The sequence below is a fragment of the Labilithrix sp. genome, assembly GCA_019637155.1.
Taxonomy (GTDB): Bacteria; Myxococcota_A; Polyangia; order Polyangiales; family Polyangiaceae; genus Labilithrix.
This window is the reverse complement of sequence record JAHBWE010000025.1, coordinates 57,672-115,342: the sequence shown is the minus strand read 5'-3', so window position 1 is coordinate 115,342 and position 57,671 is coordinate 57,672. Positions and strand designations below refer to the sequence as shown.

Annotated in this window: 48 protein-coding genes (2 of these 48 cut by a window edge); 25 read left to right on the top strand and 23 right to left on the bottom strand. The window is 71.7% G+C overall.

Annotation, left to right across the window (positions count from 1 at the left end):
- Positions 1-211, bottom strand: partial view of a tetratricopeptide repeat protein gene (locus KF837_39655; GenBank protein MBX3233506.1) — the beginning only. The gene continues 11,261 nt to the left of window position 1, outside the view; 211 of the gene's 11,472 nt are visible here — the first part of the coding sequence; the start codon lies at positions 209-211; the stop codon falls past the left edge of the window.
- 87 nt (positions 212-298) lie between these two features.
- Here KF837_39655 and KF837_39650 point away from each other — a divergent pair, with 87 nt between their 5' ends.
- From KF837_39650 to KF837_39620, 7 genes are all read left to right on the top strand, one after another.
- The gene (locus KF837_39650; GenBank protein ID MBX3233505.1) at positions 299-1,018 is read left to right on the top strand and encodes a 1-acyl-sn-glycerol-3-phosphate acyltransferase; all 720 of its coding nucleotides are present in this window, start codon (positions 299-301) and stop codon (positions 1,016-1,018) included.
- Between the two features lie 5 nt (positions 1,019-1,023).
- Positions 1,024-2,049 (top strand): diacylglycerol kinase, encoded by a 1,026-nt coding sequence (locus tag KF837_39645; GenBank protein ID MBX3233504.1) that lies wholly within the window; start codon positions 1,024-1,026, stop codon positions 2,047-2,049.
- A 29-nt stretch (positions 2,050-2,078) separates the two neighbouring features.
- Positions 2,079-7,718, top strand: a complete 5,640-nt coding sequence (locus KF837_39640; protein ID MBX3233503.1) for a hypothetical protein — start codon at positions 2,079-2,081, stop codon at positions 7,716-7,718.
- A 323-nt stretch (positions 7,719-8,041) separates the two neighbouring features.
- Positions 8,042-8,302 carry a hypothetical protein gene (locus KF837_39635; protein ID MBX3233502.1) on the top strand — a complete coding sequence of 87 codons (261 nt, stop codon included), beginning with the start codon at positions 8,042-8,044 and terminating at the stop codon, positions 8,300-8,302.
- Positions 8,303-8,432: 130 nt separating this feature from the next.
- Positions 8,433-10,115, top strand: coding sequence for a thioredoxin domain-containing protein (locus tag KF837_39630; GenBank protein ID MBX3233501.1), 1,683 nt, complete (start codon positions 8,433-8,435; stop codon positions 10,113-10,115).
- 55 nt (positions 10,116-10,170) lie between these two features.
- Entirely contained in the window at positions 10,171-11,841 is a 1,671-nt protein-coding gene (locus KF837_39625) for a hypothetical protein (protein ID MBX3233500.1), read from the top strand.
- A gap of 31 nt (positions 11,842-11,872) precedes the next feature.
- Complete coding sequence (locus KF837_39620) at positions 11,873-12,622, top strand: Uma2 family endonuclease (GenBank protein MBX3233499.1); 750 nt, start codon at positions 11,873-11,875, stop codon at positions 12,620-12,622.
- A gap of 4 nt (positions 12,623-12,626) precedes the next feature.
- Here KF837_39620 and KF837_39615 read toward each other — a convergent pair whose 3' ends face one another.
- The 3 genes from KF837_39615 to KF837_39605 are packed head-to-tail and all read right to left on the bottom strand — an operon-like array spanning position 12,627 to position 14,850.
- Positions 12,627-12,926 carry a DUF952 domain-containing protein gene (locus KF837_39615; protein ID MBX3233498.1) on the bottom strand — a complete coding sequence of 100 codons (300 nt, stop codon included), beginning with the start codon at positions 12,924-12,926 and terminating at the stop codon, positions 12,627-12,629.
- Positions 12,923-13,555, bottom strand: coding sequence for a methyltransferase domain-containing protein (locus KF837_39610; GenBank protein ID MBX3233497.1), 633 nt, complete (start codon positions 13,553-13,555; stop codon positions 12,923-12,925). Before KF837_39610 ends, KF837_39615 begins: the two co-directional genes overlap by 4 nt.
- Positions 13,540-14,850: a hypothetical protein gene (locus tag KF837_39605; GenBank protein ID MBX3233496.1), complete on the bottom strand. Its 1,311-nt coding sequence runs from the start codon at positions 14,848-14,850 to the stop codon at positions 13,540-13,542. Before KF837_39605 ends, KF837_39610 begins: the two co-directional genes overlap by 16 nt.
- A gap of 52 nt (positions 14,851-14,902) precedes the next feature.
- Between KF837_39605 and KF837_39600 the strand changes: the two genes are divergently transcribed.
- A complete protein-coding gene (locus KF837_39600; protein ID MBX3233495.1) occupies positions 14,903-15,457 on the top strand; it encodes a helix-turn-helix domain-containing protein in 555 nt (184 codons plus the stop codon).
- Here the strand turns inward: KF837_39600 and coaBC are convergent.
- Positions 15,448-16,647, bottom strand: coding sequence for a bifunctional phosphopantothenoylcysteine decarboxylase/phosphopantothenate--cysteine ligase CoaBC (gene coaBC, locus KF837_39595; GenBank protein MBX3233494.1), 1,200 nt, complete (start codon positions 16,645-16,647; stop codon positions 15,448-15,450). The two genes, KF837_39600 and coaBC, sit on opposite strands and share 10 nt — an antisense overlap.
- Before the next feature lie 30 nt (positions 16,648-16,677).
- Between coaBC and KF837_39590 the strand changes: the two genes are divergently transcribed.
- Positions 16,678-17,571, top strand: coding sequence for a hypothetical protein (locus tag KF837_39590; GenBank protein ID MBX3233493.1), 894 nt, complete (start codon positions 16,678-16,680; stop codon positions 17,569-17,571).
- 12 nt (positions 17,572-17,583) lie between these two features.
- Here the strand turns inward: KF837_39590 and KF837_39585 are convergent, their stop codons facing one another.
- Positions 17,584-19,206, bottom strand: coding sequence for a VanW family protein (locus KF837_39585; protein ID MBX3233492.1), 1,623 nt, complete (start codon positions 19,204-19,206; stop codon positions 17,584-17,586).
- Between the two features lie 63 nt (positions 19,207-19,269).
- On the opposite strand from KF837_39585, the gene ychF reads away from it, so the two are divergent.
- Positions 19,270-20,388, top strand: coding sequence for a redox-regulated ATPase YchF (ychF, locus tag KF837_39580; GenBank protein ID MBX3233491.1), 1,119 nt, complete (start codon positions 19,270-19,272; stop codon positions 20,386-20,388).
- A gap of 302 nt (positions 20,389-20,690) precedes the next feature.
- On the opposite strand, the gene KF837_39575 is transcribed toward ychF, so the two are convergent.
- Genes KF837_39575 through KF837_39555 form a run of 5 tightly spaced genes read right to left on the bottom strand, consistent with a single transcriptional unit; the run spans position 20,691 to position 25,068 of the window.
- Positions 20,691-21,314: an NTP transferase domain-containing protein gene (locus tag KF837_39575; GenBank protein ID MBX3233490.1), complete on the bottom strand. Its 624-nt coding sequence runs from the start codon at positions 21,312-21,314 to the stop codon at positions 20,691-20,693.
- A complete protein-coding gene (locus tag KF837_39570) occupies positions 21,314-23,554 on the bottom strand; it encodes a xanthine dehydrogenase family protein molybdopterin-binding subunit (GenBank protein ID MBX3233489.1) in 2,241 nt (746 codons plus the stop codon). The genes KF837_39575 and KF837_39570 overlap by 1 nt, the downstream gene beginning before the upstream one ends.
- Before the next feature lie 8 nt (positions 23,555-23,562).
- Positions 23,563-24,015, bottom strand: a complete 453-nt coding sequence (locus KF837_39565) for a (2Fe-2S)-binding protein (GenBank protein MBX3233488.1) — start codon at positions 24,013-24,015, stop codon at positions 23,563-23,565.
- Positions 24,015-24,674, bottom strand: coding sequence for an Isoquinoline 1-oxidoreductase subunit (locus tag KF837_39560; GenBank protein ID MBX3233487.1), 660 nt, complete (start codon positions 24,672-24,674; stop codon positions 24,015-24,017). Before KF837_39560 ends, KF837_39565 begins: the two co-directional genes overlap by 1 nt.
- The gene (locus KF837_39555) at positions 24,661-25,068 is read right to left on the bottom strand and encodes a LysR family transcriptional regulator (protein ID MBX3233486.1); all 408 of its coding nucleotides are present in this window, start codon (positions 25,066-25,068) and stop codon (positions 24,661-24,663) included. The genes KF837_39560 and KF837_39555 overlap by 14 nt, the downstream gene beginning before the upstream one ends.
- A gap of 232 nt (positions 25,069-25,300) precedes the next feature.
- Between KF837_39555 and KF837_39550 the strand changes: the two genes are divergently transcribed.
- The gene (locus KF837_39550) at positions 25,301-26,647 is read left to right on the top strand and encodes an energy transducer TonB (protein ID MBX3233485.1); all 1,347 of its coding nucleotides are present in this window, start codon (positions 25,301-25,303) and stop codon (positions 26,645-26,647) included.
- Positions 26,648-26,651: 4 nt separating this feature from the next.
- Here KF837_39550 and KF837_39545 read toward each other — a convergent pair whose 3' ends face one another.
- On the bottom strand, positions 26,652-27,839 hold the full coding sequence (locus KF837_39545; GenBank protein MBX3233484.1) for a TM2 domain-containing protein: 1,188 nt from the start codon (positions 27,837-27,839) through the stop codon (positions 26,652-26,654).
- Positions 27,840-28,009: 170 nt separating this feature from the next.
- Here KF837_39545 and KF837_39540 point away from each other — a divergent pair, with 170 nt between their 5' ends.
- From KF837_39540 to KF837_39490, 11 genes are all read left to right on the top strand, one after another.
- Entirely contained in the window at positions 28,010-28,486 is a 477-nt protein-coding gene (locus KF837_39540; GenBank protein MBX3233483.1) for an NAD(P)H-dependent oxidoreductase subunit E, read from the top strand.
- Positions 28,486-29,862, top strand: a complete 1,377-nt coding sequence (gene nuoF / locus KF837_39535) for an NADH-quinone oxidoreductase subunit NuoF (GenBank protein ID MBX3233482.1) — start codon at positions 28,486-28,488, stop codon at positions 29,860-29,862. The genes KF837_39540 and nuoF overlap by 1 nt, the downstream gene beginning before the upstream one ends.
- Positions 29,859-30,494 carry an NADH-quinone oxidoreductase subunit J gene (locus tag KF837_39530; GenBank protein ID MBX3233481.1) on the top strand — a complete coding sequence of 212 codons (636 nt, stop codon included), beginning with the start codon at positions 29,859-29,861 and terminating at the stop codon, positions 30,492-30,494. The genes nuoF and KF837_39530 overlap by 4 nt, the downstream gene beginning before the upstream one ends.
- Entirely contained in the window at positions 30,494-30,808 is a 315-nt protein-coding gene (nuoK, locus tag KF837_39525) for an NADH-quinone oxidoreductase subunit NuoK (GenBank protein MBX3233480.1), read from the top strand. The genes KF837_39530 and nuoK overlap by 1 nt, the downstream gene beginning before the upstream one ends.
- 4 nt (positions 30,809-30,812) lie before the next feature.
- Positions 30,813-33,392 (top strand): NADH-quinone oxidoreductase subunit L, encoded by a 2,580-nt coding sequence (nuoL, locus tag KF837_39520; GenBank protein MBX3233479.1) that lies wholly within the window; start codon positions 30,813-30,815, stop codon positions 33,390-33,392.
- A gap of 266 nt (positions 33,393-33,658) precedes the next feature.
- On the top strand, positions 33,659-35,470 hold the full coding sequence (locus KF837_39515; GenBank protein MBX3233478.1) for an NADH-quinone oxidoreductase subunit M: 1,812 nt from the start codon (positions 33,659-33,661) through the stop codon (positions 35,468-35,470).
- Between the two features lie 11 nt (positions 35,471-35,481).
- Entirely contained in the window at positions 35,482-36,975 is a 1,494-nt protein-coding gene (locus tag KF837_39510; protein ID MBX3233477.1) for an NADH-quinone oxidoreductase subunit N, read from the top strand.
- 3 nt (positions 36,976-36,978) lie between these two features.
- A complete protein-coding gene (locus KF837_39505) occupies positions 36,979-37,902 on the top strand; it encodes a carboxypeptidase regulatory-like domain-containing protein (protein ID MBX3233476.1) in 924 nt (307 codons plus the stop codon).
- Positions 37,899-38,438 carry a hypothetical protein gene (locus tag KF837_39500; protein ID MBX3233475.1) on the top strand — a complete coding sequence of 180 codons (540 nt, stop codon included), beginning with the start codon at positions 37,899-37,901 and terminating at the stop codon, positions 38,436-38,438. The genes KF837_39505 and KF837_39500 overlap by 4 nt, the downstream gene beginning before the upstream one ends.
- Positions 38,439-38,480: 42 nt before the next feature.
- The gene (gene tal / locus KF837_39495) at positions 38,481-39,608 is read left to right on the top strand and encodes a transaldolase (GenBank protein MBX3233474.1); all 1,128 of its coding nucleotides are present in this window, start codon (positions 38,481-38,483) and stop codon (positions 39,606-39,608) included.
- Positions 39,609-39,697: 89 nt separating this feature from the next.
- Positions 39,698-40,783, top strand: a complete 1,086-nt coding sequence (locus KF837_39490) for a L,D-transpeptidase (GenBank protein ID MBX3233473.1) — start codon at positions 39,698-39,700, stop codon at positions 40,781-40,783.
- An 11-nt stretch (positions 40,784-40,794) separates the two neighbouring features.
- On the opposite strand, the gene KF837_39485 is transcribed toward KF837_39490, so the two are convergent.
- The 7 genes from KF837_39485 to KF837_39455 form a co-directional block, all read right to left on the bottom strand.
- Positions 40,795-41,559, bottom strand: a complete 765-nt coding sequence (locus KF837_39485) for an SDR family NAD(P)-dependent oxidoreductase (GenBank protein ID MBX3233472.1) — start codon at positions 41,557-41,559, stop codon at positions 40,795-40,797.
- Entirely contained in the window at positions 41,559-42,299 is a 741-nt protein-coding gene (locus KF837_39480) for an SDR family NAD(P)-dependent oxidoreductase (protein ID MBX3233471.1), read from the bottom strand. Before KF837_39480 ends, KF837_39485 begins: the two co-directional genes overlap by 1 nt.
- Before the next feature lie 91 nt (positions 42,300-42,390).
- Positions 42,391-42,969 (bottom strand): hypothetical protein, encoded by a 579-nt coding sequence (locus KF837_39475; GenBank protein ID MBX3233470.1) that lies wholly within the window; start codon positions 42,967-42,969, stop codon positions 42,391-42,393.
- 42 nt (positions 42,970-43,011) lie between these two features.
- Positions 43,012-43,572 (bottom strand): peroxiredoxin, encoded by a 561-nt coding sequence (locus tag KF837_39470; GenBank protein ID MBX3233469.1) that lies wholly within the window; start codon positions 43,570-43,572, stop codon positions 43,012-43,014.
- Between the two features lie 38 nt (positions 43,573-43,610).
- Complete coding sequence (locus KF837_39465) at positions 43,611-44,366, bottom strand: hypothetical protein (GenBank protein MBX3233468.1); 756 nt, start codon at positions 44,364-44,366, stop codon at positions 43,611-43,613.
- Between the two features lie 117 nt (positions 44,367-44,483).
- Complete coding sequence (locus tag KF837_39460; GenBank protein ID MBX3233467.1) at positions 44,484-45,374, bottom strand: Uma2 family endonuclease; 891 nt, start codon at positions 45,372-45,374, stop codon at positions 44,484-44,486.
- A 42-nt stretch (positions 45,375-45,416) separates the two neighbouring features.
- Positions 45,417-47,216 carry a hypothetical protein gene (locus KF837_39455; protein MBX3233466.1) on the bottom strand — a complete coding sequence of 600 codons (1,800 nt, stop codon included), beginning with the start codon at positions 47,214-47,216 and terminating at the stop codon, positions 45,417-45,419.
- Between the two features lie 21 nt (positions 47,217-47,237).
- Here KF837_39455 and KF837_39450 point away from each other — a divergent pair, with 21 nt between their 5' ends.
- The gene (locus KF837_39450; protein MBX3233465.1) at positions 47,238-47,690 is read left to right on the top strand and encodes an FKBP-type peptidyl-prolyl cis-trans isomerase; all 453 of its coding nucleotides are present in this window, start codon (positions 47,238-47,240) and stop codon (positions 47,688-47,690) included.
- An 87-nt stretch (positions 47,691-47,777) separates the two neighbouring features.
- Here the strand turns inward: KF837_39450 and KF837_39445 are convergent, their stop codons facing one another.
- The 4 genes from KF837_39445 to KF837_39430 form a co-directional block, all read right to left on the bottom strand.
- Positions 47,778-49,598 carry a monovalent cation:proton antiporter-2 (CPA2) family protein gene (locus KF837_39445; GenBank protein ID MBX3233464.1) on the bottom strand — a complete coding sequence of 607 codons (1,821 nt, stop codon included), beginning with the start codon at positions 49,596-49,598 and terminating at the stop codon, positions 47,778-47,780.
- Positions 49,599-49,604: 6 nt separating this feature from the next.
- Positions 49,605-51,233 carry a hypothetical protein gene (locus tag KF837_39440; protein MBX3233463.1) on the bottom strand — a complete coding sequence of 543 codons (1,629 nt, stop codon included), beginning with the start codon at positions 51,231-51,233 and terminating at the stop codon, positions 49,605-49,607.
- A 121-nt stretch (positions 51,234-51,354) separates the two neighbouring features.
- Positions 51,355-52,482 (bottom strand): histidinol-phosphate transaminase, encoded by a 1,128-nt coding sequence (gene hisC / locus KF837_39435; protein ID MBX3233462.1) that lies wholly within the window; start codon positions 52,480-52,482, stop codon positions 51,355-51,357.
- Positions 52,479-55,115: an AAA family ATPase gene (locus KF837_39430; GenBank protein ID MBX3233461.1), complete on the bottom strand. Its 2,637-nt coding sequence runs from the start codon at positions 55,113-55,115 to the stop codon at positions 52,479-52,481. The genes hisC and KF837_39430 overlap by 4 nt, the downstream gene beginning before the upstream one ends.
- Positions 55,116-55,331: 216 nt before the next feature.
- Here KF837_39430 and KF837_39425 point away from each other — a divergent pair, with 216 nt between their 5' ends.
- Positions 55,332-57,323: an FHA domain-containing protein gene (locus KF837_39425; GenBank protein ID MBX3233460.1), complete on the top strand. Its 1,992-nt coding sequence runs from the start codon at positions 55,332-55,334 to the stop codon at positions 57,321-57,323.
- A gap of 147 nt (positions 57,324-57,470) precedes the next feature.
- Positions 57,471-57,671: the 5' portion of a protein kinase gene (locus KF837_39420; GenBank protein ID MBX3233459.1), read on the top strand. Its footprint extends 1,431 nt past the window's final position; 201 of the gene's 1,632 nt are visible here — the first part of the coding sequence; it begins with the start codon at positions 57,471-57,473; its stop codon lies beyond the right edge, outside the window.

Here is a 57,671-nt window from a genome sequence, read left to right as displayed (position 1 = left end):
CCACCTCGACCTCGAGCTCGAGGAGGCGGGCGACCGCCTCGTACTCGCGTCGCATCTCGTGCGCGGCGCGCGCGGCGCCGAGGAGGGTGAGCGTACGGTCGGCGTCGACGCCCGCGCCGCGCACCGCGGCGGCGAGATCGGTCCAAGCCTGCTCGTTGTCGGGCTCGTCCTGGAGCACGCCGAGGGCGGTGCGAATCGTGCTTTCGCTCATAGTCTCGCAGCCGCAGGGTATGGGAGCCGAGACCTCACAAGCAAGCACGCTCGTCTGTACGAACTGACCTAGAATGACGCGCACGTCGTGGCGTCGGGCAAATCGCTCCTCCTCTCGTTGAAGAACGTGCGCGAGACCCTCGCGACGTCGACCGTCACCGTGGTCGACGCCGTGCGCGGCACGCTCACGAAGGAGGCGTGCGACGAGCGGCTCGAGGCGTGGGCGTCGCGCGTCGTCGCGAACAGCGAGATGATGATCTCGGTCCACGGGCGCGAGCACTACGATCCGAAGGCGACCTACGTGGTGATGAGCAACCACCAGTCGCACTACGACGTCGCCGTCATCTACTACGTGCTCGGCGCGCGGATCCGCATGGTCGCGAAGCGCGAGCTCTTCAATCTCCCCGTCTTCGGGAGCGCGATGAAGGCGGCCGGCTTCATCTCCGTCGATCGCGGCAACAACCGGAGCGCGATCGCGAGCCTCGCCGAGGCGCGGACCGCGCTCGAGCACGGGACGCCGATCTGGATCGCGCCGGAGGGCACGCGGAGCCCGACCGGCGAGCTGCTCCCCTTCAAGAAGGGCGGCTTCGTCCTCGCGGTCGAGGCGGGCGTGCCGGTCCTGCCGGTGAGCATCGCGGGCACGCGCGAGGTGCTGCGCGCGAAGGGCATGCTCTCCCGCTCCGGGGTCGAGGTCTTCGTCACGATCCATCCGCCGGTCGACCCGCGGCGCTGGGCGGACAAGGAGCCGAAGGCGGCGCGCGACGCGCTCTCGGCGGAGGTCCGCGCCTCGATCGCGAGCGGGCTCTGAGTTCGATGGCGGCGACCGGCGACGGCATCTTCGTGCTCGTGAACGCCAACGCGAAGCGCGGCGGACGCCGCATCGCGGTGCAGATCGCGCGCGCGCTCCCGGGCGCGGCGGTGAAGCTGACGCGCACGGTCGACGAGGTGGAGGGCTGGCTCCGCGGCCTCTTGCGCGAACGGCGCCCCGGAACACCTGCGCCGCGCTGCATCCTCTCCGCCGGCGGCGACGGCTCCGCGGTCGTCCTCTTGAACGCGCTCGACCGCGTCGTGCCGAAGGGCGAGCCCTTCCCCGCCGTGGGCGCGCTGCCGCTCGGGACCGGCAACGCGTGGGCCCACGCGCTCGGCGCGCGCAAGCTCGACGCGTGCGTGCGCGCGCTCGCGAAGCACCCGGGGCCGCTGCCGACGCGGCGCTACGCGCTGCTCGAGTGCGACGGCGTGCTCACGTTCTTCGGCGGCTGCGGCTGGGACGCGCAGGTGCTCGACGACTACCGGCAGCAGGTGGAGCAGTCGCCGTCGAGCCGCATCTCGAAGACGGTCTGGGGCTACCTCACCGCGATGATCACGCGCACGGTCCCGAAGTCGGTCGTGAAGGGGCGGCCGCACGTGCTGATCGAGAACCTCGGCGACGAGGTCCTCGTCGTCGACGACGCGGGTCACCTCGCCCCGCTCCCCGGCGCGCGGCGCGGCACGATCCTCTACGAGGGCATGGTGAGCGTCGCCGGCGCCGCGACGTGCCCCGAGTTCGGCTACGGCTTCAAGGCCTACCCGTTCGCGGAGCGCCTCCTCGACTGGCTCAACGTCCGCATCTACGACCAGAAGACGCTCACCGCGGTCTACGACATCCCGAAGATCTGGCGCGGCCAGCACCCGCTGCGCGGGATGAAAGACTGGTTCACGACCGCCGCGCGGATGACGTTCTCGCGCGCGGTCCCGCTCCAGATCGGCGGAGAGGCGGTGGGCTCGCGGCTCACGGTGGAGCTCGCGCTCTCGCCGCGCAAGGTCGAGGCGCTGGACTGGCGCATGCTCGGCCTGTCCTGACGGACCGGATCGGATACGCTTCGGATTTCATGGCGGAAGGTGGAGACGACCCGCTGAACGCGACGGCGGAGATGCCGGCGGCCGAGCTCTCCTCGAGCGCGCTCGAGTCCGACCCGGCGCCGCCGCCGTCGCTGCGGGTCCCCGCTCCGCCGCCGCCGTCGACGCGGACCGGCGCGTCGGTGCCGCCCCCTCCTCCGAAGGCCACGCGTCTCTCCGCGCCGCCCGCGTCGCGCCGCCCTCCTCCTCTAGTACCCGGCGTCTCGCGCCCGCCGCCTCCGCCGCTGTCGCCCCGGCCGACCTCGAGCCCGCCGCCGTCGCGCTCCCCACGCGCGCTCGCGAACGACGCCGCGGATCACGCCGCGCCGCTGCCGTCGTTCCCGTCGCCCACCTCGCAGGCCGGCATGCGCGCAGCGTCGCAAGGCGCGATCCGCGCAGCGAAGCCGAAGTCCGAAGGCGCGATGCGCGCGGCGAAGCCGGCGCCGACCTCGCAGCGCGGGATGCGCGCGGCGAAGTCCGCCGTGCCCGCGACGCCGGCGGCCTCGTTCCCGCCGAAGCCGCCGCCGATCCCGAGCTCGGGGTCTGCGAAGCCGCCGCCGATCCCGAGCTCGGGGTCGAACGCGAAGCCCGCCGCGCCCGCCGCGCCGAAGCTCGCGCCGATCAAGTCGGCGACGGCGCCGCCGTCGATCGCGCCGTCGGTGACGCCGAGCCAGGCGCCGGGATCGCCGTGGCGGCAGGTGCTCGATCGCGCGACGCGGGAGGTCGAGGCGCGCGCGGCGACGGAGCCCACGCGCGCGGCGATGCTGCTCGCGGCAGAGGCGCGCATCTTCCTCGACGCGATGGACGACCCGCTCCGCGCGAGCGAGCTGTTGACCCGCGCGGAGTCGCTCGCGCCCGACGCGCGGTTCGTCGCGCACACGTTGCGCTGGCTCGCGGAGCAAGGCGCCGATCCCTCCGTCGTCCTCCAGCGCACGGCGGCGGAGCTCGCGCACCTCGAAGGCAAGGAGCGCGTCGCGCTCCTGTGGTACCGCGGCGCGATCCAGGAGCACGCCGCGTCTGACCTCGCCGGCGCGGAGGCGACGATGCGCGAGGTCCTCGCGCTCGAGGGCTCCGATCTCGGCGCGTGGGACACGATCGCGGCGCTGCGGATCAAGCAGAAGGACACGCGCGACGACGTCGTCGAGGAGACGAAGCACATCTGGTCGGGCGTCCTCGAGGCGCTCGACGCGATGGCGCAGACGACGACCGACAGCGCGATGCGCGGCGCCCTCCACGGCGCCGCGGGCGCGCTCCAGGATCGCTACTCCGGCGAAGAAGAGGCGCTCGCGTCGCTGCGCCGCGCGCTCGAGGCCGATCCGAACAACATCGCCGCGCGCGCGGCGATCCAGTCGATCCTCCTCCGCCGCCGCGACTGGGACGAGTACGTGCGCATGCTCGTCGTCGAGGCCGGCGCGATCGAGGACCCGCGCGCGTCGCGCGAGCGCTGGGAGCGCGCGGGCGACGTCTACGCCGAGCGCATCGGCGATCACGCGCAGGCCGCGCAGTGCCTCCTCCGCGCGGCCGGGCTCGCGGAGCACGATCCGGGGCCGGTCGAGAAGCTCGCCCTCGTGCTGGAGACGGCGGGGCGCTGGGAGGAGGCCGCCGCCGCGTACGAGAAGCTCCTCGCCCGCCTCCACGATCCGCAGGCGAAGGCATGGGCGCTCGTGCGGCTCGGCCGCTTGCGCGAGGCGCGCCTCGACGAGCACGACGAGGCGCTCGCGGCGTACCGGCTCGCGGTCGAGACCGCGCCCGCGTTCACGCCCGCGGTCCACGCCCTCCTCGCGATGGCGCAGGCGCGCGGTCACGCCGGCCTCGTGCTCGACCTCGAGCGGCGCGAGGCGGAGCGGATCGCGGACCCGCGCGCGCGCGCGGTGCGCTGGGCCGCCCTCGCGGAGCGGCTCGAGGCGGCGAACGGCCCCCGCGACGAGATCGCGTCGATGCACGAGCGCGTCCTCACGCTCGAGCCGACGAACAGCACCTCCTTCGAGGCGCTCGATCGCATGTATCGTGCATCCAACCAGTGGCCGCGCGTGGTGGGCCTCTACGAGACCGCGATCGAGGCGACGACCGACGCGCGGCGCCGGCGCGCGCTCCGCCTCGAGCTCGCGGAGGTGCTGCACGTACGCACGAACGACGCCGCCCGCGCCGCCGATCTCCTCGGCGAGGTCCTCGCGGAGGAGGAGCCGGCGCCGATCGCGCGCTTCGACAAGCTCGTCGCGCACACGCGCGCGCTCGCGGACGCGGGGCGCTGGGCGGAGCACGTCGCGGCGCTGGAGGCGCAGGCGGAGCTGCTCGAGGGCGACGAGGCGATCGCGATGCGTTACCGCGTCGGCGCGACGATCGAAGCGCGGATCGGCGATCCTCGACGCGCGCTCGCGGCGTACGAGGCGGTGCTCGCGCGCGATCCGAAGCACGAGGCCGCCGCGATCGCGACGCTTCGGATCCACGAGCGCGAGGGGAGCTGGGAGCAGGTCGTCGCGGCGCGCCGCCGCCTCGTCGAGATCGCGCCGCGCCCCGACGACGCCGCGCTCGGCCTCATCGACATCGCGCGCGTGCAGGAGGAGCGCCTCGGCAAGATCGAAGACGCGATCGCGACGTACGCGGAGGCGCTCGAGCGTACGCCCTCCTCGGCGCCGGTGCTCGCCGCGCTCGAGCGGCTGCTCCGCAAGACGAGCCAGTACGAGCGCCTCGCGAAGGCGCTCCAGCGCTTCGCGGAGACGAGCACCGAGCGCACGGCGCAGGTCCGGCTCTTGCTCCGCGCCGCGATCGTCCTCGAGCTGTGCGTCGAGGACCGCGACCTCGCCGCCGACGCGTACGCGCGCACCCTCGACGCGACGCTCCTCGGCGGCGACGCCGATCGCTACGCCGCGCTCTGGGGCGCGCTCCGCCTCCACGAGGTGCGCGGCGACTGGAACGCGGTCGACCGCATCCTCGTCGAGCTCCTCGATCTCTCGCCCGAGCCCACCGCGCGGCTCCGTGTCCTCGTGCGCCTCGCGCGCCTCGCGGAGCTGCGGCTCGACGATCCCGGCCGCGCGGCGAGGCACTGGGACGAGGCGCTCGGCGCCGGCGCGCGCCCGGTCGAGGTCGCGGCCGATCGCGTGCGCGTCGCGCGGCTCGGCAACAAGGCGAACGACGTCGCGAGCACGCTCGAACAGCTCGCGCAGGCGACGACGGATCCCGACCTCGCGCGCGGCGTCGTGCGGCGGATGGCGCTCGCGGCGGAGCAGGAGAGCGCGCTCGGCGCCGACGACGCGACCGCGCTCTACGAGATGCTCCTCCTCGCCGACGCGGAGGACCCGCTCGCGCTCGACGGCCTCGTCCGCTGCGCGGCGGCGTCGTCCTCGATCGACGACGCCCGTCTCGCGAAGGCGCTCCTCACCCGCGCGCGCGCGACCGCCGACGTCCCGATCCGCACCCTCCTCGCGTTCGCGGCCGGCGTCGTCGACGACGGCTCGGGGCGCACGAGCGACGCGGAGGCGGGCTACGCGCTCGCGCTCGAGACCGACGCCGAGCTCCTCCCCGCGCTCGACGCCGCGCGCGCCCTCCGCGCGCAGGCCGGCGACTGGGCGGCGGTCGCGGCCTTCCACGAGCGCGCGGCGCAAGCGTCGCTCGACCCCGAGAACGCAGCGCGATCGTGGCTCGACTGCGCGGAGGTCCACGAGCAGCGGCTCGGCAGCTCGATCCGCGCACTCGGCGCCTACCGCGCGCTCCTCGACCGGGAGCCCGAGCATCCGCGTGCGTTCGCGCGCGCGCTCGAGCTCCTCGAGGCCTCCTCCGACTGGCACGGCGCGGTGAAGGTGCTGCAGGCCCACGCCGAGGCGGCCCCCGATCCGGCGGTGAAGGCCAAGTGCTACACGCAGCGCGCGGGGATCCTCGCGGCGCGGCTCGGCGCGACGCCGGGCGCGATCGCCGACCTCCGCCGCGCCCTCGCCCTCCGCCCCGACGAGGACGATCCCGCCACGGTGGAGGTGCTCGCCCTCCTCGAGGAGCGGGTGAAGAACTGGCAGGAGGCGCTGCAGCTCCACGGCCGCGTCGCGGAGGCGACGACGGACGCGGCCACGCGCCGGCGCGCCCGCCTCGCGCAGGCGCGCATCTACGAGGAGGAGCTCGACGATCACGCGCAGGCCGAGACGCTCCTCCGCGACCTCGCCGATCACCACCCCGACGATCGCGAGATCCGGCACCGCCTCGCGAACGCGGCCGCGCGCGGCGGCCACGAGGAGCGCGCGCTCGACCTCTACGCCGAGCTCGGCGAGAGCGGCTCCCCCGCCGAACGCGCGCGCGCCCTCGTCGCGCTCGCGGGCCTCATCCGCTCGCGCCCCGACACCTGGCCCGCGTCGCAGGCGGAGTCCGCCCTCTCGCGCGCGTTCGACCTCGCGCTCACGGAGCCCTCCGCGATCGCGGCGCTGGAGGAGCGCTTCACGAAGGACGGCGACTTCCGTCCCTTCGTCCAGCAAGCCGAGGCGGCGATGACGCGCGTGCCGCCGAACACGCCCGGCGTCCTCGCGATGCGCGCCGCGCTCGCGCGCGTCCACCGCGAGCGCCTCGGAAACCCCGACGCGGCCGATCGCCAGCTCATCGCCGCGATCCAGTCCTTCCCCGACTCGATCCCGACGCGCCTCGCGCTCGCCGCGAACCTCCGCGGCCGCAACGACGAGGGCGCGCTCACGGAGCTCCGCGGCGCGGTGAAGGTCGACCCGTTCGCGGCGGAGCCGTTCCAGGCCCTCGTCACGCTCACGATCGCGACGGGCCGCCCGGAGATCGGCGTCCTCGTCGCCTCCGCCGCGCAGCTCCTCGGCGCGACGGGCGACGAGATCGAGATCACGCTCGACGACGCGACCGCGCTCCGACCGATCGAGGGCTCGCTCCTCGTCGAGGAGGCGATGAACCGCCTCGTCGGCCCCTCCCGCTGCTGGGCGCTCCGTTCGATCTTCGCCGTCCTCGACCCGTTCTTGCCGAAGCTGTTCCCAGGCCAGGAGGCGCTCCTCGCGCAGCACCCCCCGCTGCCCGACTCGTACACGCTGGTCAGCGACGCGCGCGGCGTCGCGGCGGCCCTCGGCGCGCCGCCCCCGCTGCTCTGCCGCGGCACCGGCAAGGACGCGCTCCTTCTCCAGACGGAGCCACGCGCCCTCGTCGTCGGCAACGAGCTCGTCGGCGACGCAGGCCGCCCGATCGGCCTCTTCCACGTCGCGTACGCGTGCACCCGCATCGCCGCGAGCGGGAGCATCTACACGCTGCCCCGCGCGCAGATCCTGGCGTTGCTCGAGGCGGTCTTGCCGAGCACCGACGAGACCCCGGCGGTGAAGGACCTCCGGAAGCGCGTGAGCTCGGTCCTCCCCCGAAAGACGAAGAAGGACCTCGAACGCGTGGTCGCGCAAGCGTCGACCGACCCGCGGCAAGAGCTCCCGCACTGGGAAGCGGAGGAGGCCCGCCGCGCCCTCTACGCCGCCATCCTCTTCGCACGCGACCTCCGCGCCGTCGCGCACGTGCTCGCCCCGGACGTCCCCCACAACATCGACGCCCCCGCCCGCCGCGCCGCCCTCGCGCAAAACCCCACCATGCGCGAAGTCCTCGAATTCACCATCTCCCCCCAATGCTGGGACACCTTCCGCCGCCTCTACGGCCGCACGTAGCCCCGCAACCTTCACGCGCCCCGCCAGCCCTGCATGCCCCATCCGTCGTCGACCGGGTCATCGCGGCTCTCGCGTGCGCATGCTGTCGGCATGCCGACAGGCGCCCGCCATCGACACCGCTGCGTGCGGTGACACGCAACCGTGGCCGAGGATGGCCGAGCACTCGCATCATGTCCGCCTCTGATCCGTCGCCGCGCAGAAGCTCCCGTCCTCCCGCGCCGCAGCGGCGAGCGGCGGACCGGGAGCGACAAGCGGCGAGGCTGCTTGGAACGACCCGCGTGGCGGGGCGTGCGCGCTACGACCGAGGCCCCGACTGCGCGCCCGTGACGCTTCCGTCGGGCATCGTCCTCTCCGTCGAGGTGAAGACGCGGAAGCGACTCCCGGTGCTGCTGACCAACGCCCTCGTGCAGGCAGAGGCATACGGTCCGTCGGGCTCCGTGCCGGTCGCGGTGCTCAGCGGCCTCGGAGAGGAGCCGTTGATCGTCCTCCCGCTCCACGCGTTCCGAATCATCGCGGGCCTCGCATCCCCCGACGCCAGCGCGCAGCTCCCCCTCGACTTCGCAAAGAAGGAGGAGGCCGCGTGACGCGTCGGCATGCCGACACGAGCCGGCCTGGGCATGCGGCCACGAGCCGACCGGTGGGCAGTGGGCATGCCATCCGACGGCATGCCGACAGCGTGGAACCGGGGCCGAGAGTCGGGCGTAGGCTCGTGGAATGGTCGCTCGTCCCTCGTCGTGGCCGTCCGCGGCGCGGCTGTTTCCTTCGCTCCTGCTCGCCCTCGCCGCGTGCTCACCCCAAAGCGTCGCCGCGCCGTCGGCGTTGACGTCCGCTAAGCGGGAGCAGGAGCGCGCGGCGCCCGGGGAGCCGGTCGCCTGGGCGCCCTTCGCGCCCGAGACGTTCGCGCGCGCGAAGGCCGAAGGGAAGCTCGTGCTGATGGATGGCGCCGCCGAGTGGTGCCATTGGTGCCACGTGATGGAAGCGACGACCTATCACGATCCCGCGGTGCGGGCCGCGATCGCGAAGAGCTTCATCGCGGTGAAGGTCGACGTCGACGCACGGCCCGACCTCGCCGAGCGCTACGGCGACTACGGGTGGCCCGCCACCGTCGTGTTCTCGCCCGACGCCGAGGAGCTCGGGAAATACCGTGGTTACATCGAACCTACGAAATTCGTGACCATACTCCACGAGATCGCCACGAACAGCGCGTCGAAGACCGAGGCCGGCGGGGTGGCCCCCGGCTGCGGCGCCGGCTTCACGACCGGGATCTCGCGACCCGCGCCGAAGACCCCGCTCCCCGAGGAGCAGCTCGCGTGGATCCAGCGCAACGTCATGCTCGACCTCGACGAATATTGGGACCCCGTCGAAGGCAGCTGGGGCCGCCGCCAGAAGGCGCCGCTCGGCTGGGACAACGCGTGGACCCTACGCGAAGCCGAGCGCGGCGACGTGAACGCACGCGCGAAGGCGCTCCTCACGCTCGACAAGCAGGCGGCGCTCATCGATCCGGTGTGGGGCGGCATCTACCAGTACTCCGCCGCGGGAGACTGGTCGAAGCCCCACTACGAGAAGCTCATGACGTTCCAGGCGCCCGCGCTCGAGAACTACGCCGCCGCGTACCGGCTCACGGGCGACCCGCGCCACCTCGCGCGTGCCCGCGCGATGCAGCGCTACATCGATCGCTTCCTCACCGGACCCGAGGGCGGCTTCTACACGACGCAGGACGCCGACGTGAACGCGCACGATCGCGCGAAGCCCTTCACCGACGGCCACACGTACTACGCCCTCCCCGCGCGCGAGCGGCTCGCGCGCGGCGTCCCGCGCGTCGACACGAACGAGTACGGCCGCGAGAACGGGCTCGCGATCGCAGCGTACGCCGCGCTCTACGAGGCGACGAAGGACCCCGCCGCGCGCGCGACCGCGGAGCGAGCCGCCCGCCGCATCCTCGCCACACACCGCACGAGGTCCGGCGCGATCGCCCACACCGCCGCGACGAACGGCGAAGAGCCGAAGCAGACCTTCCTCGCCGATCACGCCGCCTTTGGGTGGGGCCTCGCGCGACTCTACGAGGCGACCCGCGACGAGGAGTGGCTCACCGAGTCCCGCGCCGTCGCCGACGCGATGCTCCGCGACCTCACCGACGAGAGCGGCGGCGGCCTCTTCGGCGCGACGAGAGACCCCGACGCCGTCGGCGTCTTCGCCGTGCGCCGCGTCCCCTTCGAAGACAACGTCATGGCGCTCCGCCACCTCGCGCGGATCGCGCGCAGCTCCGACGACCCAACGTACCGCACCGCGATCGGCCGCATCCTCCGCGCGATCTCCGTCCCCGAGGAGATCCGCGCGCGCGGCCGCTGGCTCGGCGACTACCTGCTCGCCCTCGAAGAAACGAAAGGCGTGCGCTGACCGGCGACAATCGCGCGCAGGCTCTGCGCGTGGTCTACAACGCAGGCAACGCGACGTGCGGTTCGAATGGAAGCAATGGATGCTCGCGTGGCTATTGGCGCCGTCGCTCGCGTGCGACGGCTGTCGCCGCGCGCCGTCGCCGTCGGTGGTGGACGCCGGCGGGGACGCGTCACACGACGCGACGGCGGCGATCTTGCCGTGGACCGGACGCGTCGTCGCGCGATCGGTCGGCGTGGACATGGGCCTCGTGCAGATGCTGGACGACGGCCTCGTCGTGACCTCCGGCCCGGCGGTCTTCGCCGTCGGGCCGGACGGCGCCCTCCAGCGCATCGGTACGCCCGCCGACGCGGTGCCGCTCCTCCTCGAAGGGGACGACGAGATGGGCGGCTTCGACGCGCGCCCCATCACCCTCGGGCGGGAGACGGTCTCGGGGCCGGCGACGAGACCGTTCGTCCGGCCCGCCGGCGCAGCCGCGTTCGAGTGGACCGGCAAGGCGTGGACGAAGGCCGGCATCGCGCCGCCGCCCTTGGAACATCCGCGCCACGGCGAGCCGTTCGCTGCCACCGTGACGGCAGGTCTCCCCGAAGGGTACGAGTGGACCGAACGCCACGTGACGCAGAAGGAAGTCGTGTGGCTGGGGAGGAAGCGCCGCGCCGACACCGACACCAATACCCGAACGATCGACGAGGGCGCGATCGGCCCCGCGCCGGGGCGGCCCGCCCGCATCGTCAGGATCGCACCGGAGCATGAAGACACGACGTATCGCTCGTGCCATTTCATCGAGAGCGCCGACGAGCGCACGTACATCTCGTGCGTGAGCAGCGACCAAGAGGGCGACTACCAGCATCCCTCCTACGTGCTCGACGGAGACCGCTGGACGCCGCACGCCGTGCAAGGGCGCGAAAGCGTCCGCGCGATCGACGCGGAAGGCGCGGTCTGGTACGTCGAAGGAGGCAACCCGCCGCCGACGTGGCTCGTCCGCATCACGCGCGACGGCAAGGACGAGCGCTTCGATCCACCGGCGGCGCCGCCCGAGCTGACGGCCCCAGGGTACCGGTCGGACGCGATCGCGATCGGGTTCAACGCCGGGAGCGATCTCAAGAATTGGATCGCGACCACGATCCTCGATCCCGTCCCGCCGGTGCCGATCGGATGGATCTACCGGATCGTCCCGCGACGCTCGGGCGACGTCTGGATCATCGGCCGCGACTCGGGGAGCGTGGAGAAGGGCACGACCATCGTGCGCTACACGCGCGGCGGCGGCAGCGGCGGCGCGGCGCCGACGCTCGTCCGCTCGAGCGCCGACGAGCGCAACGCCGTCCACCACGCGCGCGGCGTTCGCACCTGGGCCGGCCACTGCGTGAGCCTCTTCGTGCCGTTCCCGCGCAGAGGTCGTGACGCCGCGGCCGAGCCGGCGGCGTTCTACGCGGAGCACAAGGCGGAGATCGACGAGGCGGTCGCGCTGAGCGATCGCAAGGGCGGCAAGGTCGCCGCGCCGCTGGAGGTGGCGATCGTCGATGGCCGCCTCGACGGACACCGTGTCGGCGGCGTCCTCTTCATCCGTTCGGATCCCGCCGCGGACGAGGAGCGGATGGAATCCGCCGCGCGAAAGCTCGCCGAGATCGCGACGCCGGACCCGGCCTCGCCGGCCACGGTGACGTGCTCCATGCCGGAGCTCGATCGCGTCATCGAGCGACTCCGCGTCGCGAAGCCCGAACGGTACTGACCCGCGTGTTGAGCTATACTCGGCAGAGGCCATGAAACGCGCGACCGCCGAAGCAATCTCTACCGCGGACGTGCTTTACCCGACGAACGACGACATGGGCGAGCACGAGATCCAGCGGTTGATCGCAGAGCTGCTGCGTCCGCTTTTGGCGCGGTTCCTCGCGGCGGCGTACATACGCGCGCACGTCGGAGCGGACCAGTTCATCTACTGGGAAGAAGGCAACCCGCTCAAGCGCATCGCCCCGGACGTCTACGTCTTGCCGGGCGTCGATCCCGACATCGTGATTCCGTCCTGGAAGACGTGGGAGACGGGCGTGAAGCCGAGCTTCGCGTTGGAGGTCGCCTCCGGCGACGTCACGAAGGACTACGACGACGGCCCCGCCGCCTACGCCGAGCTCGGCGTGAAGGAGCTCGTCGTCTTCGACCCGCACGCGACCCCGCGGAGCCGGAGGCGCCGGCGCTTCCAGGTGTTTCGCCGCATCCGGAATCGAGGCCTCGTGCGCGTCGAGGTCAATCAGGGCGACCGCGTCCGATCGAAGGTCCTCGGCGCGTGGCTCGTCGCAGTGGGAAGCGGCGACAACGTCCGCCTACGTCTCGGCCTCGGCCCCGCGGGCGACGAGCTCTTCCCGACCGAAGCCGAAGCGGAGCGCGCAGCCAAGGAGCTCGCGCTCGCAGACAACGAGCAGCTCCGCGCCGAGAGAGAGCAAGAGCGCGCCGCTCGTCTCGCCGCGGAAGAGGAGAACCTCCGCCTCCGCGCGTTGCTCGACAAGCGCCGCCGATGAAACTTCACGGCGTGTGGTCGGCGAGCGAGACGACGCTCACGACCGCGGCGCGCGGGAGCGGACCGTGGATGTGGGGCATCGGCCCGCGCGGCGTCGTCGCGACCTCCAGCCGGACGTCGAGCTTGTCCGGATCGATCGCGACGACGACGAGGTCCGCGTCCGCCGCGAAGTAGAGCCGCGCGCTCTCCGCGACCTCGTCGCCGTACGACGCATGGATGAACCCCTCCCCCGCCAGCGACGCGGGGCGATACCGATCGTCCGCGTCCCACACGAGCCGCGCGCGCTCCACGAGGTGGAAGATCACGCGCGCCGCCACACCGTCGCGAGCCACGGCTGCTCCGCGCGTGGCTTGCCCGCGGGGCGATAGTAGTGCTCGATCTCCTCGAAGCCCGCCGCGGTCACGAAGCGGCGCCAACCCTCGAGCGAGTGGTACGCGCCGTAGCGATCGCCGTTCCAGCCCTCGCGATCGTCGCCGCGCGGGTTCGACGCGAAGAGGACGCCGCGCGGAGCGAGGGCGGCGTGGAGCGCGGAGAGCACGCGCGGGAGCTCCTGCGTCGGGACGTGGAAGAGCGACGCGTTCGCGAAGACGCCGTCGAAGCGCGCGACCGGCAGCTCCAGCGCGAGGAAGCTCTGATGGAGCACCTCGCAGCCGCTCGCGGCGCGCGCCATCTCGCAGAAGCGCGCCGAGCCGTCGAGGCCGACCGGCGCGTGCCCTTGCGACTTGAACCAGACGAGATCGCGCCCCGGCCCGCAGCCGAAGTCGAGGATGCGCGCGGGCGGCGGGACCTCGATCGCGCGGAGGAGCGCGTCGTAGTTCTGCGTGACGTCGTGGTCCCACGTCCCCGCGCGGAACGAGTCCGCGCTCGCGTCGTAGTGGCCGAGCGTGCGGCCGGCGACGGTCTCGAGGTCGGAGGGGGTCAGCGCGGAGGCCATGCTTCGATGCTCGCGGCGAAGCCGCCCAGGCTCGTGAAGGGGTTCGTCGCGACCGGACGCGCCGCGCCCGCGTCGCCGATCGGGAGCGTGAAGACCTCGAGCGACTGGTCCTTGCGCCGCGAGCCGACGAAGCCGCCGCGCCCGTCGTTCGCGACCGCGTGCGCGCCGCCGTCGATCGGATCGCCGAGCGACGTCTCGCGCGGGTTCCAGAGGTAGCCGCGCTCGCCGAAGACGACGGCCGCGTGATCCCCGTCGACGAGGGCGAAGCCGGTCGGCGCCGGCCGGTTGTCGAGCGACAGCGCGAGCTTGACCGCGCCGGTCGCGAGGTCGACCTGCTCGACGCGACGCCGCGCGGTGAGGCTCGCTCCGCCGTCGGGCAGGCCGATGTTGCAGCCGCGGCTCAGCGTGAGGAGGCGATCGAGCGGCGCGTCGTAGATCAGCGAGTGACCCGCCGGCGGATCGTACCCCTCGAGCTCGATCGCGCCGCCCGGGCCCGTCCCCGCGAGGCTCACCACCGTGTCGGTCCTCACGTCGATCCCGAAGACGGCGGGGCGGAGCACCTCGCGGCAACGGACGCCCGCGCCGGTGATGACCTGCGTGCGGTCGACGTTGCCGGCGAGGACGAAGAGCTTCCGCTTCGAGGGCACCCACACCGCGGCGGAGAGATCGAGCGTATCCGTATCGCCGCTCACGCGGAACGGCGTGAGATCGACCCACCCCGTCGGCGCGCCCGTCGTCTGCGAAGGATCGATGATCGCGATCCGGTTCCGGTTCGCGCGGATGACGTAGGCCTTCGAGCACGACACCTGGACCACGCTCACGGGCCGCGCCGGCCGCGTGTCGCCGGCGGGCGCGTCGTCGCCGCGGACGGACCACTCCGCGACCGGCTTCCACGGCTCGCGCGCGTCGAGCCGCGTGACCAGATCGTTCTCCTGATCGAGGAGCCACGGATCGAAGCCCGTCACCGACGTGATCCCGAGACCGCCGTCGAGGGGCAGCCGGCCGTCGACCGCGAACGAGTCGAGGTTCATCGCGACGAGCTCGCTCGGCCGCTCGCCGTTGACGAGGAGCGCGCGCGCGGGCGCCCCGGCCGCGTCGCCGCACGAGAGCGCAGGCGCCCCCGCCTCCGGCGGCGTGACCGGCTCGCGCGGCAGATCGTTCGTCGCGCCGTCGTAGGCGTAGAGCGGCGCGGCGCGGAACACGTCGTCGTCGCCGGTGCACGCCGCGATGAGCGTCACCGCGAGCCCCGGCACCGCCGCGAGCGCGTACCACTTCGTGCGCCCGGCGCGACCCATCCCCTCCGCGTTACTCGACGGGCGTGCTGAGCGTCAATATGCTCTCGCTCCGATGCCGTTGCTCCGCCCCTCCGAGCTCGCGCGGATCTGGGAGCTTCATCCGAAGACGGTCTACCTCTGGATCCGCGAGGGGAAGCTGCCCGCGTTCCGCACGCCGGGCTCGCAGTACCGCGTCCGCACCGACGACGCGCGCGCCTACTGCGAGAAGAACAACCTGCCGCCGCTGCCGCGCGCGGTGACGAGCCCCGGCGGCACCGTCGCCGCGATCGGCAAGCCCGGCGCGTCGATGCGCGCGCTCGCGAAGGCCTGCAAGGCCCGCGGCACGTCGTTCGTGTCCTTCGGCGGCGTCCTCGAGGGGCTCCTCGGCGTCGCGGGCGAGACCCCGGACGTGCTCGCGATCGACGCGCGCTGCGACGACGCGAAGCTCGCCGACGTGGTGCGCGCGCTGCGCCGCACCGAGAAGCTCGCGAACGTCGCGGTCGTCGTCTACGACGCCGACGCCGGCATGCAGACGACGCTCCCGAAGCTCGGCGTCACCTCCGTCGTCGTCCGCGGCAAGAGCGACGGCGCGGCGGAGGCCGTCGTCGGCCTCCTCGATCAGTCCTGACGCGCGGACGAGAGCTTCGCGACGACGCGATCGAGGATCCGGTCCGCGAGCGCGTCCTTCGCCGCCGCGACGAACGGCGACGCGCCCTCCGCGTCGACGAACGACACGCGGTTCTCCCCGCGACCGAGCGACTCGTGCGCCGCGTTCGCGACGACGACGTCGACGCGCTTCCGCGTGAGCTTGTCCTTCGCGTACGCGACGACGGCGTCGTCGTCGCCGGTCTCGAGCGCGAACGCGACGAGGACGGGCCGCGCGCCGGTCCGCGCCGCCCCGATCTCCGCGATCAAGTCCGGGTTCTTCGCCAGCGCGATCGAAGGCGCCGCCCCCTCCCCCTTCTTGATCTTCGTCGCGCTCGCGGCGTCGGGCCGGAAGTCCGCGACCGCCGCCGCCATCACGAGCGCGTCGGCGCCGGGGAGCGCCTTCGCGAGCGCGCCGCGCATGTCCTCCGCGCTCTCGACGTCGACGCGCACCACCGCCCCCGGCGTCGCGAGCGCGACCGGCCCCGCGATCAGCGTCACGCGCGCCCCCCGCGCCGCCGCCCGCGCCGCGACCGCGAACCCCATCTTCCCGCTCGATCGATTGCCGAGGAAGCGCACCGGATCGATCGCCTCGAACGTCGGCCCCGCCGTCACGACGACGTGCCGCCCGGCGAGGTCTCGAGCGCCGAAGCCACCCAACCCACCCAGCACCGCGTCCACGATCGTCGCCGGCTCCGCCATCCGTCCCATCCCGGAGTCGCCCGACGCGACGAGCCCGTGCACCGGCCCGATGAACCGCAGGTTCCCGAGCGCCGCGACGTTCCGCTGCGTCGCGGGGTGCGCCCACATCCGCGGGTGCATCGCCGGGGCGACGAACACGGCCCCGCGCGCGCACAGCACCGTCGCGGTGACGAGATCGTCCGCCCGCCCCTCGGCGAAGCGCGCGAGCACGTCCGCGGTGGCAGGCACGACGACGATCGCATCCGCGCGGTCCGCGATCGCGACGTGCAGCTCGCCGGGATAGTCGGGATCCCACATGTCGACCGCGACCTTCGCGCCGCAGATCCCCGAGAGCGTGACCGCCCCGACGAACCGCGTCGCCGACGCCGTCATCAGCGGGATCACCTCGTGCCCCGCCTTCACGAAGAGACGCGCGACCTCGACCGCTTTGTACGCGGCGACACTTCCGGTGACGGCGAGCGCGATCTTCATCCGCAGGGCAGCGTACCATCGCGATCGACGATGGGGACGAACGCCTGCTGGATCCAGCTCCGTCTCGGTCGAACGATCACGCCGGAGCGGATCCGGGACGAGATCGAGGTCTACTGGACCGCCAAGGGCGCACGTGTGCTCGCGCGCGAGGTGCGCCCGCTCGAGCCTCTCCGACTCGAGAAGACGAAGACACTCGGCTACGCGATCGGCGGCATCGAGAACGGCTGGGTAGAGGTCCTCGACAGCGAGCGCTACACGGCCGACTTCGGGCTCGCGCGTCACCTCGCCCGCAAGCTGAAGACACACGTGCACTTCATCGGTGTATGGGACGTCGATCAGACCAGCATCGAGCGCTGGATCGCACCGCCCGGCGCGACGAAGAAGAAGCCCGCCATGCGCGGGCTCCCGATGCCGTCGCTCTATTACGCGGAGCTCGTGGCGAAGCCCGACCTCGCCGCCGCGGCGATCGTCTTCAAAGGCGTTCGGTACACCAACTACGACCCGGGACCCGAGCCCGAGGAAGAACCTCCGCTCGAGCCGGAGAAGAACTACCTCGCCTCGCACCAGGCGGTCGCGAAGGCGCTCGACGCGAAGAAGGCGCTCGCGCTCTTGAAGGGCGCGCTCAACCTCGAGCCCTGCCTCACGGTGTTCCTCGGACAGGCGCTCGACCTCGACGACGCGTCCGCGCGGCGCTTCACCCTCGCGATCGCGCCGTTCCTTCTCTGCCATCCGCTCTCGACCGTGCGACTGACGCGCATCGCGGAGGCGGCCGCGCGCGAGGGCGACGACGCGACCCTCGACGCCGTGCGCGCCAAGCTCACGCCCCCACCCCGTGCGCTCCTGAGCGTCATCGCAAAGCGGCTCGAACAACGCGACGAACACGACGCCGCACGCAGGCTCCGCGCCATGGCCCCTTCGCCCTGATGCTATACGCGTCTACCGCGAGCGCACCGCGTGGCCGGCGCGCTTCGCGTGGCTCGAGACGCGCTCGGAAGACCGGATGCTCCAGCCGCGCGTGCCGTAGCGGCCGGGGACGCGCGCTTCGACCGTGGGCCCGCCCGCGCGCACGCCGTTGCGGCGCGCGTGCGGGTCCTCGATGTTGGGGCCCTGCGCGATCGTGAGCTGCTCGTCCGCGATGTACTCCGGGTGCTCGTCGTCGACCGCGGTCACCTTCAGGTCGGTCGGCCCCGTGCCGACGCGCCAGATCTGCTGCGTCGGCGGGTACTCGTCCTTGTCGTGCTCGCGCGTCACCTTCTCGCCGTCGCGGATCGTGCGATCGCGCCGGACCTTGAAGCCGGGGATGCCGCGCTGCGCGAGGATGCGCGTGCCCTTCGGCAACGCCGCGTCCTGCTTCTCGCTCTCGCCGAACGGCACGACGTCCTCGATCCTCCGCGTGAACACGACGTCGCGCGTCCGCTTCGGCCCGAGGATCTCCGCGCGGACGACGCCGTTCTCCACCGTCTCGTGGAGCACGATCGGATGCGGAAAATCGTTCCTCAGCTTCAGCGTGATGGTCGGGTACACGACCGTCGCGTCCATCCCCATCTTGATATAGAAGCTCGGCCGCGTGTGCGGCCGCCGCTCGACGACGGGCAGCCCCGCGAAATACGCCGCGCCGTGGAGCGTGCCCGCGATCTGGCACGTCCCGCCGCCGATGCCGTCGACGATCTCGCCGTTCGCGATCGCGGCCGCGACCTTGTACCCGTTCGCCTCGTCCCGCGCGCCGACGACCTCGTTGAAGTCGAAGACCTCACCCGGCATCACGACGTGCCCGTCGAGCTTCGACGCCGCGAGCCGCAAGTTGAACGAGCGGTCCGCGTGCTTCCGGTCCGGGTTGTACCTCGTCTCGAAGTACCCGAGCACGTCGTCGGTCGAGACCTCACCGATGCTCGCCACCGTCCGCGCCGCCGGCACGTGATCGACGACCGCCTCCACCGCCGCGTCCCCACGAACGAGCGCCGCGTCGAGCCGAGCCGCGGTCGCGTACACGTCGACGCGCCTCCCCTCTTGCTCCGGCACGAGCTGGTGCCGCGCGAGGTCGACGTACGCGTCGGCCGGCGCGCGATCGAGATCGTCCTTCATCACGAGGAGCGTCGCGAGCGCGCGCCGCGTGTCGATCGTGACCGGCAGCGGCAGCGCGATGCGCTTTCCGTGCTGCGCCGCCGCGCGCCGCAGCGCCGACTGCGGCTCCACGAGCTGCGTGACCAGCGAAGCCACGCGCCCAGCCTCCACGCGCGCCCCGAGCTCCGAGCGCCGCCGCGTCACCGAGGCGCCCGGCACCTGCACCGTGATCTCGCGCGCGACGTACGCGTGCGCGATCTCCCGCGCGTCCTCGAGGATCGCGCCCGGATCGCGCCCGGCGATCGCGAGCGGCTTGCCGTCGAGCGTCACCTCCGGCACCGGCGTCGGCGGCAGCGCGGGCGGCACCGCGAGCCACCCTGCCCCGCCGCCGATCGCGAGGCAGAGCGCGATGTTCCGGACGTCGGCCCAGCCGCGGGGCTTCAGCACCGCGAGCGCGCGGTCGAAGGCCTCCTCGATACGGTCCAGGTCGAACGTCACGCGGGCATGGTCGAACGGCGCTCGGCGACAGGGCCAATTTTGTGCTACTTCCGCGGTCCCTCCATGGCGCTCTCGATCGGCATCGTCGGCCTCCCCAACGTCGGCAAGTCCACCCTCTTCAACTCGCTCTCGTCGGCAAAAGCGGAAGCCGCGAACTACCCGTTCTGCACGATCGAGCCCAACGTCGGCGTCGTCGTCGTCCCGGACGATCGCCTCGACAAGATCAACGCCGTCGTCAACGCCGAGAAGGTCGTCCCCACCACCTTCAACTTCGTCGACATCGCGGGCCTCGTCCGCGGCGCCTCGAAGGGCGAAGGCCTCGGCAACCAGTTCCTCAGCCACATCCGCGAGGCCGACGCGATCGTGCAGGTCGGCCGCTGCTTCGAGGACCCGAACGTCATCCACGTCGAGAACAAGGTCGACCCCGTCGCCGACATCGCGACCGTCACGATGGAGCTCTGCCTCAAGGACCTCGAGACGGTGAACAAGCGCGGCGACAAGGCGCGCAAGATGGCGAAGGCGAACGATCCGAAGGAGAAGCTCGCCGAGACGATCTGCAACGACCTCGCCGCGCACCTGAACGACGGCAAGCCCGCCCGCACCCTCATCCCCAAGGCGAGCTGGGCCGACAACGCCGACGCGCAGCTCATCGTGCGCGACCTCTGGCTCCTCACCGCGAAGCCCGCGTTCTACATCGCGAACATCGACGAAGCCTCGATCGCGAACCTCGAGGCCAACAAACACTTCAAGGCGCTCGAGGACCTCGCGAAGAGCGAGAACACCTTCGTCGTCCCCGTCTGCGCCGCGCTCGAGAGCCAGATCGCGGAGCTCGATCCGAAGGACCGCCCCGAGTTCCTCGAGAGCGCGGGCCTCAAGGAGCCCGGCCTCTACGCCGTGATCCGTGCAGGCTACAAGCTCCTCGGCCTCCTCACCTTCTTCACCGCCGGCAAGGTGGAGGTCCGCGCCTGGACGACGAAGGTCGGCGCCCGCGCCCCCCAAGCCGCCGGCGTCATCCACACCGACTTCGAGAAGGGCTTCATCAAGGCCGAGGTCATCTGGTGGGAGGACCTCGTCTCGCTCGGCAGCGAATCCAAGTGCCGCGACGCCGGCAAGCTCGCGATCGAAGGCAAGGAGTACGTCATGCGCGACGGCGACGTCGTCCACTTCCGCTTCAACGTCTAGGTTCTCAACGTCGGGGGCTTTGCCCCCGACACCCCCACCCCGCGACCACGGCCCTCGCGCTGCGCGCTCGGGTTGCTTCGCAACCGCTTGCGCGGCCGCAGTCGCGGGGCCCCGCGCGGGATCCTGACGGCGCGGCGGGTATGGCGTGGGTACGGCGTGGGCGCGGGCGCGTGGTCCTGGGCGATGGCAAACGGAGGTATTTTCTTAGGCCAGCACGAGGGGCCTGCCGTTCGCTACGTCGTCGGTATGGGGCACTGTGAGGATCTGCCGTTCGCTACGCCTCGCGGCAACCGCCCGCCGGCCTATCCCGCCCCGCGCGCCCCCACCCCCAGCCGGCGGACGGGAAGATCGTCGGGTACGTCGAAGTCGCCGGTGACGGCCGGATCGTCCACCGCGATCCGTGCGCGGCGGCGATCGAGGGCGCGGAGGCGATCGCGAAGCGGGCGCGCCGGATCGACGCCGTCGTCACGAAGGACGCCGAGGCGCGCGACCACCGGGTGGCCGCCGCGGCCTCCGAAGGTCGGCGTCGCGGCGTCGAGCGCGCCGCGCGAGCTCCTGATCGCCGCGACGAGCCTGTCGATCGTCGTCGCCTCGGCCGGCAGGAGATCGACCGGCGTCACGACGACGAGCGGGCGAGCGCCGTGCTCGTCGAGGAGCGCGAGCGCGACCGCGAGCGACTCGGCCTGGCTCGACGTCGTCGCGGCGACGACGTCGACCAACCCATCCCCCGCGAGCGCCTCCGCGACGATCGCGCGCGCCGGCGGAGACACGACGACGACCACGCGCCGGCAGCCGGACGCGCGCAGCCTCCGCGCGTGCTCGACCGCGAGCAGCGTTCCGCCGAGCCGCAAGAGCGCCTTCGGCCCGCCCATCCGCGAGCCGTCGCCGGCGGCGAGGACGACTCCGATCAGAGGAGCGTCCTGCATCAGACCGGCAGCGTTCGCACGATCGGGAGCTCCCGCACCCGCGTGCCCGTGAGCGCGAAGAGCGCGTTGGCGAGCGCGGGCGCGACGGGAGGCACGCCCGGCTCGCCGACACCGCCCGGCGGCGCGTCGCTCTCGACGACCTCGACGTGGATCGCGCGCGGCGCCTCGGGCAAGCGCAGCAGCCGATGGTCGCGGAAGTTCCCCTGCTCGGTGGCGCCCCCCTTCATCGTGATCTCTCCGTAGAGCGCCTGGCTCAGCCCGAAGACGACGGCGCCCTCGAGCTGGGAGCGGACGCGCTCCCGGTTCACGATCGTCCCGGCGTCGGCCACGATCCACGCCTCGTCGACGGCGATGCGCCCCGCCGGCGTCTTCACCACCGAGACGACGACCGCGACGTAGGTGAGGAAGCTGCGATGGACCGCGAGCCCGAGCGCGCGTCCCGTCTTCGCGCGGTCCGCCCAGCTCGCGAGCCGCGTCGCGCGCTCGAGCACGTGACGATGCCGCGCGGTGTCGATCGGATGGTCGTCGCGAGACTGACCGTAGTTCGAGTACTCGGTGACGCCGAGGTCGGCGAGCGTCCAGACCTTCGGCGGTCCGAAGAGCTCGAGCTGATGCGCGAGCGGGTCCATCCCACGGAGGTGCGCGAGCTCGTCGAGGAAGCCGTGCACGGCGAACGCGTGGTAGATGTTCGCGACCGAGCGGAGCCAGCCGATGCGCGTGTACGCCTTCGCGTCGCACGCCTCGCCGCGCAGGTTCGGCACTTGGAGAGGCACGTCGAGGAAGCCGAGGCCGAGCGGACCCGCGTCCGGCGTGGCGGTGCCGGTGAAGAGCGAGGCGATCGGCGGGAACGCCGTCCGATGGTGCCACGCGACGAGCTTGCCGCTCTCGTCGAGGCCGGCTTCGAGGCGCTGCGCGCTCACCGAGTGGTAGTAGTCGTGCCGGATGTCGTCTTCGCGTGTCCACTGGACGCGGACCGGCGCTCCCGTCTGCTTCGCGACGAGCGCGGCCTCGACCGCGAAGTCCGGCTTCGACTTTCGACCGAACCCGCCTCCGAGCAACGTCACGTGGACGGTGACCTTCGACTCGTCGACGCCGAGCGCCTTCGCGATCTCCTTGCGCGCGGCTTGAGGGTTCTGCGTCGACGCCCAGACCTCGCAGCGCTCGCCGTCCACCTTCGCCACCGCGACGGGAGGCTCCATCGTCGCGTGCGGGAGGTACGGCGCGTAGTAGATCGCGTGGTGACGCCGCGCGGCGCTCGCGAGCGCGCGATCGACGTCGCCCAGATTCCGCGCGGTGCGGCCCGGCGCGCTCACGCTGGCTTCGAGCGTCCTTCGGTACGCGGTCGAGTCGTGCGCCGCGTTCGCACCGTGGTCCCACGTGACGTCGAGGAGCGCGCGCCCGCGCATCGCCGCCCACGTGTGGTCGGCGACGACGGCGACGCCGCCGAGCGGCTGGAACCCGAACGGCAGCTTCGGCGCCGGCAGCGCGACGACGTGGCGAACGCCCGGGACGGCGAGCGCCCGCGACGCGTCGTGCCGGAGCGCCTTGCCGCCGGCGACGGGAGGTCGCGCGACGACGGCGGTGAGCATGCCGGGCAGCCTCACGTCGGCGCCGTAGATCGCGCGACCCGTGACGATGTCGGGCGCGTCGACGAAGGGCAGGTCCTTGCCGAGCGCGCGTAGCTCGGAGCGCTTCCGCAGCACGATCTCGTCGCGCTTGGGGATCGGCCCCTTCGCCGCGTCGCTCGCGAGCTCGCCGAAGCCGGCCGTGCGCTTGCTCTTCCGGTGCGTCACGACGTGGTCGCGCACGTCGAGCTCCGAGGCCGGCACCTTCCAACGCGCCGCCGCGGCCGCCGCCAGCATCATGCGCGCGGCCGCGCCGGTGCGCCGGAGATCGTCGAAGGCCTTGCGAACGCTCGTCGATCCGTCGGTGTTCTGATCGCCGTAGGCCTTGTCGCCGTCGGCCTGCACGATCTTCACGCGCGCGAAGTCCGCGCCGAGCTCGTCGGCGATGAGCGCGGGGAGGGTGCTGCGCACGCCCTGCCCCATCTCCGAGCGCGCGCACGCGATCGTGACGAGCCCGTCCGTCGCGACGTGAACGAAGACGTTGGGCCGGAGCCCCGTGCCGCTCGGCGGAGCGGGGACCGGCTGCGCCCTCGCCGACGCGGGGAAGCCGCCGACGGCGAGGCCGCTCAAGCCGAGGCCGAGGCTCGTCAGGAACGAGCGACGAGGAACGCGCACCTCCGAGCTCACGGAACACCTGCCGCCTTCTTCACCGCCGCGCGAATCCGCAGGTACGTGCCGCACCGGCAGAGGTTCCCGGCGAGCGACTGGTCGATCTCCGCGTCGGAGGGGGCCGGCTTCTTCCGGAGCAACGCCGCCGCGCTCATGATCTGCCCCGACTGGCAGTAGCCGCATTGAGGCACGCCGAGCTCCACCCACGCCTTCTGCAGCGGGTGCGAGCCGTCCGCGGAGAGGCCCTCGATCGTCGTCACCTCGTGACCGACTGCGCGGCGCGCCGGCATCACGCAGGAGCGCATCGCCTCTCCGTCGAGATGGACGACACACGCCCCGCAGAGCGCCTCCCCGCACCCGAACTTCGTGCCCGTGAGCCCGAGGACGTCGCGCACGACCCAGAGGAGCGGCATCTCGGGATCCACGTCGACGTCGTGGTCCCGGCCGTTGACGCGCAGCTTGAGCATCATCGCTTCTCCTCTCGCTTCTCTCCTTGCTTCTCGCCGCGCGGGCAGGCGGCGCCCGCGTCGGCCCACGCGGCGACGAGCGCGGCGAAGCGCGCCTGCGTCCCCGGCGCGGCGGTCCGTCCGTGTCCCGGCGACCAGCCCCACCGGACGAGCTCGTCGTGCGCGACGTGCTCGACGATCCCGTTGAGGTCGCGCCCGCCGTTGAGGGCGCGATCCTTCAGCTGCTCGCAGATCGCTCCCGGCGTCTTGCCGACCCACGCCATCGACCTCGGAGCGACCTGCCACTTCGGCGCGCCGGGGACACGCGACAGCTCGAGGTTCCGGTCTTGATGGCAGGACGTGCAGCCGAGCGCCGGCACGCCCTCGTCGCTCGGTCCGCGCACGACGGGCGGATCGTGCACGCGGCCGTCGTCGCCCTGGAGCGGCATGTCGCCGGCGGGATGGCAGTTGCTGCAGCGAGGATGCAAAAAGACCTTCGACGCCTCGACGAACATCGCGCGCGCGCGATCGTCGCGATCGGCGATCGACGAGAAGTCGCCCGGAGCGCGAAGGTCGCTCGCGGCGACGGGCGGGCGCGGCGGCGGCGCCGTCCGCGTCTCGCGGCACCCCGCCACGAGCGCGATGCAGGTCCCCGCGACGAGGGAGCTACGCCTGAGCACGCGGCCTCGTCTTGGTGGAGGCCAGTCGCCGCGCGGTGAGCTCGCGGACGGTCTCGATGAGCTTCTGGAGCGGGACGGAGCGCTGGGCTCGACTCGGGTAATACAGGTAAAAGCCGGGGACGGTGGCCGCGTAGGGCTCCGCGGAGACCTCGGCGAGCGCCGCGCGCGTCTGCGCCACCGCCGGCCCGGCCGCCTCGACCAGCCGCCTCCCCGCGTCGGTGAGGGAGACGCTGCGCGTCGTGCGCGCGACGAGGCGCAGCTCGTCCTCGAGCTGGCGAACGCTCTGGCTCACGGCGGAGCGCGACACCCCGAGGTCGCGCGCCGCGCCGCTGAAGCTCTGCGAACGCGCGACCGCGAGGAACGCCTGAAGCTGCGGAAACGGGATCGAGCCCACGCGCCGAGCACGCCCCAGCCACGCCACGCTGTCAAGCACCGCTCAACAACCCCACGGCGAGCCTCATCGAGCGGGAGCGTGAGGGGTCCGCATCAACGCCGTCTGTCCGGGCTTTGCAGCGCCGGCGCGGGAACTTTTTCGCGCGGCCGAGGTCTGGGCTCCGAGACCATCTTCGATGCCGTCCGCACGACCCCACCATGTAGGGGCCGGCGCCGCTGCGCGCGCCGGCCGGATGACCACCGTCATGCGCGCCGTCGCGCCCCCCGGCGGCGCGCCGCGCGTCCCGCGCATCGCCGTCGTCGCGGGCGGGCGCGTCGTCGAGGAGCGGCTCGTCACGGACAAGAAGAGCGTCACGGTCGGCGCGACCGAAGACGCGACGTTCAACGCGCCCGTCCCGCGCTTCGAGCTCCTCGCGCGCCGCGGCCAGGCGTACGTGCTCCACCTCTGCGCCGGCGCCACCGCACGCGTCTCCGTCGGCGGGCACGTGCGAGACCTCGCGGGCCCGTGCGCGCTGCCGCTCGCGGAGGACGCGCGCGGCAAGGTCGTCGTCGGCGCGACCACGTTCCTCTTCCAGCTCGTTCGCCCGCCGCCGCCGCCGCCGCGGCCGCAGCTGCCGCTCGCGGTGAAAGGCGGGTTCGCGAACCAGATCGACTGGTCGCTCACGATCCTCGCGGCGCTGAGCTTCCTCCTCCACTTCGGCATCGTCGGCGCGATGTACTCGGACTGGATGGACGGCGTCGCGGACGACGGACACTCCGTCGCCGGTCTCGTCGACATGATGAAGAGCATCCCTCCGCCGCCCGTCGTCGAGACCCCCGCCGAGGACGCGCCGACCCACGTCACGACGCCGACGCCGACCCCGACCTCGACCTCGACCTCGACCCAGAAGACCGCCACGACGAGCCCCGGCAAGACCGGCGGCAGAGCGAGCGCGAACGCGAACGCGAGCGACGCGCGAGCGGCGGCGCTCCTCGCGCAAGCGGAGCAGATGGAGATCGGTCTCCTCGTCGCGCCGGGCTCGAAGAGCGCGGTGGAGAGCGCGCTCCGTCGAAGCGAGATCCCGCCCGTCGATCTCTCCGGCGCCGCCGCCTCCGACAAGGGCGTCGCGACGACCGCGAGCGATCTCCGTCTCCCGGGCGGCGGCCCCACCGTCACCGGCCCCCGCCCCGGCGGGCTCGCCGTCCTCGGCGGCGACACGCACGCGACGATGGACGGAAAATCCGCCGACGCACGCGTGGTCGCGATCCCGAAGTTCGACACGCAGGTCGGCAACCTCGGCGGCTCGGCGGCGACCGTATCGGGCGCGGACCGCGTCATCGCCGGTCTCAGGAGCCGCTTCCGCACCTGCTACCAGCGCGGCCTCGCCTCCGACCCAACGATGAGCGGCAAAGTCGTCATCACCGCCAAGGTCGCACCAAACGGCGAAGTCGCAACCGCCGACGTCGCGTCGAGCACCGGCAACCTCTCCGGCGACGTCAATACGTGCATTCTGCAAGCCATCAAGCGCGCCCAGTTCGACGCGCAGCCCGGCGGCGCACCGGCGACGCTGAGCATCCCGGTCTCGCTCGTGCATCAGTGATGCGCTAATCGCGCGCGAGCGGGCGGCCCTGGGCGTCGGTGTACTTGCCGGTGACGATGAAGATGATGTCGATGAGCGTCCAGATGCCGAAGCCGCCGCAGGTGATGAGCTGGAGCGCGCCGAAGAGCATGTGGCCGGTGTAGAAGCGATGCACGCCGAGCGTGCCCGCGACGATCGCGAGGATGAGCGTCGTCATCCACGACTTCGGCGGACCGCCCGCCATCATCGCGCCCGGCATGCCGCCCATCGGGCCCATCGGAGCGCCCGCTCCGTACGGCTGCATCGGCGCCCCGCCCATCGGACCACCAAAACCACCCTGCGGCTGACCGTAGTCCGGCTGCGGGGGCGGAGCACCGTACGGGTTCGGAGCCTGGCCCGGCGGCGCGCCGAAGCCGCCGCCCATGTTCGGATCCCCCGGCGGCGGCCCACCGAAGCCCCCGCCACCCATGTTCGGATCCGCGGGCGGCGCGCCGAAGCCGCCACCACCCATGTTCGGATCCCCCGGCGGCGCGCCGAAGCCGCCGCCCGCGTTCGGATCCGCCGGCGGCGCACCGAAGCCCCCGCCCGCCGGAGGCGCGCCGAAGCCGCCGTCCGCCGGAGGCGGCGCGCCGAAGCCGCCGTTGCTCGCGCCGCCCGCGTCGGGCGGCGGGGCGCCGAACGGAGCACCCGGCGCGCCCGGGGCGACCGGCGAGTCCGCGCCGATCGCGAACGTCGCGCCGAGCGGGTTCGCGGCTGCGCTCGAGCCGAACTGGTGCTGCTGATCGCCCGTCGCCGGCGGAGCACCGAAGGCCGGGGCCGGCGCGTCGCCGCCGACCGGCGGAGGAGCGTCGAAAGCGAGAGTTCCAGGGAAACCACCGCCTGCCGCGGGGGGCGCGCCCGCGCCGGTCGCGGTCGGCGGAGCCGGCGCGGCGCCCGCGGCCGGCGCGGCGACGCCGACGATGGTGCCCTTGAGGCGGCTCGGCGGAACGTTGCCCGCGCCCGCGCCCACCGCGGGAGACGGGGCCGGCGGCGCGCCCGCGGCCGGCGGCGGAGCGCCCGCTGTTGCATCCCGCAGCGCCTGCATGTTCGGCGGCGCGCCCTGCATGAGCATCGTGCCTTTGAACTTCGGCGCCGCGCTCTTCAACGCAAACCCGCACTTGGTGCAAGTCGCAGCAGTTTCCGGATTTTGCGTGCCGCAGTTCGGACAGAACAAGAGCCAACCTCCGCAGGAAGAAGCGCCGGCACCATAGCGAAGAGGCCACTGGGAGTTAAGGGTTATCGGTCGCCCGAACCTCTATTGACATGCGAGGTGGCTGGAGCATACCGTGCGCGCGCAAAAGCCCGGTTTTTCCAGGCTCTTCGCATCGAAAGCCGCTCCTCCCAATGCCTTTCGCTCTGACGCCCGAACGCGACCGCGAGCTCACCGACATCCTGACTCGCTACCCGACGAAGATGGCGGCGTGCATCCCGCTCCTCCATCTCTGTCAGGAGCAGAACGGGTTCATCGACGACGACGTCGTGACGTTCGTGTCTCACCGGCTCGACCTCCCGCCCGCGCACGTGAAGGGCGTCGTCACGTTCTACACGCTCTTCAACCAGCACAAGGTCGGCAAGCACCAGGTCTGGGTCTGCCGCACGCTGCCGTGCGCGCTCCGCGGCGCGAACGACATGCTGCACTACTGCGAGAAGAAGCTCGGCATCAAGGCGGGCGAGACGACCGCCGACGGCAAGATCACGCTCCGCACCGCGGAGTGCCTGGCCTCGTGCGGGAGCGCCCCCATGATGCAGGTCGACAAGGACTACCACGAGAACCTCACCCCCGCGGCGGTGGACGAGATCCTCGAGAAGCTGAGGAGCTGATGCTCAAGCAGACCAACTACCTGACGAAGGTCTACGGCCTGCCCGAAGGCTGGAAGCTCGCGGCCTACGAGCGCGAGTGCGACGGCTACCAGACCGCGAAGAAGGTCCTCACGACGATGTCGCAAGCCGACGTCGTCAACGAGGCGAAGAAGGCGAACATCCGCGGCCGCGGCGGCGCCGGCTTCCCGATGGGCGTGAAGTGGAGCTTCATGAAGCCCCACCCCACGAAGCCCGCGTACCTCGTCATCAACGCGGACGAGGGCGAGCCCGGCACCCACAAAGACCGCACGATCATGGAGCTCAACCCGCACTCCGTGATCGAGGGCTGCATGATCGGCTGCTACGCCATCGGCGCCCACGTCGCCTACGTCTACGTCCGCGACGAGCTGCACCTCTCGAAGGCGCGCCTCTGGGACGCGATCAAAGAGGCGAAGGCGAAGGGCTACCTCGGCAAGAACCCGTTCGGGAAGGACTACGCCCTCGACGTCGTCGTCCACACCGGCGCCGGCGCGTACATCTGCGGCGAAGAGACGAGCCTCCTCAACTCGCTCGAGGGCAAGCGCGGCGAGCCGCGGCTCAAGCCCCCCTTCCCCGCGCAGTCCGGCGCCTTCGCCTGCCCCACCACCGTGAACAACCTCGAGACGATCGCGGCGGTGCCGAGCGCGTTCAAGCTCGGGTGCGAGGAGTTCTCGAAGCTCTCCTCCATCCATCACCTGAACGACGGCGGCGTCCGCCTCTTCGGCGTGAACGGCCACGTGAAGAAGCCCGGGGTGTGGGAGTGCGCGGTGGGCCTCACGCTCCGCGAGCTCATCTACGATCTCGGCGGCGGCATCCTCGGCGACAAACCGCTCCACTCGATCATCCCCGGCGGCAGCTCGACGCCGGTGTTGAAGGCCGACGACGTCGTGCACGCGCCGGACGAGAAGAGCCCGCTCCACGCGTGGCACGGCAAGTCGGTGCTCGACGTGCCGCTCGGCGTCGACACGTTCCGCAACATGGGCACCATGCTCGGCACCTGCTGCGCCACCGTCATGGCGGAGGGCACCGACCCGGTCGCGTGCTTCCACAACCTGATGCAGTTCTACCGCCTCGAGTCGTGCGGCCAGTGCACGCCGTGCCGCGAGGGCTCCGGCTGGCTCTTCCGCATCGCGGAGAAGCTGATGGAAGGCACCTGCTCGATGGAGGAGCTCAACACCCTCCACGAGGTCGCGAACGGCATCATGGGCAACACGATCTGCGCGTTCGGCGAAGGCACCGCGATGCCCGCCCTCGGGTACCTCAAGAAGTTCCGCAAGGAGTTCGAGGCGTACGTGAAAGGCCAGCGCGGCACCGGCGTGCTCAATCAAATGGAAACGAGCTGGGGAGGTCGCGCGTGAGCCCGTTCGGCGTTGCTTACTTCTACTTCTGCGCCCTCATCGCCGTGCTCGGCGCGGTCGGCACCGTCGCGGCGAAGAACCCGATCCGCGGGGCGATGGGCCTCCTCGCGATGATCGTCGCGATCGCGGGCCTGTTCCTCGCGCTCCACGCGCAGTTCCTCGCCGCGATCCAGCTCATCGTCTACGCGGGCGCGATCGTCGTCCTCTTCCTCTTCGTCATCATGCTCCTCGGCCCGAGCGCCTCGACGCCGTCCGACCAGCGCGGCCGCATCGCGCGCGCGATCGGCGGCGGGCTCTTCGGCGCGGTGGGCGTCGCCGCGATCGCCCTCCTCTACATGGCGGCGCCGAAGGAGAAGGCGCCGCTCCTCACGAGCGTCGTCGGCGACTTCGGGAGCGTGGACGCGTTCGGCCGCATCATCTTCAGCGAGGCGCTCGCGCCGTTCGAGCTCTCGAGCGCGCTCCTCATGGTCGCGATCGTCGGCGCCGTCGCGGTCGCGCGCGGCCGTCACAAGTCGGACGGTCCGCTCCACGAGTCCTCCCCCGCGGAGGCCCTCGCGCACGGCAAGGGCCTCAAGGACCCCGTCGCCCCGCCCACGCGCGGCGCGCTCGAAGGCAAGGAGAGCGGCACGTGATCCCCGTCGAGCACTACGTCGCGCTCAGCGCGATCCTCTTCACCATCGGCGGCGTCGGCTTCCTCGTCCGCCGCAACGTGCTCGTCACCCTGATGAGCATCGAGATCATGCTCAACGCGGTGAACCTCGCGCTCGTCGCGTTCAACCGCAAGGGCGCGTACATGGAGGGCGGCAACCACACCGGCCAGGTGTTCGCCTTCTTCATCATCGCGGCCGAGGCGGCCGAGGTCGCGGTCGGCCTCGCGATCGTCCTCTCTCTCTTCCGCATTCGTCGCACGGTTCGCTCCGACGAAGCCGACCTCCTGAAGAACTGAGATCATGAAGACCCTCTTCTTCTCGGCCGGGGACTACCCGCTCATCGCCTTCATCCTGGCGCTGCCGCTCCTCGGCGCGTTCGTGAACGGCGTGTTCGGCCAGCGCCTCGGCAAATCCGCGGTCCGCGTCATGGCCCTCGCGGTGATGGGCGTCGCCTTCGCCGCCGCGGTCGCCACCTTCGTCGACCTCAATCACGTCACCGACGCGATGAAGGAGGCCGGCACGAAGGAGCCGCACGCCAAGCTCTCCTGGCTCGCCTGGGAGTGGATGAAGGTGGCCGGTCCGAACGGCGGCCGCATCACGGTCAACCTCGCCTTCAGCGTCGACGCGCTGTCGGGCGTCATGATGCTCGTCGTCACGGGCGTGGGTCTCCTCATCCACGTCTACGCGTCCGAGTACATGATCGAGGACAAGGGGTACTGGCGCTTCTTCTGCTACCTGAACCTCTTCGTCTTCTCGATGCTCGTCCTCATCCTCGGGGACAGCCTCCCGGTGCTCTTCGTCGGATGGGAGGGCGTCGGCCTCTGCAGCTACCTCCTCATCGGCTTCTGGTACGGCAAGATGCCGAACGCGACCGCCGGCAAGAAGGCGTTCATCGCGAACCGCGTCGGCGACTTCGGCCTCATCGTCGCGATGTTCCTCCTCGCGGTGTACTGCGGCTCGCTCGACTGGGACGGCATCGCGCGGAACGCGCACGAGCTCGTCCCGAACAGCGAGCGCCCGAACTGGATCAACCTCTGGCCGATCGGCGGCGGTCGCTTCGAGGACTTCACCCTCGCCGGGATCAAGCTCCCGCTCCACAAGCTCCAGCCCGACACGCCGGTCACGATGACGGCGGCGACCGCGGTGGCGCTGATGCTCTTCCTCGGCGCGACCGGCAAGAGCGCGCAGCTCCCGCTCTACGTCTGGCTCCCGGACGCGATGGCGGGTCCGACCCCGGTCTCCGCCCTCATCCACGCGGCGACGATGGTCACCGCCGGCATCTACCTCATCTGCCGGCTCTCGATGGTGTTCGTGCTCGCCCCGGCGGCGATGATCACGGTCGCGTTCACGGGCGCGCTCACCGCGCTCCTCGCCGCGACGATCGCGCTCGTCCAGAACGACATCAAGAAGGTCCTCGCCTACTCGACCGTGAGCCAGCTCGGGTACATGGTGCTCGGCGTCGGCGTCGGCGCGTTCACGGCGGGCTTCTTCCACGTCTTCACCCACGCCTTCTTCAAGGCCTGCCTCTTCCTCGGGGCCGGCAGCGTCATCCACGCGATGCACGCGCGCATCCACGACGACGATCGCTCGCAGGACATGCGGAACATGGGCGGTCTCAAGGACCACATGCCGTGGACGTTCCGGACGTTCGTCGCGAGCACGCTCTGCATCATCGGCTTCCCGCTGACCTCGGGCTTCTTCTCGAAGGACGAGATCATCGCGCGCACGCTCATCGAGGCGCCGGCGGGGATGAAGCTCGCGGGCAAGGTCGCGGCCTGGCAGTGGCCGAGCTGGGCGAACTGGGCGCTCTGGGGCATCGCGGTCCTCACCGCGCTCCTCACCGCCTTCTACATGTGCCGCGTCGTCTTCCTCACCTTCTTCGGTGACTTCAAGGGCTGGACGATCGGGCGCCCCAAGGCGCCGTCGCACGTCGAGGAGCACGACCACGATCACGGTCACGACGACGACGACGACGAGCACCACCACCACGACGACCTCTCGCAGCCGGGCCCGCCCCCGCACGAGTCGCCGTGGGCGATGACGATCCCGCTCATCGTCCTCGCCGCCCTCGCCGTCTTCGCCGGCATCTTGAACCCGACCGCGATCAAGGTCTTCTCCGCCCACTTCGAGTTCCTCCCGCTCGACCACTGGCTCTCGGGCGTGTTCCACGAGGCCGAGGCGGGGGTGAAGATGTTCGACCACGACGTCGCGCACAGCCGCGAGGTCATCTCGTCGATCGCCGCGTTCCTCGCCTTCGCGGTCGGCGCCGGCGGCGCGTACTGGGTCTACATCCTCAACAAGGGCAAGCCCGCGCGCGAGCTCATGCTCAAGGTCCCCGCCCTCTACCGCCTCGTGCTCGACAAGTGGCGCGTCGACGAGCTCTACGACAAGACCGCGGTCAACGCGGTCGACGCCCTCGCCGACACCGCGTCGTCCGTCGACCAGGGCATCGTCGACTTCATCCTCGCGCGCCTCACCGCGCTCGTCGTCGCCGCGACCGGCACCGTCCTCCGCGTCCTCCAGAACGGCGTCGTCCACGTCTACGCCGCGGTCATGGTCCTCGGCCTCGGCGGTCTGATGTGGTTCTTCGTCGAGCCGCACGCGGACTTCACGGTCGAAGAGAAGGGCGGCGAGTACTCGCTCACCGCCGGTCCCGGCCCCGGCTACGGCTTCAAGTGGTACCCGGACGCGACGAAGGAAGCGCAGACGAAGGACTTCGACACCAACACGCAGCTCAAGCTGCGCGTGCCCGACGGCGAGAGCCGGACGGTGAAGCTCGAAGTGAAGAACGCCTTCGGCCGCGTCGCGACGAAGGACCTCACCATCAAGCGTCCGGCCGCCGCTCCAGGGCCGTCGACCATCAGGATCCAGGAGAAGTGACCGTGGCCTCCTCGAACGCTACTCCCGCGCTTCCGCCGGCCGGCACCCCGAAATGGATCGGCCCGCTCTTCACGACGCTCGCGCTCGTCATCGGCGTCGTCATCATCGCGCAGGTGCTCGGGCACCCCGGCGACATCAAGGACGTCACCGCGTTCAGCCCGGTGAGCGCGCTCCTCGGGAGCCTCGTCCCGCTCCTCGCCGCCGCCGCCGTCGCGTGGCTCATCCCGGCGCAACACGACTGGAAGGTCCGCCTCCCGCTCGCGCTGATGGCCGCGCTCTTCGCGGTCTTCATCGCGCGGATGTGGCCCTCCGCGGTCGCGTCCGCGCCGGCGGAGCCCGGCGCCCCGGCGAACGAGATGCCGACGCTGCTCTCGTGGCTCATCGGCATCCCGATGGCGGGCGCGGTGGCGATCCTCTTCCTCCCGCGTCAGGCGCCGCGTCTCCTCAAGACGACGTCGCTCCTCGTGATGCTCGGGACGTTCCTCGCCGCGATCCCGCTCCTCCGCGTCGACATGGGGCGCACGTACCACTTCAACCACGACGTGGTGTGGATCGAGCGCTTCGGCATCCACTGGCACGTCGCGGTCGACGGCATCTCGCTCTGGCTCGTCATCCTCACCGTGTTCATCACGCCGATCGCCGCCTACGTGTCGTTCGGCAGCGTCGCGAAGCGGATCAAGGACTGGTGCTTCGCGCTCCTCCTCCTCGAGGCCGGCATGATCGGCGCGTTCGTCGCGCTCGACCTCTTCCAGTTCTACGTGTTCTGGGAGCTGATGCTCATCCCGATGTACCTGATGATCGGGGTGTGGGGCGGCACCAACCGCATCAAGGCGGCGCTCAAGTTCTTCATCTACACGATGGCGGGCTCGCTCCTGATGCTCGCCGCGATCCTGTACCTCGCGTACACGTATGGCCGCGTCACCGGCGGCGCGGCGAGCTTCGACTTCTTCGAGCTCCAGCGCCTCCAGATCCCGCGCCACGTCCAGCTCTGGCTGTGGTTCGGCTTCGCGATCTCCTTCTTCATCAAGGTCCCGATGTGGCCGGTGCACACGTGGTTGCCCGACGCCCACACCGAGGCCCCGACCGCGGGCTCGATCATCCTCGCCGCGGTCATGCTGAAGATGGGAACGTACGGCTACCTCCGCTTCTGCATGGGCCTCTTCCCGGAGGCGTGCGGCGAGCTCGCGACCGTCCTCGGCGGCGTCGCGGTCCTCGGCGGCATCCTCTACGGCGCGCTCTGCGCCTGGCGGCAGGAGGACGTGAAGCGCCTCGTCGCGTACTCGTCCGTCGCCCACCTCGGCTACGTCATGCTCGGTCTCTTCTCGGCGACCGCGGGCGGCGTCGAGGGCTCCATCATCCAGATGGTGAACCACGGCGTCTCGACCGGCGCGCTCTTCCTCCTCGTCGGCGTCATCTACGACCGCCGCCACACGCGCATGCTCGACGACTTCGGCGGCATCGCGAAGGTGATGCCGGTCTACACCGCGCTCTTCATCATCTCGACGATGGCGTCGATCGGCGTCCCCGGCCTCAACGGGTTCGTCGGCGAGTTCATGATCATCGTCGGCACGTACGCGTCGGACAAGCTCGGGCACGTGGCCGGCATCCAGTCGGTCGGCGCCGCGCTCGGCGTCATCCTCGCCGCTCTGTACATGCTGACCGCGGTGCAGAAGATGTTCTTCGGCCCGATCACGCGCGACGAGAACAAGAAGCTCGCCGACATCAACGGCCGCGAGCTCATCGCGGTCGCGCCGCTCATCGTCGCGATGTTCCTCCTCGGGCTCGCGCCGAACCTCCTCTTGAACCAGATGCACGGCGCGGTCGAGCGCACGCTCACCGACTACGACTACCGCGCGAAGTCCGGCACCGGCGGCAAGTACTACGACGGCCCGATCCGCCTCGGCGATCGCCGCCCCGACACCCCCGCGCCGGTCGGCAAGGTCCCCTCCTCTACCGCGGGCGGCCTCGGCTCGAACCCGGACGAGACGCCCACGATCATCCAGCCGAAGGGCGCGCCCGGCGGCCTCCCGGGCGGCCTCCCCCCCGGCCTCCGCAACGACCCGCACGGCGGGCACTGAAGGAACGACCCATGAACATCGCGTTCCTCCTCTCTCCTCTCCTCGTCATCGGCGGCGGCGCGCTGCTGCTCATGCTCGCCGAGGCGTTCGGCCCGAAGCACAACCGCGCGGCCGGCCTCGCGCTCGGCACGACGATGGTGTTCGCGGCCGGCCTCGCGTTCTCGGTCGGCGCCTGGCTCTACGGCGTCGAGGACATGCCCGAGCGCGCGTCGCTCGCGCCGTGGCTCGTCATCGATCGCTTCTCGCTCTTCTTCGACGGGCTCCTCTGCCTCGGCGGCATCCTCGCCGCGCTCCTCGCCGGCGGTTACCTCCGCGAGCACGAGATGGAGCGCGGCGAGTTCTACGCCCTCCTCCTGTTCGCGACCGTCGGCGCGATGATGGTCGCCTCCGCGGGCGACGCCCTGATCGTGTTCGTCGGCCTCGAGACGATGTCGATCGGCGCGTACGCGCTCACCGCGTTCCGCCGCACCTCGCCGCGCTCGGCCGAGGGCGCGCTCAAGTACTTCCTCCTCGGCTCCTTCGCCGCGGCGCTCCTCCTCTACGGCTTCGCGCTCCTCTACGGCGCGACGGGCCACACCGACCTCGCCGGCATCGGCAAGGGGATCGCCTCGGGCGAGAACGCGACGATGGTGCTCATCGCGGTCGTGCTCGTCCTCGCCGGCCTCGTGTTCAAGGTCAGCGCGGTGCCGTTCCACATGTGGACGCCCGACGCGTACGAAGGCGCGCCCACGCCGGCGACGACGTACATGGCCGCGGTCGTGAAGTGCGGCGGCTTCGCGATGCTCCTCCGCGTCCTCTTCACCTGCTTCGCGGACAAGGGCCTCATGTCGTGGTCGGCGGGTTGGCCGCCCGTCCTCGCGTGGATCGCGGTCCTCACGATGACGGTCGCGAACCTCGTCGCGGGGCAGCAGGAGTCGGTGAAGCGCATGCTCGCGTACTCGAGCATCGCGCACGCGGGCTACCTCCTCGTCGGCGTCGTCGCGTCGGTGCACGACATCGCGCAGGCGACGTCGAGCGTCCTCTTCTACCTCCTCACGTACACGGTCTCGACCGCGGGCGCGTTCGGCGCGCTCATCCTCTGCGGCCGCAAGGGCGCGGAGGCGGTGAGCTACGAGGACCTCGCCGGCATCGGCAAGCGCCACCCCGCCGCCGCCCTCGCCTTCTCGCTCTTCCTCGTGTCGCTCGCCGGCATCCCGCCCACGGCCGGTTTCTTCGGCAAGTGGTTCGTGTTCCGCGCGGCGATGGACTCCGGGTTTTACACGCTCACCATCGTGGCGTTCGTGAACTCGGTCATCGGCGTCTACTACTACCTCCGCGTGCTCGTGTTCATGTACATGCGCGAGCCGGCGGCGGGCGCGCCGTTCGCGACGCCGATGAAGTCGGGCTACGTCTCGGCCGCGCTCGTCCTCTCCGCCATCCTCGTCCTCGTCCTCGGCATCGCGCCGGGCTCGTCGCTCGACGTCGCGATCAAGGCCGCGAGCATCTTCGCTCCCTCCGGCGGCTAGTCCATGCGCGCGGCGTTCCTGTTCGCGGCGACGAGCGTGCTCGTCGCCGGCTGCGGCTCGTGCTCGCGGAAAGAGGAGACGCCGAGCGCCGACGCGGCGCCGGTCGCGACGACGATCCCGGACGCAGCGCCGCTCAACGTGACGACGATCCCGATCGCGCAGGTGCAGAAGGCGGTAAATCCGGAGAAGCTCCCCGCCTACGTCGGTCCGACCGGCAGCGTCGAGGGGACGATCCGGGTCGACGGGGCGCGCGCGAAGAGCCTCGGCCTCTCGCCCGCGACCTACACGCAGTGCCCCGCCGCCGAGGCGTTCTACGGGCGCGAGTTCCGCGAGGGCGAGCCGCCGCCGGACAAACCCGACGGGCCGCGGTGGCTCGCCGACGCGATCGCGATCGTGACCGGCTACTCCGGCTTCTTCGTCCCCGAGACGAAGGAGGCGCGGCTCGTGACGATCGAGGGCTGCGGGTACGCGACGCGCACGGTGACGATGACGTACGGGCAGCGCCTCGAGGTCCAGAACAAGACGAAGGAGTTCTGGACGCCGGACCTCGTCCCGCGCGATCCCGGCGCGCTGATGATGGCGACGCCGGGCGGCGATCCGACGAAGCTCTACCCGAAGCACCCCGGTCGTTACCAGCTCGTCGACCACGATCGGAAGTACGTCGTCGACGACCTCTTCGTCCTCCAGTATCCGCTCCACGCCGTGAGCGACGGCGCCGGCAAGTTCCGCATCGACGGGATCCCGGTCGGCAAGCGCAAGCTCACCGTGACGCACCCCGCGATCGCGGACGTGATCGCGCAGCGCGAGATCGACGTCCGCGACGGCGTCGTCACGCCGGTCGAGCTGATGCTCCACAACAAGGAGAGCGCGGGCCCGAAGGACGCCGGCGACGACTCCGGCTGGGTCCCGGTCCCGGGCCTGCATTGAGCGCCGGCGCGTACCGCGAGCCGGCCGACCTCCCATTTTCGACGCGCCAGCTCACGTGGATCGAGGCGACGACGACGGAGGCCGCCGTGCGCGCGAGCCTCGGCGGCCGAGCGCCGACGAGCCGCCGCGCCGCGCTCGATCGCGTGACGCGCGCGACCTTCGTGACGGCGGGCGCGCTCCTCGCCGGCGGCGGCGCCGCGATCGCGGCGGGCGTCACCGCGGCGGTGCTCGTGCCGGGCCTCCTCGTGCTCGCCGGCGGCGTCGTCCGCCACGCGCGGCGACCGCGCTCCGTGACCGAGGACCTGACCTTCGAGGTCGTCACCGCCGTCCCGCGCTTCGAGACGCGGACCGCGCTGAACCAGCAAGGCGAGTCGATCGTGTTCGAGAGCGTGAGCCTCGACGGCGCGACGATGACGTGGCCCGCCGCGCTCACCCCGCTCTCACGAACGCTCGCGCCCGACGAGGCGCTCCGCGTCGGCATCGCGAGGCGCGGCGCCTTCCGCTCCGTCGCCTGGGCGTACCCGCTCCTGCCGTGACGTCATCAGCGACTGGCAGGCGGCTTGCAGTCCGCGAGCGGCATGAACCGCATCGAACGACTCGAAGAGCTGGGGCAGAGCGTATGGCTGGACTACCTCGACCACGAGCTCCTCACGACGGGCGAGCTCGGGCGCATGGCGGAGAAGGAAGGGCTCCGCGGCGTGACGTCGAACCCCACCATCTTCGAGAAGGCGATCGCGAAGTCGACGGCGTACGACGCGGCGATCCGCGAGGCCGAGCCGGACGAGTCCGACGGGCACGTGCTCGAGGCGCTCATGACGCGCGAGCTGATGCGCGCCTGCGACGAGCTCCGCGCCTGCTACGAGCGGCTCGGGGGCGCGGACGGCTTCGCGTCGATCGAGGTCGACCCGACGCTCGCGAACGACACACCGGGGCAGATCGAACAAGCGCTCCGGCTCTGGGAGACGGTCGACCGCCCGAACCTCATGGTGAAGATCCCGGCGACGCGGCCCGGCGTCACCGCGATCCGCGCGTGCCTCGGCCACGGCGTGAACATCAACGTGACGCTGCTCTTCTCCGTGTCGCGCTACCGCGAGGTGCTGGAGGCGTTCCTCGCCGGCCTCGAGCACCGCGCCGCCGCGAACGAGCGGCTCGACGACGTCGCGTCGGTCGCGAGCTTCTTCGTGTCGCGCGTCGACGCGAAGGTGGACGCGCTGCTCGACGAGGCGAGCCCGCTCCGCGGCCGCGTCGCCGTCGCGAACGCGCGCCTCGCCTACGCCGAATACGAGAAGATGCTCGCCACGCCGCGCTGGAAGGCGCTCGCCGCGCGCGGGGCCCGCCCGCAGCGCCTCTTGTGGGCCTCGACGACACCGAAGCAGAAGGACGTCGCCGACACGTACTACGTCGACGCGCTCGTGGGCCCGAACACGGTCGACACGATGACACGCGAGACGCTCGAGGCGTTCACCGAACACGGCGATCCGCAGGACCGCTTGCACGGCGCCGCCGAGGAGGCGGAGCGCACGATGAAGGAGCTCGCCGCGGCCGGCGTCGACTTCGCGAAGGTCGCCGCCGAGCTCGAGGACGAGGGCGTCGCCGCGTTCGCCGAGTCGTACGAGGAGTCGCTCCGCGCCATCGCCGACAAGCGATCGTTTGGATCATCCGAGGCAGCGAAGGTGCGCCCATGGATCGGCTCTCCTCCACGGTAAAGGAGCACGAAGCGCGTGTAACTTATTGAATTTACACGAGCCCCACAGACTGACCTTCATGGTGTGACTTGTGCGCAGATGTGTTCATCATGCGCTCCCATCTGCTCTTCGTGTCGTTCTCGGCTCTCATCGCTCTTGGCATCGCCGGCTGCGCGACGGAGGCGGACGACGAGGATCAAGGCATCGAGGACGAGCTCAGGGCCGGCAGCAACAGCGACAAGTGGGTCTACAACGGGCCGCTCCCGCACCTCGAGAGCCCGAGCATCGTCATGTCGCGCTACACGCACACGGCGCGCGTCACGGGCTTCCTCCCGGCGGGCTACGACGCCTCGAGGCTCCCCTTCTACGCGAAGGACCAGGCGCGCCAGGTCGGCGGCCGGACGAAGATCGACGTCGTCTATCCGGTCGCGACCGGCAGCTCGTTCAACCTGCCGCGGGGCACGTACACGACGGAGCGCATCTGGGCTCGCCGCACGGACAGCTCGGCTCCGTGGGGCGGCTTCCCGTTCATCTCGTACGTGAACCCCGCGCTCTCACGCTCGGTGGGTGTCGCGTTCCACGGCCCCATCACCTCGTCCGACGGCGAGTGGGAGCTCGTTCGCGGCCCCGTCTCGCACGGCTGCAATCGCATGCAGGGTGAGCACGTCGTCGAGCTCGCGCACCTCATCGGCGTCGACATGACGACCAAGGTGTATTCGGGCAACACGAACGCCGCCAACATCGACATTCCGGTGAAGGTCCTCGTCGGTGAGTCCGACGTCTGGGAGGGTCAGAGCGTCGACGTCGCTTACAAGGCGCACTCCGGCGTGCGGCGCCCGACCACCAACGTGAAGATGTTCCGCACGTGGCGCTCGCAAGACTTCCCCTCGTGGGTCTGCCGCTACACCGGCAGCAGCGCGAGCAACATCCCCAAGGACTACTGCGCGCAGCAGGGCCATCGCAACCGCTTCGACGGAGTCGCGGGCCCCACGCAGGACGCGATCGACACGCCGCCGCCGGCGGGCTCGTGCGCGAGCGCGTCGCTCGGTCGGACGGTCGAGGAGAACACGTGCGTCCAGCGCAACCGCCCGGGCGACGTCGACGACCGCAAGTGGTTCCGCTGCGTCGACGGCGAGTGGGAAGGACCGACCACGCAGCCCCTGAGCTCGTGCGGGACGAAGTTCCCGGCCAACTGACAGGTCGCCCGTCAGCGTCCCGAGAGGAACGAGAGCTTCTGGAAGACCGCCTCGGGCGTGTTCTTCACGATCGGCATGATCGCGCTCCAGCGCGCCGGCACGAACGTGTCGCCCTCACCGGCGTCGATCGCGCGGACGCTGCAGCGCGCGACGAGCTGAGGCGTCGCGAAGAACGGGTTCTTCGCGTGGTCCTTCGTCATCGGCGTGTCGGTGGGGCCCACCTTCAGCGTCGTGACCGTCACGCCGGCGGGGTAGAGCCGCGAGCGCAGGCCCTGGCAGTACACGTTGAGCGCGCCCTTCGCCGCGCCGTAGGTGAAGTTCCGCGGGCGTCCCCGCTCCGCCGCCACCGACGTGATGACCCCGATCTTGCCGTGGCGCGCCGCCTCCATCGCGTTCGCGAGCGGGATGAGGAGCGAGACGACGCTGAGGAGGTTCGTCTTCAGCACGTCGTGCGCGGCCGCGAACGAGCGCTCGGTCGCGAGCTGATCGCCGAGGTCGCCGTGGGCGATGAGGACGACGTCGACGCCGCCGAGCTCCTCGAGGCACTCCGCGACGAGCGCCTCGTTCGCGTCGAGATCGCCAAGGTCCGCCTGCCGCGTCGTGATCGGCGCGCGCGCCGAGATGCGCGCCTGCTTCGTCACCGCGTCGAGCTTCTCGCGGTTCCGGCCGACGAGGTGGAGGCGGTCGCCGCGCGCGGCGTAGAGGTAGACCGCCTCCGCCGCGATCGCGGAGGTGGCGCCGAAGACGAGGACCTTCTGCTCGGCGGGAGCGCTCATCAGAACCCGATCTTGCGCATCACGAAGCGCGGGAGGAAGCGGATGACGAGCATGACGAGCGCCCAGATGCCGGGCGTGTAGACGAGCGGCTTCTTGGCGTCGATCGCGGCGATGACGTCCTTCGCGACCTGCTCCGGCTCGCCCGCGAACGGCGGCGGCTTGAGGCCCGCCGTCATGCCCGTCTTCACGAAGCCGGGCTTCACGCACGTGACGTGGAGGCCCTGCGCGTGGAACTTGTGATCGAGGGCCTCGAGGTACACCGCGAGGCCGCCCTTGCTCGATCCGTAGATCGCGACCGGCTTGCGACCGCGGTCGCCGGCGACGGACGAGAACACCGCGAGCGAGCCCCCGCCGCGCTCGAGGAGGCGCTTCCGCACGTGCTCGCAGAACACGACCGTGTGGGCGTAGTTCACGGTGACGAGGCGGCGCGTGAGCTCGACGTCGTTCTCGAGCGCCTCCTGCGACGCGAACATCGCGGCGGTGACGATCATCGTGTCGAACTCGCCGAGGAACGCGTCGGCCGCGTCGAGCGCGGCGGCGAACCCGTCGGGGTGCTCGAGGTTGCAGACGACGTGGCCGATCTCGGCGCGCTTCGGGTGCCGCTCCTTCAGGTCCGCCGCGCTCTTCTTCAGGTCCTCGGCGTCGATGTTCATCAAGAACACCGCGTCCCCTCGCTCCGCGAGCTGCCGCGCGATCGCACGCCCGATCCCCGTCGTTCCACCGAAGACGACCGCTTTCACGGCCCCGCTTATGCCCGAAAACGCGGGCGCTGTCGCGGGCGAAGCACGGGCGGTACACCGCACCCATGCCGCCGCAGCCGACCCGACGCTCCTAGGGCGAGTGTCCGTGCGCGGCGATCGCGCGCGACCACGCGTCGGCGGTCGTGAGCAGCGGCTCGGCGGGGAGCGTGGCGAGCTTCTGCGCCTCCGCGAGCTGGGCGGGGGTCATGTCGTCGATGGCGCCGACGAAGCGCTCTTCCCTCGTGATGCGGCAGTACATGCAGACCGTCGCGACGAAGACGCGGCCCGCGTCGACGCACGCCATCGGCGCGTTGTCCATCGCGTGCGCGCGCTCCGACAGCGCGACGAGCTTGCACGGCGTCTGCGGCGGGGGCCCGCCGTGGAACGACCGCCGCGCGACCGCGAGCTTGCCGGACTTCCCGCACGCCGCCGCGGTGCTGCACGGCCCGCCGAGCGCGGGCATCGGATTCGGATCGTCGATCATCAGCTCGCCCGCGGGATGCCGCGGCCGCGGCTCCGGTTGCACCTGGGTCTGGGTCTGCGCCGCCGCCGAAGCCGACGACGGCGGCAGCGGCGGCACCCGGAGGTCGTTCGCCGGCGCCGGCGGAGGAGTCGAGGTGGTGCAGCCGGCGAAGAAGACGACGGACCCGAGGACGACGGCGCGCATCATGCCGCGATCCTATCTCGTCGCGCGCCGTCGGTCGCGTGGCGGTCAGACCTGGAGCGTCGCGTCGCCCGGCTTCCAGTCGATCGGGCAGAGGCCGCCCGTCTTGAAGGCGCGGAGCGTGCGGAGCGTCTCGTCGACGGAGCGGCCGACGTCGAGGTCGTTGACGAGGGCCATGCGGAGGAAGCCCTTCGGATCGACGAGGAAGGTGCCGCGGAGCGAGTGCCCCGCCTCCTCGATGAGGACGCCGTAGCGGCTCGAGACCTCGCGCGTGATGTCGCTCGCGAGCGGGTAGCGCAGCTCGCCGAGCCCACCTTGCGCCGGCGGCGCCTGGATCCACGCGCGATGCGTGAACACCGAGTCGGTGGAGACGCCGAGCACCTCGGCGCCCTCGGCCTTCAGCTCTTCGTAGCGATCGCTGAAGCCGCGCAGCTCGGTCGGGCACACGAAGGTGAAGTCGAGCGGATAGAAGAGGAGGACGAGCCATTTGCCGGCGTAGTCGGCGAGCGACACCGGCTCGTCGAGCGTCCGCATGTTCTTCGTCGAAGGCATCTTGAAGTCGGGCGCGGGGCGGCCGACGAAAGCGCGGGGCTCGGTGGTCGTGTTCATCTCGTCTTCTCCAGAGGGGTTCAAGTCACGCGAAGGTTTCAGGCGTGGACGCGAAGGTGCGCGAGCGAACCCGCCGCGCGAACGAAGCGGAGGCGCGGGAAGCGCGCCCAGCTTCCCTCCTCCGTGAGCAGCTCGAGGACGCCCGACGGCCGCGCGCGGAGCGGGGCGCGCTCGTCGAAGTCACAGACGATCTCGACGCCGGCGTCGCACGCGCGCGACACGTTCACGAAGAACGTCTCGATCGCGGACCGCGGCGCGCCGACGAACCCGCCCTGCACGGCGACGAGGGTGGGGATCTGCGCGAGGCGGCGCATCCAGGCGTTGCAGGCGACGCCGCAGCACGCGGTGATGAGGTGGTGCGGATCCGCGCACTGCGTGTCGGCGAGGAACTGCGCGACGCCGGGCACCTCGACGTCGATCCAGCGGAGCAGCCCGTTGTCGATCCGCGAGAAGCGGGTGCAGAGGCCGGAGAAGAAGCCGATCCCGAGCCCGTGCGGATGGCGCTCGAAGAACTCGCGCGCGACGTCGTCGATCTCCATCGTCCGCGCGAGCGACGACCGCAGTCGCTCCTCGCCGAAGGCGAAGGGATCGAGGTCGAGCTGCATGAGCATCGCCTCCGCGCGCACGTCGATGAACCCGAGCTCGGTGAACCGCGTCCGCGCCACCGCCCGCGCCGCGAGCGCGACCGCGTCCGCGCCGGGCACCTGAATGGGCGCCGTCTCGTACGCGCCACGGTGCGCCCCACCGTGGACGTGCCCCACCGGCCCCACGACTCCACCCTTCACGTTCGCCATGAGAAGGAAGCTAACGTTATTGAAAACGACTTTCAAGTTCATTTTCCCGGTGCCGGCAGCGCGGCATCAGCGGGACGCGAGACGATGCGCGGCGCCGCGACGCGCCTTACGGATCCGTCACCGCGCGCGTGACCGGCGCGTCTTGGGTATGACGAGGGGCCTCCCCGCCGCGGCACGCGCAAGCCATCGCCGGAGCTTCGAGACATCGCCGCATTCGGCGATCGCGCGACGCAGCGTCTCCGAGACCTTCACGCCCTGGGCCTTCAAGACCAGCTCGAGCGCGGCGCGCGATGCCTCCAGCGTCCCCTCCTCACGGCCCTCTTCACGGCCCTCTTCACGTCCCTCTTCGCGTCGCACCTCGAGCGCTTCGACGATCACGGGGTTGCCCTTCGCGAGCAGCGCGCGGGCGACGGCGTCGTCGACCTGAGCGGCATCGAGGAGCTCCCGAACGGCGAGCGGCCGGACGAGCGCGACGTCGTCAATGACCGCGTCGCGGTGGAGCGGCTCCCATGTGTTCGTGCGGCGAGACCACTCCAGGACGCGCCTCTCCTTGACGAGGATGCAGAAGACGCGCCGAACGCCGCGGCCGATGAGGTGCCGCGCCTTCTCCGTCGGGACGCTGAGACGCTGCTCGCTCGTGACCTCGAAGGCGAGCTTCTCGAGCCGCCGTCCACCCGTCGACGGATCGGGACCGCTCGGATAGATGCTCACGTCCGGGGCCATGTCGCTCGGCGGACCCGTCCGCGTCAGGAGGTCGACGGCGCACGTGTACTTGGGTTTGGCGTGGATCCGCAAGAGCGTGTCGATGTCGGAGTGCTTCGTCGCGTGCGGCGGATCGGCTGGCGCGGCGAAGTACTCGATCCCGTCGATGTACTCGAGACGCGTCTCCGGAGGCGCAAGACGATCGTCGATGCGCGGGAGCGGCTCTCTCCCGGGCAGACGCGCCGAGCGATCTTCGCCATATCCTGGCATTCGCGCTCCGCGACCAGACGTGAGCACCTTTCGCATGCTCGAAGCCTAGCATCTCGCCACCGACCCGCCGCGTTCGGCTCAGCGGTACGGCGCGTCGGTGCGGCGCTCGCCGCGGGACTCGAGGAGCCACCAGAAGAACAGCTCGACGCTGGTGAGGAGCGTCCGCGGGTCGGGCGCGAACGGCGCTCCTTCGAGCGTGACCTTCTCGACCGTGTGGACGTCGATGCGCGGGAACGCGGCGCGCACCGCGCGGAGGCCCTCGAGGTCCGCCGCCTTCTCGAGCTCGCCCCACGCCGCGCGCGGCAGCGGCGCGCCGCGGAGATCGAGCTCCGCCGCGATGGTGCCGTCCACGTGCGTCTGGAGGCTCACGCCGATCGTGCGTTGCTCGCCGCCGACGATGCGCGTGCTCATCGTGATCCCGTGGATGGCGGGGAGGTGCGGGAGCAAGAACGCGTTCTGCTCGCGCGCGGTCGCGGTCCACGCCGGCGCGGCCGCGGCGTGGGCGGGCGCGAACGGGAGCGCCGAGATCGCGCTCGCGAGGATCTCCGCGCGCGCCTTGGTCCAGCGCGCGAGCTCCACCATCGCGTCGCTGCCGTCGTTCGCGAGCGGATGGCGGACTCCGAGGTAATGGTCGGAGAGCCGGAGCTCGCTCGCCGCGTCGAAGCCCGAGAGCACCGCCGCGAAGAACGTCTTCAGCGCTTCGTCGGCGACCCGCGCGCGATCGGCGTCGACGCGGAGGAGGTACTGCGCCGCGAGCGACGACGGGAGGAGCGGCGACTGCCGGAACCCCTCCAGCATCCCGAGCGGACGCAGCGTCGTCCCGAGCTCGACGTCGGGGAACTGGAACGCGATGTCGAGGCCGATCTTCCCCTCGCGCGGTCCGTCCTCGACGACGACGCGCACCGGCCCCACCATGCCCTCGACCAGCACCGGCAGGCGGCCCTGCGCGAAGCCGGTCGCCTGCGCCATCCCCGCCGCGAGGCGGACGAGCCGCTCCGCCCCCACCGGCCCGGCGCCGCCGGCGCGATGGATGCGCGAGCCCGCGGGCAGGACCTGGATCGGCAGCTCGAAGGAGGGATCGATCGCCCACGGGATGTCGGCCTCGACGACGACGAAGACGTCATGATCGATGAAACCGTTGCGGAACGTCGGCGGCACGTACACCGGGTTGTAGGCGACGCTGAACGGGACGCTCTGCCCCGAGCGCAGCACCTCCGCCGGGATGCGGATCGTCGAGCCGTGACCGCGCCGCCGATCGCCGCGCGCCATCTTGATCGTCGCCATGCTCGCGATCGCGATCGTGAGCGCATCGAACCGCGCGCCGTGGCCGCTCCGCAGCGCGATCTGGCCGGTGAGCGGCTCGCCCGCCGCGATGCAGTTGCTGTCGAGCGTGAGGTCGACGACGAGGCTCTCGTGGAACCCGGCCGGCGAGCGCGTCGCGAGCGGCTGCCCCGTCGCCTCGACCGGCGCCATCATCACCACCGGCGCGACCGTCGTCTTCGGATCGATCGCCCAGTCGACGTCGATTCGCACCTCGACGACGTGGCTGAGCGAGCAGTCGTTCCCCTTGTACGGAGGCGGCAGCCACGGCGGCAGATCGATCGCGAACGGGAAGCTGTAGTTGCCCGCCGCGAGCGGCTTCGTGCGATCGAGGTCCATCGTCAAAGGCGAGACGAAGAGGTCGCGCCGATAGACGCTGCGGTTCTTCCCCGACCCGTACCCCGCCACCGCCTGCGTGCGGAAGAAGAGCTGGACCTGCTCCGCGCGCGGGATCGGCTCCGGCACCTGGATCTGCAGCGTGCCCTCCGCCCGCGTGCCGGGGACGACGCCGCCGGAGGGGAGCAGCACGGTGAAGAATGCGTGCGGAAAGAGCGCCATCGCGCGATTCTACGTCGAACCATGCGGAAGCTCCTCTACGTCGTGCTCCTCCTCGCCGCCGGCTGCGCGGAGAAGCAGACCACCGCGAACGAAGGTTCGTCGATCGCCGCGCCGCCCGACGTCGCCGCCGCGCCGAGCGACGCGCAGAAGACCGCCTCCGGCCTCGCTTACAAGACGCTGATCCCGGGCAAGGGCACGCGTCATCCGAGCGCGACCGACACCGTCACGGTGCACTACTCCGGGTGGACGCCCGACGGGAAGATGTTCGACAGCTCCGTCACGCGCGGCGAGCCGACGTCGTTCGGCCTCGACCGCGTGATCGAGGGCTGGACCGAGGGCGTGCAGCTCATGGTCGAAGGCGAGAAGACGCGCTTCTGGATCCCGAGCGCGCTCGCCTACGGCGACAACCCGACGCGCGCCGGCGCGCCGGCCGGCCCGCTCGTGTTCGACGTCGAGCTCCTCTCGATCCAGTAATCAGCGGTACGGCGAGTCGGCCCGGCGCTCGCCGCGGACGTCGGGGCCGTCGACGCGCAGGCGCGGGAACACCGCGCGCACGTCAGTCTACCGCTGCTCTTCGCTCGCCTCCTCCGCCGGCGCTTCGTGCAGCGCGACGCTCTTGCGGCGGGGCTGGACGAGCGGCTCCGGCTTCGGGGCGGGGCGGGTGTGGAGGCGCTCCTTCCCCGCGTCGATCCCGCCTTGCTGCTGGAGCGCGAGGCGGTCCTCGTCGCGCTGGCGGAACTCCGCCTCGAGCTCGGCGATCCTGTCCGGCGTGCGCTCGAGCGACTCGAGCGCGGCGCGCGCGAACGCGATCGCGCTCTCGTAGGTCTCGCGCATGTGGTAGTCGATGCCCTTCGGGACCAGCTCGAGGACGTGGCCGCGATCGAACGCGCGGACGTAGAGGCGCGCGAGCGGGAACGCCTCGCGCGCGATCTCGACCGTCTTCGTCGCCGCCTCGGGCTTGTCGACGCAGACGCAGATGAGCGTCGCGCGCTCCGCCCCCGCCGCGCGGAGGACGTCGAGGCGCTGCCCGTCGCCGAAGTACACCTTGAAGCCGAAGCGCTCGGCCGCCTCGATCATCTCGATGTCGTTGTCGATCGCGGTGATGTCGACGCCCTCGGCGAGAAGCATCTGGCTCACGATCTGCCCGAAGCGGCCGAAGCCGATGAGGAGGACGGAGCCGCCGGCGCCCTCGAAGTCCTCGTCGCGCGTGCGCTGCGTCTTCGGCACGAGCCTCGGCGCGAGGGCGACGAGGAGGGGCGTGAGCGCCATGCTCATCGTGACGAGCGTGACGAGCAGCGTCGACTGCTCCTGCGGCATCACCCTCGCCGCCACCGCGGTCGCGAAGAGCACGAACGCGAACTCGCCGCCCTGCGAGAGGAGCGCGGCCGACATCACCGCGGTCTCGTGCGTGCCCTTCGTCGCGCGGACGAGGCCGTACACCACCGCGATCTTGATCACGGTGAGGGCGACGAGGCCGCCGAGGAGGAGCGCCCAGTATTGCGGGATGAGGCGGAGGTCGACGGACATGCCGACCGAGACGAAGAAGAGGCCGAGGAGCAAGCCGCGGAACGGCTCGATGTCGGCCTCGAGCTCGTGCCGGTAGCTCGACTCCGCGAGCATGATCCCGGCGAGGAACGCGCCGAGCGCGGAGGAGAGACCGACCGCGGTCATGAGCCCGGCCGCGGCGAGGACGACGAGGAGCGCGGCCGCGGTCATGATCTCGCGCGCGCCGGTGCTCGCGAGGAGCCTGAAGAAGGGGTTCAGCAGGTAGCGGCCGACGAGGATCACGACCGCGAGCGCGCCCGCCATCTTCAGCGCCGAGAGCCACACCGGCACCGGATGCTCGGCCGCGACGGGCGAGAGGAACGCGACGAGCGCGAGGAGCGGCACGACCGCGAGGTCCTGGAAGAGGAGGATCGCGAAGGCCTTCTTGCCGTGCGGCGCCTGGACGTGCCCGCGCTCGGCGAGGAGCTGCATCACCATCGCCGTCGAGGAGAGCGCGAGCCCGAGCCCGGCGACGAGCGACGACTGCCAGGCCCAACGCGCGACGAGGAGCGGGTACAACATCACGAGCGGGCCGGTCAGGACGACCTGGAGGCCGCCGAGGCCGAAGATGTCACGCCGCATCGACCACAGGTGCGAGAGCTTGATCTCGAGGCCGATCACGAACAGGAACAGGACGACGCCGAGCTCGGCGAAGTGCATGATCGACGCGGGATCGTCGAAGACGCGGAGGCCGCTCGGCCCGATCGCGACGCCGGCGGCGAGGTAGCCGAGGATCGATCCGAGCTTCGCGCGACGGAAGAGCGGGACCGCGACGACGCCGGCGGCGAGGACGACCATCGCCTGGGTGAGGAGGGAGCTGTCGTGCTCGGAGGCCATCGCGCCTTACTCCGATGCGAGGGCGCGCTCGGCGGGGGTGCGCGCGACGGCGAGGAGACGCGCGCGCGCGGGCGGGACGTCTTCGGCGCGGCCGGACTTCTTCGCGATCTCGACCGCGACGGCGGCGACGAGCGGATCGGCGGGCGATCCCGCGAGCGCGGCGCGGAGGGCGGCGAGGGCGCCGCTCGCGTCGGGCGCGGGCGGCACGACGAGCGCGGCGCGCGCGAGCGCATAGGCGATGAGCGGCTCACGCTCCGCCGCAGGCGCGAGGCGAGCGAGGAGCGCACGCGCCGGCGCGCCGCTCGGATCGACGACGGTGTGGAACAACAGCGCGTGCTTCGCGTCGAGCTTCTCCGGCGAGAGCGGCGGCGCCGGCTCCCGCCGCCGCGCGGCGACCTCGAGCCGGAGCTCGATCGGCAACGACGCATCCGCGAGCGCGCCGCGGACGGCGAGATCGACCGCGACCGGGCCGACGACGCCATCGTGCGGCGCGATCCCATCCGGCTCGACCCGCGCGACGAACCCCCGCGCCGCCTCGACGTCCCCCCGCCCCGCCAACCGCGCCGCCAACCCGAGCACACACGCCGCCGCCGGCCGATCCGTCGCCGCGACGACCGCATCGGCGAGCCCCCCGCCCAGCTTCGCCGCATCAGCGCCGCCGCCCGGCTTCGCCGCATCACCGACGCCGGGCGGCTTCGCGGCAGAGGCGCCTGGCTTCGTTGCGTCGGTGAGGCGGGCGCCGGTTGCGGCGAGGACCATCGCGGCGCCGCTGTTGGCGGGGTCGGCCTCGAGGACGCGGCGGGCGAGCGTGGTCGCGATCGCGTCCTCTTCGAGCAGGAGCGCGCGGCCGGCGACCTCGGCGAGCGCGACGTGGCCGCGCAACGCTCGACGCTCGGCGGCCCTGACGTCGCCGCGCGCGAGCGCCTCGTCGATCGCGAGGCGCGCGACGGTTGCATCTTGCACGCGAACGGGCCCCAGCTCCGCCGGCGCGTCGGCGAGCGCGGCCGCGACCGCGCGGGCGTGGCCCGTCTCGCCGTCGCCGAGGAGCTCGAGCGCGCCGGCCTCGACCTCGCGCGCGCGGAGCGGCGACACGCGGAGGAGGCCCGCGAGCCCGCGCGCGACGAGCACCGCGTCGTGATGCGCGCGGCCCCACGCGAGGAGCGCGTCCCACGCCGCAACGCGCTCGCCGCTCGCCACCGTGAGCGCGATGGCGCGCTCGCGGGCGGCCGGACGCGCGCGCGCGAGCGTGATCCACAGCGCCTCGAGCGACGGCTCGCGATCGGCGCGCCCGATCCCGTCCATCGTCGCGATCGCGGCGTCGCCATGCCCGCGCAGCGCCGCGCAGCGCGCGCGGGCGGCGAGGAGCGGCGCGTAGGTGCGATCGACCTTCGCCGCCTTCGCGAACGCGTCGTCCGCGCCGCGCCCCTTCGGATCGAGACGGCAGCGCACCGCGCCGATGCGCACGAGCGGCTCCGGATCCTCGTCGTCGTCCTCGCGCGCGGCCTCCTCGAACGCCGCGAGCGCCGTCTTGTCGTCCCCGGCCTCTTCCGCGAGCACGCCGCGGAGGTACGCCGCGTACGCCTCCGAAGGCACGAACGGCCCCGACACGACGCGCCCGTTGTAAACACGCGCCACCCGCGGCTCGAGCGCACACCCCGCCACGAGCGCAACGACGGCCCCCACGAGCGCAACGCGACCGATCACGCATCCCCCTTCAACGCCGCGATAACCGCGACCCCGAGCGCAACGCGACCGATCACGCGACCTCCTTCAGGGCCGCGACGAGCGCCTCGTTCTCGGCGTCGGTGCCGATCGTGATCCGGAGCTGTGAGGCGAGGCGGCCGCCGGCGGCGTGGAAGCTCCGCACGAGCACGCCCTTCGCGACGAGCGCTTCCCAGACCTCGCTCGCCGGCCTCCGCGTCTTCACCCACACGAAGTTCGCGCCGCTCGGCGTCACCCCCCACCCCGGCAGCGCCGCGATCGCAGCCGCCACCTCCGCGCGCGCCGCCACGACGCGCGCGACGTCCTTCTGCACGTCGTCCCACGCCTCCTCGAGCACCGCCGCCGCCGCGGCCTGGCTCGTCGCGCTCACGTTGAACGGCTGGCGCACCTTGTCGAGCTCGGCGACCAGCGCCGCGTCGGCCTCGAGCCAGCCCACGCGCAGCGCGGCGAGCCCGATCTTGCTCACGGTGCGGAGCACGCCGAGGTTCGGGAGCTCCGCGCGCCAGCCGCGCACAGAAGCGTCTGGGCCCGCGTAGTCGACGTACGCCTCGTCCGCGACGACGAGCGCGGACTCCGACGACTCGACGAGCGCGCGCAGCCGATCGCGCGAGACCTGGTTGCCGGTCGGGTTGTTGGGGCTCGCGACGAACACGACGTTCGGACGCATCATCTCGATCGCGCGCTTCATCATGCCGACGTCGAGGTCCCAGCTCGCGTCGAGCGGCACCTCGACCGGCTTGTGGCCGTGGCCGCGCGCGGTCACGCGGTACATCACGAAGGTCGGCGTCGGCGCCAGCATCACCGGCTGCGGCGCGCGCTCGCGCGGCCGGGCGAGGCCGGTGAGGAGGAGCGCGATCACCTCGTCGGAGCCGGAGCCGACGAAGAGCTCCTCCGCCCGCGCCCCGGTCCGCCGCGCGATCGCCTCCTTCAACCGCAACGCGCGCGGATCGGGGTAACGCTCGAGCGCGACGCCGCCGATCGCGCGCATCACCGCGTCGCGCACCGCCGGCGACGAGGACGGCGGCGCCTCGTTCGCGTCGAGCTTCACCTTGATCCCCGGCGGATCGTGGGGGACGTACGCCTTCAGCTCCTCGAGCTCGGGGCGGCAGAGCGCCTGGAGCTCCACCTCCGCGACGAGCCGGCGCGCCTCGAGCAGCGTCATCGCGTCCGGTAGTCGCCGCCGTCGCCGAGGTCGGCGTGGCTGACGTCGTCCATCGATCCGCGATCGGGCGGGATCTGGCCGTGGCCCTCCGCGACGCGCAGGCGCTCCGCGATCTCGATGATGCGCCGCTCGACGCGCCCGAAGACGCTCCCGGCCGGGAAGCGCCCCGACGGATCGCGCTCGCCGGCGGGGACGCCGGTGAGGATCTCCACGCCCTCGGAGATCTTCTGCACCGCGTAGAGGTGGAACTGGCCGTCCGCCACCGCGCGCGCGACGTCCTCACGCAGGACGAGGTGCTCGAGGTTCGCGCGCGGGAGCATGACGCCCTGCCGCCCGTTGAGCCCCCGCGCGCGGCAGAGGTCGAAGAAGCCCTCGATCTTCGCGCACACGCCGCCGATCGCCTGGATCTCTCCGAGCTGGTTGACGGAGCCCGTCACCGCGATCCCCTGATCGATCGGGATCTCGGCGAGGGCCGAGAGCACGCCGTAGAGCTCGGTCGACGACGCGCTGTCGCCGTCGATCTCGCCGTAGCTCTGCTCGAACGCGATCTGCGCCTTCAGCGAGAGCGGCCGCTCCTGCCCGAACATCTTCGCGAGGTAGCCGCGGATGATCGCGACGCCCTTCGTGTGGATCGCGCCGCCGAGCTGCGCCTCGTGCTCGACGTCGACGATCCCCTCCCGCCCGAGCGCGACGACGGCGGTGATGCGCATCGGTTGACCGAATTCAACGTCTCCAGCGGAATACACTGAAAGGCCGTTTACAACACCTACCCTGAATCCCTCGGTATCCAGGGAGACCTCGCCACGGAGGGTGAGCTCGCGGATGTGGCGCTCCGCGGCGCCGGCGCGGTCGCGGCGCTCGCGCCAGGCGATCTCGACGTCCTCCGCCGTGACGACGCTCCCCTTCCCCACCGCCGAGGCCTTGAACGGACGCGGCACCTGCGACGACGGACCGACCTCGTCCCAGTCCGCCACCCCCTCCGCCCGCGCCGACGCGAGCGCGCCCGCGAACGCGGCCGTCTCCTCCAGCGGCGAGAGGAAGACCGAGAGCCGCTGCCGATCGCCCGCGAGGCGCGTCGCGAGGTCGAGGAGGCGCGCGCGCGCGGAGCGATCGAACTCGCCCCACTCCCGCTGCTCGGCCATCGCCATCAGGTAGGCGTCGAGCGCCTTGAGGTTCTCGGGGGTGCGCTGGATCGAGTGCTCGATCTCGACCTTCACCCGGAAGAGCGCGGCGAAGTCGGGGTCCGCGTCGAGGAGCGTGGCGTAGACGTCGGGCGCGCCGACGAGGACGACGCGGACGCGGATCGGCACCGGCACCGGCTTCAGCGTCGTCGCGTAGAGGCCGAGCGGCCCGAGCGGGTCCTCCGCGCCGATCCGGCGCTCGCGCAGGACGCGCTTCATGCGCTCCCAGATGATCGGGTCCGTCATCAGGTCCGTCGCGCGGACGACGAGGACGCCGCCGGACGCGGTGTGGAGCGAGCCGGCGCGGATGCGCGTGAAGTCGGTGAGGAGCGCGCCGAACCGCGCGCGGCGCTCGAGGTACCCGAAGAGGTTCGGGTAGGTCGGGTTCGTCTCGTAGACGACGGGCGGCGGCGAGTCCTCTTCGTGCGCGACGAGGAGGTTCACCTTGAAGCGGCCGAGGCGCGTCGCGTGCTCGGGATCGTGATCGGCGGGCTCGGCCTCGACCTTCTCGATGCTGCCGTCCTCGTTCTGGATCATCTGATGGGGCTGCTCGACGAAGTCGGCCCAGTCCTCGATCAGCGCCTTCTCGCAGCCGTCGAGGTAGGTCGCGACGTCTTCGCCGAAGTCCTCGAGCAGCTTCTTCACCTCGCCGAGCGCGCGGCGGATGACGGTCTCGGCGAGGCGGTTCATCGCCTCCTCGCGCGCGGCGTCGAACTGCGCGCTCTGCTCGCGGACGCGGCCGGCCGCCTTCTCGACCTCGGTCGTGAGGCGGTCCTCCGCCTCGCCGAGCGCGCGCTTCGTCACGTCGTCGAGCGCGCCGAACTGCTCGGCCGAGAGCGGCTTGCCGTGGAGGATCGGGAACGTCTGCACGCCGCCCTGCACCGCGCGGATGCCGAAGCCGAGGTTCTTCGCCGTCGACTCGAGGCCGGTGAGGACCTCCTTGTTCTTCGACTCGAGCTCGCGCGCGAGCTTCTGCGTCGCGCGGCGCACCTCGTCGTGCGCGGCGATGGCGGGGATCTCGTCTTTGAGCCGATCGATGAGCGCGTCCATCGCCGCGACGAGGGTGCCGCCCGACCCGGCGGGGAGGACGAGGGGCTTCGGCGCCTCGGGTTTGTCGAAGTCGTGGACGTAGACGATGTCGGGCGGCGTCGGCCGGCCCTGCGCGAACTTCTCCGCGAAGCCGACGATGTCGTCCTCGATCATCACCTCCGGGAGCGCGGAGACGAAGACATGGAAGGAGGGCTCCCGCGCGGCGAGACCAAGCGCGAGCGCACGGCGCGCGACGGTCGGCAACATCTCGAAGAGGCCCCCGCTCGCGGCCGGCTTCTCCGGGAGCATCGCCGGATCGGTGCGCTGCGTCGCCTGTTCGGCGGAAATGCGGAAGGGATCGCGACCCGATCCCGGTTGCGGCGAGAGGTTGGCGTCGAGCCAGGCCTTCACCGGGGCGCTCATCGATGTGGGTGCGTCGCTCGGCTCCCGCCGCGGAGCCTCCCCGGTCCCGCCGCCTTCGGGGCGCGCCCGGCCGTTGGACTTTGCGCGTGAACGCGGCTTCGAATCAGGGCCGGGACGGCGCTGGGGCATGTCCCTCGATGCTAACAGACCTCAGTTGTCCGAACAGACCAAGAAGGTCTGTCCGCGTCCGCGGAGGTCCGGTACGATGGCTCGCGGATGGCGCGTCTTATCCTCGCGACAGCGGAGGGCCAGCAGGCGATCGAGCTCCGGCCGATCAACAGCCTCGGGCGTCACCCGAACAACTCCATCCAGCTCCTCGACAAGATCGTGTCGAAGGAGCACTGCATCCTCGAGCAGCGCGACGGCGGCGTCGTCCTCCGCGATCTCGGCTCGCTCAACGGCACCTACGTGAACGGCGAGCGCGTCCGCGGCGAGATGATGCTGCGCCACGGCGACGAGATCGCGCTCGGCTCCACCCGCGCGCGCTTCGACGACGGCCACGGCCCGCCCCTCGACTTCAACGCGCCGCTCCCGCACGGCGGCATGGCGCAGCCGCACATCTCGCCGGGCGCGATCCAGCATCACCACCCGATGCCGGGGTCGAACCCGCAGATGGCGAACCAGCTCGGCGGCATGGGCGGCGGTCCGATGAGCCCGCAAGGGCCGTGGAGCAAGGGGAGCGTCCCGCCGCCGACGCAGCAGCCGTCCATCCCGGGCCAGGGCATGCACCCGGGTCACGGCCCGATGGGCACGATGGGGATGCCGAGCGTCCCGCATCCCGGCAGCCAGCAGCCGCGCCCGCCGTACCCCTCGTCGCCGTACAACCAGGCGGTGCATCCCCCTCACCCCGGCGGGGCGGGGCAGTCCGGCGGCTATCCCCCGCACGGCGGCGCGGGGCGACGCCCGCCGAGCTTCGGCGGCACGCGCGTCGACGTGCTCGACAGCGCGCGCGCGATCGGCACGCAGATCAACGCGCAGCAGAAGGGCTTCCTCCCTTACGACCAGCTCGCCCACGATCCGCAGCAGATCCGCGTCGACTACGAGCGCCTCCGCCTGACGTGGGAGCTCACGCGCGACATCGGCCTCGAGCGCGACCTCGATCAGCTGCTGCACAAGATCCTGATGTCGCTGTTCAAGTTCGTGAACGCGGACCGCGCCGTCATCCTGCTCCGCGAGGGCGACGGCTCGCTCGCGCCGAAGGCCGCCCACCGCCGCGACGGCACGGATTCACCGATTCAGGTGTCTTCCACGATCCTCAACCACGTCATCCAGGAGCGCGCCGCGGTCCTCACCCACGACGCCTCGATGGACTTCGCGTCCTCGAAGGGCAAATCGATGATCCTGAACCGGATCTCGAGCGCGATCGTCGTGCCGCTCCTGCACGAGAAGGACGTCCTCGGCGCGATCTGGCTCGACTCGGAGTCGCTCGCGCAGTTCCAGCAGAAGGACCTCGAGCTCCTCACCGCGGTCGCGAACCAGGCGGCGATGTTCATCGAGAACAACCTCCTCGCGAAGAAGATCGAGCAGGAGATCGTCAACCGCGAGCGCTTCAGCCGCCTCCTCTCGCCGAACGTCGCGGAGCAGGTCCTCTCCGGCAAGCTCGAGGTGAAGAAGGGCGGCGTGCACGTGCCCGAGTGCACGGTGTTCAACTCGGACATCCGCGGCTTCACCCGCATGTCGGAGGGCGCCACCGCCGGGGTCATCAACGACCTCCTGAACGAGTACTTCGAGGCGATGGTCGAGACGATCTTCAAGTACGAAGGCACGCTCGACAAGTTCATGGGCGACGGCATCATGGCCTTCTGGGGCGCGCCGGTGCACCGCCAGGACGACGCCGTGCGCTCGGTCCAGTGCGCGCTCGACCAGATGGAAGTGCTCGGCAAGTTCAACCGGAAGCGCGTCGAGAGCGGCCATCCCCCGCTCGCGGTCGGGATGGGCCTCCACACCGGTCCGCTCGTCGCCGGTTACGTCGGGAGCTCGAAGGCGATGAGCTACACCGTCATCGGCGACACCGCGAACACGAGCGCGCGCCTCTGCGGCATCGCCCTCGCGGGACAGGTCATCGTCAGCGAGTACACCCTCGCCCGCCTCGGCCCCCGCTTCGAGGTCGAGGAGCTCCCGCCCGCCGCGCTGAAGGGCAAGGAGAAGCCGCTCCGCATCTACAACGTGAAGCGCGAGAAGCCCTCCGCGGTCGCGAAGGTCGGCTGATCGCCGCGCCGCGCGACGATGCCGCGGAGGTCACGGCCGTGTCCAGCGACAGGACCCGTTCGATCGGCCGGCGCGGCGCGCCGTGCGAGAAAATGCCGTCATCACGCGAAGATCCTATCCGGCACGCGCGGTGCTTCGTGACCGGCCATGAGGGAGCTCGGTCCTGGTGCACGGCTCGGTCGTTACGAGGTCCTCGCGCCGGTGGCCGAAGGTGGGATGGCGCGCGTCTGGATCGCGGAGCAGACCGGACACCTCGGGTTCCGCAAGCTCGTCGCGCTGAAGACGATGCGTCCGGAGCTGCTGCGCGACCGCGCCGGGCGCGCGATGTTCGTCGACGAGGCGCTCCTC

What these genes read in the sequence shown, in the direction of transcription:
- KF837_39645 (MBX3233504.1), top strand. Translation starts at nt 1,024, where the DNA reads ATGGCGGCGACCGGCGACGGCATCTTCGTGCTCGTGAACGCCAACGCG.
- KF837_39640 (MBX3233503.1), top strand. Translation starts at nt 2,079, where the DNA reads ATGGCGGAAGGTGGAGACGACCCGCTGAACGCGACGGCGGAGATGCCG.
- KF837_39630 (MBX3233501.1), top strand. Translation starts at nt 8,433, where the DNA reads ATGGTCGCTCGTCCCTCGTCGTGGCCGTCCGCGGCGCGGCTGTTTCCT.
- KF837_39620 (MBX3233499.1), top strand. Translation starts at nt 11,873, where the DNA reads ATGAAACGCGCGACCGCCGAAGCAATCTCTACCGCGGACGTGCTTTAC.
- KF837_39610 (MBX3233497.1), bottom strand. Translation starts at nt 13,555, where the DNA reads ATGGCCTCCGCGCTGACCCCCTCCGACCTCGAGACCGTCGCCGGCCGC.
- KF837_39605 (MBX3233496.1), bottom strand. Translation starts at nt 14,850, where the DNA reads ATGGGTCGCGCCGGGCGCACGAAGTGGTACGCGCTCGCGGCGGTGCCG.
- KF837_39600 (MBX3233495.1), top strand. Translation starts at nt 14,903, where the DNA reads ATGCCGTTGCTCCGCCCCTCCGAGCTCGCGCGGATCTGGGAGCTTCAT.
- coaBC (MBX3233494.1), bottom strand. Translation starts at nt 16,647, where the DNA reads ATGAAGATCGCGCTCGCCGTCACCGGAAGTGTCGCCGCGTACAAAGCG.
- KF837_39590 (MBX3233493.1), top strand. Translation starts at nt 16,678, where the DNA reads ATGGGGACGAACGCCTGCTGGATCCAGCTCCGTCTCGGTCGAACGATC.
- ychF (MBX3233491.1), top strand. Translation starts at nt 19,270, where the DNA reads ATGGCGCTCTCGATCGGCATCGTCGGCCTCCCCAACGTCGGCAAGTCC.
- KF837_39575 (MBX3233490.1), bottom strand. Translation starts at nt 21,314, where the DNA reads ATGCAGGACGCTCCTCTGATCGGAGTCGTCCTCGCCGCCGGCGACGGC.
- KF837_39565 (MBX3233488.1), bottom strand. Translation starts at nt 24,015, where the DNA reads ATGCTCAAGCTGCGCGTCAACGGCCGGGACCACGACGTCGACGTGGAT.
- KF837_39550 (MBX3233485.1), top strand. Translation starts at nt 25,301, where the DNA reads ATGACCACCGTCATGCGCGCCGTCGCGCCCCCCGGCGGCGCGCCGCGC.
- KF837_39540 (MBX3233483.1), top strand. Translation starts at nt 28,010, where the DNA reads ATGCCTTTCGCTCTGACGCCCGAACGCGACCGCGAGCTCACCGACATC.
- nuoF (MBX3233482.1), top strand. Translation starts at nt 28,486, where the DNA reads ATGCTCAAGCAGACCAACTACCTGACGAAGGTCTACGGCCTGCCCGAA.
- nuoL (MBX3233479.1), top strand. Translation starts at nt 30,813, where the DNA reads ATGAAGACCCTCTTCTTCTCGGCCGGGGACTACCCGCTCATCGCCTTC.
- KF837_39515 (MBX3233478.1), top strand. Translation starts at nt 33,659, where the DNA reads ATGGCCGCGCTCTTCGCGGTCTTCATCGCGCGGATGTGGCCCTCCGCG.
- KF837_39510 (MBX3233477.1), top strand. Translation starts at nt 35,482, where the DNA reads ATGAACATCGCGTTCCTCCTCTCTCCTCTCCTCGTCATCGGCGGCGGC.
- KF837_39505 (MBX3233476.1), top strand. Translation starts at nt 36,979, where the DNA reads ATGCGCGCGGCGTTCCTGTTCGCGGCGACGAGCGTGCTCGTCGCCGGC.
- tal (MBX3233474.1), top strand. Translation starts at nt 38,481, where the DNA reads ATGAACCGCATCGAACGACTCGAAGAGCTGGGGCAGAGCGTATGGCTG.
- KF837_39490 (MBX3233473.1), top strand. Translation starts at nt 39,698, where the DNA reads ATGCGCTCCCATCTGCTCTTCGTGTCGTTCTCGGCTCTCATCGCTCTT.
- KF837_39485 (MBX3233472.1), bottom strand. Translation starts at nt 41,559, where the DNA reads ATGAGCGCTCCCGCCGAGCAGAAGGTCCTCGTCTTCGGCGCCACCTCC.
- KF837_39475 (MBX3233470.1), bottom strand. Translation starts at nt 42,969, where the DNA reads ATGATGCGCGCCGTCGTCCTCGGGTCCGTCGTCTTCTTCGCCGGCTGC.
- KF837_39470 (MBX3233469.1), bottom strand. Translation starts at nt 43,572, where the DNA reads ATGAACACGACCACCGAGCCCCGCGCTTTCGTCGGCCGCCCCGCGCCC.
- KF837_39465 (MBX3233468.1), bottom strand. Translation starts at nt 44,366, where the DNA reads ATGGCGAACGTGAAGGGTGGAGTCGTGGGGCCGGTGGGGCACGTCCAC.
- KF837_39460 (MBX3233467.1), bottom strand. Translation starts at nt 45,374, where the DNA reads ATGCGAAAGGTGCTCACGTCTGGTCGCGGAGCGCGAATGCCAGGATAT.
- KF837_39455 (MBX3233466.1), bottom strand. Translation starts at nt 47,216, where the DNA reads ATGGCGCTCTTTCCGCACGCATTCTTCACCGTGCTGCTCCCCTCCGGC.
- KF837_39450 (MBX3233465.1), top strand. Translation starts at nt 47,238, where the DNA reads ATGCGGAAGCTCCTCTACGTCGTGCTCCTCCTCGCCGCCGGCTGCGCG.
- KF837_39445 (MBX3233464.1), bottom strand. Translation starts at nt 49,598, where the DNA reads ATGGCCTCCGAGCACGACAGCTCCCTCCTCACCCAGGCGATGGTCGTC.
- hisC (MBX3233462.1), bottom strand. Translation starts at nt 52,482, where the DNA reads ATGACGCTGCTCGAGGCGCGCCGGCTCGTCGCGGAGGTGGAGCTCCAG.
- KF837_39430 (MBX3233461.1), bottom strand. Translation starts at nt 55,115, where the DNA reads ATGAGCGCCCCGGTGAAGGCCTGGCTCGACGCCAACCTCTCGCCGCAA.
- KF837_39425 (MBX3233460.1), top strand. Translation starts at nt 55,332, where the DNA reads ATGGCGCGTCTTATCCTCGCGACAGCGGAGGGCCAGCAGGCGATCGAG.